The sequence below is a fragment of the Curtobacterium sp. P97 genome (genome assembly GCF_023712445.1).
Classification (GTDB): Bacteria; Actinomycetota; Actinomycetes; order Actinomycetales; family Microbacteriaceae; genus Curtobacterium.
Window position 1 is genome coordinate 173014 of the sequence record NZ_JAMAYF010000001.1, and the last position, 57671, is coordinate 230684.

At 72.6% G+C, this 57671-nt stretch carries 42 protein-coding genes, 2 tRNA genes and 1 other RNA gene (2 of these 45 only partly in view); 15 read left to right on the forward strand and 30 right to left on the reverse strand.

Annotated elements, in window-relative coordinates; translation table 11 throughout:
- The 5 genes from M3677_RS00775 to M3677_RS18270 form a co-directional block, all read left to right on the forward strand.
- A protein-coding gene (locus tag M3677_RS00775) for a transglycosylase domain-containing protein (RefSeq protein WP_251159558.1) crosses the window boundary here: on the forward strand, window positions 1-850 show its end. Its footprint begins 1712 nt before the window's first position; the window shows 850 of its 2562 coding nt (coding positions 1713-2562); its start codon lies beyond the left edge, outside the window; it ends in the stop codon at window positions 848-850.
- The gene (locus M3677_RS00780) at window positions 847-1803 is read left to right on the forward strand and encodes a metallophosphoesterase (RefSeq protein ID WP_209685098.1); all 957 of its coding nucleotides are present in this window, start codon (window positions 847-849) and stop codon (window positions 1801-1803) included. Before M3677_RS00775 ends, M3677_RS00780 begins: the two co-directional genes overlap by 4 nt.
- Before the next feature lie 103 nt (window positions 1804-1906).
- Window positions 1907-1980, forward strand: a tRNA-Pro gene (locus tag M3677_RS00785).
- A 155-nt stretch (window positions 1981-2135) separates the two neighbouring features.
- Window positions 2136-3164 carry a sensor histidine kinase gene (locus M3677_RS00790; RefSeq protein WP_251154642.1) on the forward strand — a complete coding sequence of 343 codons (1029 nt, stop codon included), beginning with the start codon at window positions 2136-2138 and terminating at the stop codon, window positions 3162-3164.
- Window positions 3161-3781, forward strand: a complete 621-nt coding sequence (locus tag M3677_RS18270) for a response regulator transcription factor (protein WP_251159559.1) — start codon at window positions 3161-3163, stop codon at window positions 3779-3781. The genes M3677_RS00790 and M3677_RS18270 overlap by 4 nt, the downstream gene beginning before the upstream one ends.
- 40 nt (window positions 3782-3821) lie before the next feature.
- Here the strand turns inward: M3677_RS18270 and M3677_RS00800 are convergent, their stop codons facing one another.
- The 7 genes from M3677_RS00800 to M3677_RS00830 form a co-directional block, all read right to left on the reverse strand.
- The gene (locus M3677_RS00800) at window positions 3822-4859 is read right to left on the reverse strand and encodes an LLM class flavin-dependent oxidoreductase (RefSeq protein WP_251159560.1); all 1038 of its coding nucleotides are present in this window, start codon (window positions 4857-4859) and stop codon (window positions 3822-3824) included.
- 121 nt (window positions 4860-4980) lie between these two features.
- Complete coding sequence (locus tag M3677_RS00805) at window positions 4981-5616, reverse strand: thymidine kinase (protein WP_066655166.1); 636 nt, start codon at window positions 5614-5616, stop codon at window positions 4981-4983.
- A complete protein-coding gene (locus tag M3677_RS00810; RefSeq protein WP_235426346.1) occupies window positions 5616-6317 on the reverse strand; it encodes a response regulator transcription factor in 702 nt (233 codons plus the stop codon). Before M3677_RS00810 ends, M3677_RS00805 begins: the two co-directional genes overlap by 1 nt.
- Window positions 6304-7482 carry a hypothetical protein gene (locus M3677_RS00815; protein WP_209685092.1) on the reverse strand — a complete coding sequence of 393 codons (1179 nt, stop codon included), beginning with the start codon at window positions 7480-7482 and terminating at the stop codon, window positions 6304-6306. The genes M3677_RS00810 and M3677_RS00815 overlap by 14 nt, the downstream gene beginning before the upstream one ends.
- A complete protein-coding gene (locus M3677_RS00820; protein WP_251159561.1) occupies window positions 7479-8801 on the reverse strand; it encodes a sensor histidine kinase in 1323 nt (440 codons plus the stop codon). The genes M3677_RS00815 and M3677_RS00820 overlap by 4 nt, the downstream gene beginning before the upstream one ends.
- 158 nt (window positions 8802-8959) lie before the next feature.
- On the reverse strand, window positions 8960-10222 hold the full coding sequence (locus M3677_RS00825; protein ID WP_251159646.1) for an Rv2578c family radical SAM protein: 1263 nt from the start codon (window positions 10220-10222) through the stop codon (window positions 8960-8962).
- A gap of 54 nt (window positions 10223-10276) precedes the next feature.
- Entirely contained in the window at window positions 10277-11764 is a 1488-nt protein-coding gene (locus M3677_RS00830) for a malate:quinone oxidoreductase (protein WP_308201950.1), read from the reverse strand.
- Window positions 11765-11919: 155 nt separating this feature from the next.
- Between M3677_RS00830 and M3677_RS00835 the strand changes: the two genes are divergently transcribed.
- A complete protein-coding gene (locus tag M3677_RS00835; protein WP_251154636.1) occupies window positions 11920-13044 on the forward strand; it encodes a hypothetical protein in 1125 nt (374 codons plus the stop codon).
- Window positions 13045-13128: 84 nt separating this feature from the next.
- Here the strand turns inward: M3677_RS00835 and M3677_RS00840 are convergent, their stop codons facing one another.
- The 6 genes from M3677_RS00840 to ffs form a co-directional block, all read right to left on the reverse strand.
- On the reverse strand, window positions 13129-14178 hold the full coding sequence (locus tag M3677_RS00840; RefSeq protein WP_251154635.1) for an aspartate-semialdehyde dehydrogenase: 1050 nt from the start codon (window positions 14176-14178) through the stop codon (window positions 13129-13131).
- 37 nt (window positions 14179-14215) lie between these two features.
- Window positions 14216-15481 (reverse strand): aspartate kinase, encoded by a 1266-nt coding sequence (locus tag M3677_RS00845; RefSeq protein ID WP_066655175.1) that lies wholly within the window; start codon window positions 15479-15481, stop codon window positions 14216-14218.
- A 121-nt stretch (window positions 15482-15602) separates the two neighbouring features.
- A complete protein-coding gene (gene recR / locus M3677_RS00850) occupies window positions 15603-16202 on the reverse strand; it encodes a recombination mediator RecR (RefSeq protein ID WP_066655176.1) in 600 nt (199 codons plus the stop codon).
- On the reverse strand, window positions 16202-19258 hold the full coding sequence (locus tag M3677_RS00855; protein WP_251159562.1) for a DNA polymerase III subunit gamma and tau: 3057 nt from the start codon (window positions 19256-19258) through the stop codon (window positions 16202-16204). The genes recR and M3677_RS00855 overlap by 1 nt, the downstream gene beginning before the upstream one ends.
- 145 nt (window positions 19259-19403) lie before the next feature.
- Entirely contained in the window at window positions 19404-27386 is a 7983-nt protein-coding gene (locus tag M3677_RS00860) for a choice-of-anchor G family protein (protein ID WP_251159563.1), read from the reverse strand.
- Window positions 27387-27919: 533 nt separating this feature from the next.
- An RNA gene (ffs, locus tag M3677_RS00865) (signal recognition particle sRNA small type) lies at window positions 27920-28016 on the reverse strand.
- Between the two features lie 36 nt (window positions 28017-28052).
- Here ffs and M3677_RS00870 point away from each other — a divergent pair.
- A complete protein-coding gene (locus tag M3677_RS00870) occupies window positions 28053-28727 on the forward strand; it encodes an SDR family oxidoreductase (RefSeq protein ID WP_066655180.1) in 675 nt (224 codons plus the stop codon).
- A gap of 237 nt (window positions 28728-28964) precedes the next feature.
- Here the strand turns inward: M3677_RS00870 and M3677_RS00875 are convergent, their stop codons facing one another.
- On the reverse strand, window positions 28965-30161 hold the full coding sequence (locus M3677_RS00875; RefSeq protein WP_251154631.1) for an acetate kinase: 1197 nt from the start codon (window positions 30159-30161) through the stop codon (window positions 28965-28967).
- 75 nt (window positions 30162-30236) lie between these two features.
- A complete protein-coding gene (pta, locus tag M3677_RS00880) occupies window positions 30237-32345 on the reverse strand; it encodes a phosphate acetyltransferase (protein ID WP_066655183.1) in 2109 nt (702 codons plus the stop codon).
- A 122-nt stretch (window positions 32346-32467) separates the two neighbouring features.
- Between pta and M3677_RS00885 the strand changes: the two genes are divergently transcribed.
- Window positions 32468-32555, forward strand: a tRNA-Ser gene (locus M3677_RS00885).
- Between the two features lie 342 nt (window positions 32556-32897).
- The gene (locus tag M3677_RS00890; RefSeq protein WP_251159564.1) at window positions 32898-33542 is read left to right on the forward strand and encodes a hypothetical protein; all 645 of its coding nucleotides are present in this window, start codon (window positions 32898-32900) and stop codon (window positions 33540-33542) included.
- Between the two features lie 40 nt (window positions 33543-33582).
- Here the strand turns inward: M3677_RS00890 and M3677_RS00895 are convergent, their stop codons facing one another.
- Together M3677_RS00895 and M3677_RS00900 are read right to left on the reverse strand one after the other, a co-directional pair.
- Window positions 33583-35574, reverse strand: coding sequence for a helicase HerA-like domain-containing protein (locus tag M3677_RS00895; protein WP_251159565.1), 1992 nt, complete (start codon window positions 35572-35574; stop codon window positions 33583-33585).
- A gap of 68 nt (window positions 35575-35642) precedes the next feature.
- The gene (locus M3677_RS00900) at window positions 35643-36899 is read right to left on the reverse strand and encodes a multidrug effflux MFS transporter (protein ID WP_200884101.1); all 1257 of its coding nucleotides are present in this window, start codon (window positions 36897-36899) and stop codon (window positions 35643-35645) included.
- Window positions 36900-37182: 283 nt separating this feature from the next.
- Here M3677_RS00900 and M3677_RS00905 point away from each other — a divergent pair, with 283 nt between their 5' ends.
- Window positions 37183-37764 carry a TetR/AcrR family transcriptional regulator gene (locus M3677_RS00905; RefSeq protein ID WP_251154626.1) on the forward strand — a complete coding sequence of 194 codons (582 nt, stop codon included), beginning with the start codon at window positions 37183-37185 and terminating at the stop codon, window positions 37762-37764.
- A gap of 87 nt (window positions 37765-37851) precedes the next feature.
- Here M3677_RS00905 and M3677_RS00910 read toward each other — a convergent pair whose 3' ends face one another.
- From M3677_RS00910 to M3677_RS00930, 5 genes are all read right to left on the reverse strand, one after another.
- Window positions 37852-38421: a substrate-binding domain-containing protein gene (locus M3677_RS00910; protein WP_066655196.1), complete on the reverse strand. Its 570-nt coding sequence runs from the start codon at window positions 38419-38421 to the stop codon at window positions 37852-37854.
- 47 nt (window positions 38422-38468) lie between these two features.
- A complete protein-coding gene (locus M3677_RS00915; protein WP_251159566.1) occupies window positions 38469-39854 on the reverse strand; it encodes an MFS transporter in 1386 nt (461 codons plus the stop codon).
- A 117-nt stretch (window positions 39855-39971) separates the two neighbouring features.
- Complete coding sequence (locus M3677_RS00920) at window positions 39972-41117, reverse strand: cystathionine gamma-synthase (RefSeq protein WP_066655198.1); 1146 nt, start codon at window positions 41115-41117, stop codon at window positions 39972-39974.
- Window positions 41118-41239: 122 nt separating this feature from the next.
- Complete coding sequence (locus M3677_RS00925) at window positions 41240-42604, reverse strand: cystathionine beta-synthase (protein WP_251159567.1); 1365 nt, start codon at window positions 42602-42604, stop codon at window positions 41240-41242.
- Between the two features lie 10 nt (window positions 42605-42614).
- Window positions 42615-44516, reverse strand: coding sequence for an ABC transporter ATP-binding protein (locus tag M3677_RS00930; RefSeq protein ID WP_066658440.1), 1902 nt, complete (start codon window positions 44514-44516; stop codon window positions 42615-42617).
- A 127-nt stretch (window positions 44517-44643) separates the two neighbouring features.
- Between M3677_RS00930 and M3677_RS00935 the strand changes: the two genes are divergently transcribed.
- Together M3677_RS00935 and M3677_RS00940 are read left to right on the forward strand one after the other, a co-directional pair.
- Window positions 44644-46068 (forward strand): APC family permease, encoded by a 1425-nt coding sequence (locus tag M3677_RS00935; RefSeq protein WP_209685069.1) that lies wholly within the window; start codon window positions 44644-44646, stop codon window positions 46066-46068.
- A 216-nt stretch (window positions 46069-46284) separates the two neighbouring features.
- Complete coding sequence (locus tag M3677_RS00940) at window positions 46285-47208, forward strand: hypothetical protein (RefSeq protein WP_066655203.1); 924 nt, start codon at window positions 46285-46287, stop codon at window positions 47206-47208.
- Between the two features lie 188 nt (window positions 47209-47396).
- On the opposite strand, the gene rplL is transcribed toward M3677_RS00940, so the two are convergent.
- The 4 genes from rplL to M3677_RS00960 form a co-directional block, all read right to left on the reverse strand.
- A complete protein-coding gene (gene rplL, locus M3677_RS00945) occupies window positions 47397-47780 on the reverse strand; it encodes a 50S ribosomal protein L7/L12 (protein WP_066655204.1) in 384 nt (127 codons plus the stop codon).
- A gap of 51 nt (window positions 47781-47831) precedes the next feature.
- On the reverse strand, window positions 47832-48347 hold the full coding sequence (rplJ, locus tag M3677_RS00950; protein ID WP_058727460.1) for a 50S ribosomal protein L10: 516 nt from the start codon (window positions 48345-48347) through the stop codon (window positions 47832-47834).
- Window positions 48348-48613: 266 nt separating this feature from the next.
- Window positions 48614-50062 carry a cell wall metabolism sensor histidine kinase WalK gene (locus tag M3677_RS00955; protein ID WP_066655205.1) on the reverse strand — a complete coding sequence of 483 codons (1449 nt, stop codon included), beginning with the start codon at window positions 50060-50062 and terminating at the stop codon, window positions 48614-48616.
- Window positions 50059-50793, reverse strand: coding sequence for a response regulator transcription factor (locus M3677_RS00960; protein WP_368859905.1), 735 nt, complete (start codon window positions 50791-50793; stop codon window positions 50059-50061). The genes M3677_RS00955 and M3677_RS00960 overlap by 4 nt, the downstream gene beginning before the upstream one ends.
- A gap of 143 nt (window positions 50794-50936) precedes the next feature.
- Here M3677_RS00960 and M3677_RS00965 point away from each other — a divergent pair, with 143 nt between their 5' ends.
- Genes M3677_RS00965 through M3677_RS00975 form a run of 3 tightly spaced genes read left to right on the forward strand, consistent with a single transcriptional unit; the run spans window position 50937 to window position 54051 of the window.
- A complete protein-coding gene (locus M3677_RS00965; protein ID WP_251159568.1) occupies window positions 50937-51977 on the forward strand; it encodes an acyl-CoA dehydrogenase in 1041 nt (346 codons plus the stop codon).
- A complete protein-coding gene (locus tag M3677_RS00970) occupies window positions 51974-53323 on the forward strand; it encodes a bifunctional PIG-L family deacetylase/class I SAM-dependent methyltransferase (protein WP_251159569.1) in 1350 nt (449 codons plus the stop codon). Before M3677_RS00965 ends, M3677_RS00970 begins: the two co-directional genes overlap by 4 nt.
- Complete coding sequence (locus M3677_RS00975; RefSeq protein WP_251159570.1) at window positions 53320-54051, forward strand: glycosyltransferase; 732 nt, start codon at window positions 53320-53322, stop codon at window positions 54049-54051. Before M3677_RS00970 ends, M3677_RS00975 begins: the two co-directional genes overlap by 4 nt.
- 154 nt (window positions 54052-54205) lie before the next feature.
- Here the strand turns inward: M3677_RS00975 and M3677_RS00980 are convergent, their stop codons facing one another.
- The 4 genes from M3677_RS00980 to M3677_RS00995 all read right to left on the reverse strand — a co-directional run.
- Entirely contained in the window at window positions 54206-55189 is a 984-nt protein-coding gene (locus M3677_RS00980) for a biopolymer transporter Tol (RefSeq protein ID WP_251159571.1), read from the reverse strand.
- Between the two features lie 153 nt (window positions 55190-55342).
- Window positions 55343-56182 (reverse strand): carbohydrate ABC transporter permease, encoded by an 840-nt coding sequence (locus tag M3677_RS00985; RefSeq protein WP_066655221.1) that lies wholly within the window; start codon window positions 56180-56182, stop codon window positions 55343-55345.
- Window positions 56175-57170, reverse strand: a complete 996-nt coding sequence (locus M3677_RS00990) for a carbohydrate ABC transporter permease (RefSeq protein ID WP_251159572.1) — start codon at window positions 57168-57170, stop codon at window positions 56175-56177. Before M3677_RS00990 ends, M3677_RS00985 begins: the two co-directional genes overlap by 8 nt.
- 170 nt (window positions 57171-57340) lie before the next feature.
- Window positions 57341-57671: the 3' portion of a sugar ABC transporter substrate-binding protein gene (locus M3677_RS00995; protein WP_066655227.1), read on the reverse strand. The gene runs 971 nt beyond the window's last position; 331 of the gene's 1302 nt are visible here — the last part of the coding sequence; its start codon lies beyond the right edge, outside the window; its stop codon occupies window positions 57341-57343.

Below are 57671 nucleotides of genomic sequence, written 5' to 3' on the forward strand. Positions count from 1 at the left end.
CCAGGTCACCGACGCCTCCGGCAAGGAGCTCGGCGGCCAGCCGAAGCAGTGCAAGCAGGTGCTCGACCCGAGCGTCGCCGCGACCGCTGCGTTCGCGATGCGTGGCACGATCCAGTACGGCACCGCCCAGGGCGCCCAGACCCCGGACGGCACGCAGCTGTTCGCGAAGACGGGTACCACCGACGACGCCGACCAGATCTGGCTCGTCGGCGCGAGCTCGAAGGTCGCGACCGCCTACTGGCAGGGCAACACCGACGGCGCGAAGAACAACCTGCGTCACTACTACAGCCCGGGTGGCTACGGCTCGTACGCGTCGCAGCGTGCGCACGTGTGGCAGCAGGCGATGATGCCGATCAACCAGCTGCACCCGGCCGACCCGTTCCCGACGCCGTCGCAGACGGCGCTGCGTGGGAACAGCGTCAACGTGCCGGACGTCCGTGGCAAGACCGCGGACGCGGCCCGCGCGACGCTCGCCGGGGCCGGCTTCACCTACGTGGACGGCGGCGCGCAGCCGGGCGGTGGCACGCCGGGCACGGTCTCGTCGACCTCTCCGGGTCCGGGGTCGCTCCTGTCGACCGGATCCAGCGTGACCGTGTACACGACCGACGGCAGCCAGACGACGGTGCCCCAGGTCACCGGCAAGAGCGTCGGGGATGCCCGCAACGTCCTGCAGGAGTCCGGCTTCACGAAGGTCGCCCTGTCCGGCGAGTACGCGAAGGGCGACGACGGCAACAAGTGCACCGTCGCGGCGGTCGACCCGGGCGAGGGCACCGCGGTCGGGAAGGACGCGACCGTCACCCTGCAGCTGTTCGGCAACAAGGACGGCAAGGCACCGAAGGACTGCAAGTGAGTCGCGGTCGCGCCGCGCTGGGAGTGATCGCAGCGGGCGCGGCCGTCGGAGCGGCGACGGCGGCGTGGGGTTCCCTCGTCGAACGTCGCCGCTTCGGCATCCGCTGGGAGACGGTCCCGGTGCTGCCGCCGGGGTCCCGGGACGTCACCGTCCTGCACCTCTCCGACATCCACATGGCGCCCTGGCAGGCCGACAAGCAGCAGTGGCTCCGCGACCTGAGCCTGGTCGAGCCCGACTTCGTCGTGAACACGGGCGACAACCTCGGGCACCCCACGGCCAACACCGCGGTCGAGTACGCACTCGAGCCGTTCCGCGGTGTCCCGGGCGCCTTCGCGCACGGCTCGAACGACTTCTACGGCCCCTCCCCACGGAACCCGTTCAAGTACTTCACCGGCCCGAGCAGCCACCCCACCGGTCGCCGTCCGGTCGAGCTCGACATCGACCGGCAGACCGCGTTCTTCGAGTCGCTCGGGTGGCTCGACGTCAACGACCAGGCCCACGCGATCGAGCTCCGCGGGTCGCGCTTCGAACTGTTCGGCACCTCGGACGCCCACCGCGACTGGGACCGCCTCGACCTGCTGCCGACCAACGTCGACGAGATGCGCAGCGCCGTGCCGTGGACCGAGGACGAGGACGGCCCCTCCCCCGTCGCGATCGGCATCACCCACGCCCCGTACCGGCGCGTCCTCGACGCCTTCGTCGACCAGGGTGCGGACATCGTCTTCGCCGGGCACACGCACGGTGGTCAGGTGCAGGTGCCCGGGGTCGGTGCACTCGTCACGAACTCCGACCTGCCCCGGCAGTACGTCAGCGGTCTGCACCGGTGGCAGCACCGTGGGCACTGGTCGTGGCTCGAGGTCTCGGCGGGCATCGGCACGTCGATCTACGCTCCGGTGCGGTTCTCCTGCCGCCCCGAGGCCGTGGTCGTGACCCTCACCGCGAAGACCTCCTGACCCGAGCGGCCGCGACGCGCCCGGGTGTACCGCGAATGGTCGTGAGCACCCTCGAACGTCCGGTAGACTTTCCTGGTCGCTCCGGTTCGGAGCAACCACACCGCGGGGTGTGGCGCAGCTTGGTAGCGCGCCTCGTTCGGGACGAGGAGGTCGCAGGTTCAAATCCTGTCACCCCGACACTGTGTTGAGACAGTAGAACAGCAGGGCCCTGATCCACTCGGATCGGGGCCCTGTTGCTTTCCCGGGACGCTCCTCCCCGCCTGTGTCCGACGACACAACGCCCGGCCGTCGAGCACGTCGACGAGACCGGGGCCGCTACGCTCGCAACCGTCATGACGATCCCCGCCCCGCTCGCCACCGTCCTCGCGGAGATCGGCGCGCACTTCCCCGAGCTCGCCGACGACCCGGTCCTCGCGCAGAGCCTCCTGGACAACGTGACGTCCATGATCAGCGAGGCCCACGAGCGTTACGCGACCGGCGACGGGGCCGCGAGCGTCGTGAGCGACCGGTACCTCGACCCCGAGCACCTCGCGACCGGCGTCCTGCACGCCGAGCGTGCACAGCACCCCGCCGGCGCCATGCTGGCGGCCGAGATGCTGTTCGACGCCTACCTGCCGGTCTTCGTCGACGAGGTCGGAGCGCGCACCACGGACGAGGTCCTCCGCGCCACCCGGGCACTGCACGCGGGCGTCTGGAGTCGGTTCCCCGCAGGGGCGATCGCGTACACGGAGGCACTCCGGCAACGGGTGACCTCGACGAACCTCGACTCGCGGGAGCAGATCGCCCGCGACCTGCACGACCGTGTCGCACACGGGGTGCTCGCGGGACTGCAGCGCCTCGACCTGGTGCTGCTCACCGATCCCGCGGAGGCGGAGCGGACCGCGCAGCTCGAGTCCGCGGCGCGGCTGCTCCGAGGGGCGCTGACCGACGTGCAGGACCTCGCGCTCTCCCTGCACGCCAGGGTCGGCCAGGACCGGCTGGACGACGCCCTGCGGCGGCACGTGGACGACCTGTTCCCGGGGGACGACCGCCTGGTGATCACGACGACGGGCGTCGCCGGCACCCTGCCGAACTGGAAGGCCGAGGAGGCGCTGACGATCCTCCTCGAAGCGCTGACCAACCGGCGGAAGCACGCGCCCGGGTCCGCGGCGTCCGTCGAGTTCGCGTGGTCGCCGGGGACGGTGGTCGTGACGGTGCGGGACGACGGCCCCGGGTTCGCTCCCGACGCCGTCGCCGAGGGCCGCCTCGGGCAGCGCACCATGCGTGAGCGGGCCGGTGTGCTCGGCGCCCGACTGGACGTCGAGAGCGCCCCGGGCTCGGGCACCGTCGTCCGGCTGACCGTCCCGAGGGGAGCCATGTGACCGCCGTCACCCACGTCGCGATCGTCGACGACCACCGACTCTTCCGCGAGGGGCTCGCCACGATCCTGGCAGCGGTCCCGACGATCCGGGTCGTCGCCCACGGGGAGCGCCCGTCCGACGTGCTGGAGTCCCCCGAGGCGGCCGCGATCGACGTGCTCCTGCTCGACGTCGAGCTCGACGGGCCACCGGCGCGGACCACCATCGCCACCGTCCGCCGCCGACACCCGCACATCGGCGTCGTCGTCCTGACGATGCACCGTGACGCCGTCCTCCGCCGCGCGCTGCTCGACGCCGGAGCCGTGGACCTCGTGACGAAGGACACCCCGAGCCGGGAGCTCGTCGACCGGATCGTCCGAGCGACCCGCAGGGGTGCGGGTCCCGTGACGTTCCCGGTCGACCTGGTCACCGACGCCCGCGCCGGCTCACCGCTCAGCGACCGCGAGCTCGAGGTGCTCCGTCTCGTCGCCGATGCGCGGTCCAACGCCGAGATCGCCACCGAACTCGGGCTCGCCGTCGGCACGGTGAAACGGCACGTCTACAACGTCTACCGGAAGCTCGACGTCGGGACGCGCGTCGCCGCGATCACCGCCGCGACGCGCCTCGGGCTGCTGGCCTGACGGCTCCCACGGCCGGACGCCCGCAGTGGGCGCCCGTCCGCTAGACCGTCGCCCCCGCCGGCACCAGGCGGCCCTCGGCCTGCAGGGACGCCACCACGTCGAGCGCCTGGTGCCGGTAGCGCGCCTGGGCGGCACCGGGCGCGACGATCACCCCGTCGGCACCGGTGGACGCGACGAGCTCGTTGATCTTCGTGGCGACGTGCTCGCGGTCACCGTAGGCCTGCCGCTCCGTCCGCGCGGCGATGAACCGGCGCTCGAGGTCCGAGAACTCGTACGCGCGGGCCTCGTCCATCGACACCGGTTCGGGCTTGGCGCCCTGTCGCATCCGGATGAACGAGATCATCCCCGGAGCGCTCTGCTCCTCGACGATCGCAGGGTCCTCGTCGGTGACGACCTGCACACCGATGAGGGCGTTCGGGGTCTGCCGGAAGCGCGACGGGCGGAACGAGTCGCGGTACAGCGCGAGCGCCGCCTCGGTGTCGTCCGACGCGAAGTGGTGCGCGAAGGCGAACGACACCCCGAGCGCGCCGGCGACCTGCGCGCTGTAGCCCGAGGAACCGAGCAGCCAGAACTCCGGCACGTCGCCGTAGCCCGGGACCGCACGGATGCGCGACAGCGGGTTCGACGCGTCCATGCCGGTGAAGAAGCCGATCAGGTCGGCGAGCTGCTGGGGGAAGTCGTCGACGTCGAGCCGGTCGGTGCGGCGCAGCGCCATCGCCGTCGCGCCGTCGGTCCCCGGGGCGCGCCCGATGCCGAGGTCGACGCGGTCGCCGTACAGTGCGCGCAACGTGCCGAACTGCTCGGCGATCACGAGCGGCGCGTGGTTCGGGAGCATCACCCCGCCGGAACCGATCCGGATGCGTGACGTCGCGGCGCCGACGGCACTGAGCAGCACGGCGGGCGCGGACGAGGTGATGCCCGGCATGCCGTGGTGCTCGGCGACCCAGACACGCTCGTAGCCGAGCTGCTCGGCGTGCACCGCCATGTCGATCGACCCCTGCAGGGCCTCGGTGTTCGACTGGCCGTACTCGCGGGTGGCCAGGTCGAGGACGGACAGGTGCACGGTGGCGTCGCTCATGGGGGTGACAACCGTCGCCGGCGTGCGCGCATTCCGCGCCACGGGCCGGTCTGGAGGCGCGTGGCGGCGCCGCACCGTGCCTCCCGTCCGGCGGTGGCCCACCTGGCGGACGTGGGTCGGATCAGTGGGCGAGCTCGCCGTCGAGCCGCCCGCCCGACTCGCTGAGGTAGCAGTTCGCGCAGAGCGACTCGTAGGTGACGTCGACCCCGTCGATCGCGACCTGGGACCCGTCGAAGACGAAGCGGCCGTCGACCTTGCGCGCGTTGAACACGGCCTTGCGACCGCACCGGCAGATGGTCTTGAGCTCCTCGAGCGAGTGCGCGACCTCGAGCAGTCGCGCGCTGCCGGGGAACGCCTCGGTGCGGAAGTCCGTGCGGATGCCGTAGGCGAGCACGGGGACCTCGTCGAGCACGGCGACGCGGAGCAGGTCGTCGACCTGGCGCGGGGTGAGGAACTGCGCCTCGTCGACGAGCACGCAGCTCACCGGACGCACCATGCCGTCGAGCCGATCCGACTCGGGGTCGGTGGCACCGGCGTCGGCGACCGCGTGCCGGACGTCGTCGTGGGGCGCGAAGACGACGTCCACGGAGCGTGTGACGCCGAGTCGGGAGACGATCTCACGGTCGCCCTTGGTGTCCACCGACGGCTTCGCCAGCAGCACGCGTTGCCCGCGTTCCTCGTAGTTGTACGCGGCCTGCAGCAGCCCGGTGCTCTTGCCGCTGTTCATCGCGCCGTACCGGAAGTAGAGCTTCGCCACTACGCGAGGAACCCGTCCTCGGCGGCACGACGGATGAGGTCCGACTTCTTCGACGCGGGACGGCCGACCTTGCTGTACTTCTCGCGGACGCGGCGGAGGTAGGTCTTGGCGGTCTCGTACTGCACGTTCATCTGCGCGGCGACCTCGTTCGTCGAGTAGCCGGACACGTACAGGCGCAGTGCCTCTTCCTCGCCCGCACTGAGCTTCGGGCGCTGGTGCGCGCTCGCGCCGGTCGGCAGCGGGCGCCAGTCGCGCTGCGCCGGGGTCTCCCGCGAGACACCCATGACCTCGCGCGCGACGTCCATGACCTCGCGCATCGGCAGCGACTTCGACAGGAACGCGGCCGCACCGGCAGCCAGGGCACGGTCGCGGGACTCGCGGCTGTCGACGCTCGAGAGCACGATGACCTTCGCCCCGGCAGCACGACAGGTGCGCACGCGGGCCTCGATCGACACCGGCTCCTTGAGCTGGAAGTCGAGGAAGACGAGGTCCGTCGGGAAGTTCTCGCTGTGCACCATCTCGAGCCACGTGTGGGCGGTGAGGGCGAGGTCGAAGTCGAAGGCGTTCACGGCGATCCAGCTCGACAGGCTGTCGAGCAGCACCTCGTGGTCGTCGAGGATCGCCAGCCGCACGCGTCGGGTTCCGGGCTGCGGGAGCGGTGGCACGCCCTCCGTGGTCCGGTTCGGGTCAGTGCTGGTCATAGGAGAACCTTAGTGCGAGGGACGATGGTCGGACGGCGACGTCGAGGTCGGGGAAGGTCACGCGGAGCACCGCGAAGTAGGGGTCGAACGTGCGGTGGATGCCGACGTCCGAGTCGTCGACCGCGAGCTCCGTGCGGACCTCGACGCGGTCGGGTGGCGCGCCGGGCTCGCGCGAACGGCGGACCGTGGCACGGAACCGCGCGGGGTCCACCGTCGCTGCGCCGAGCGCCGCACGGAGGAACGTCCGGACCACGGTCCGCTGGTCGGTGTCGAGCGTCGCGATGAGGCCGTCCGGGTCGTCCACCGACTCGGCGGACCCGCCCTCGACGGCGACCGCGTACTCGAGCCACGTCCGGTCGGCGTCCGCGACCATGGCCTGCCGGATGCCGTCCGCGATGGAACGAGCGCGTGCGCGGTCGGCGTCGGTGATCACCTCACGCGTCCGGAGTTCGGCGAAGAACGGGGCGACGTCGCGCGCGAGGATGACGGAGCGGTCCTGCTGCACGCGCGCGGCGATGCCGTCCCGCTCGGCGCGCGCCACCGAGTACGAGCCCGCACGGATCTGCACGCGCTCCGCCAGGCCGCCGAAGGTCCACGCGAACACGACGGACGCCGCGGTGAGGACCAGCGTCGGCGCGGCGGCGAGGAAGGCGGCGACGGTCACCGGCACCTGGTGCGGGAACACGGCGGCGGCGGCACCCCAGGCAGCTGCGTCGACCGCCGCCAGGACGAGCCCGCCGACCGCCAGGTCCCGCCACGGCCGGTAGGGCGCGACCGTCACGATCCCGGTGGCGGTGAGCAGGCACATGAAGTCGTTGAGCGCGTTGCGGTCCGGCCCCCACTGCGCCGCGACGCTCGCGGCCGACGCTGCGCCGAGCAGCACGACGTGGAGCACGTACGCCCAGCGCGGGAACGGCGCCCGGAAGGGCGACGACGACGCGATCACGACCGCGCCCGACGCGCCCAGGAGCAGCACCGTGAGGGCGCTGAGCGTCGGGCTGCCGACCACGTCGCGGTCGAACACCGACACGACCAGCGCCCACAGCACGCCGGCCGCACCGAGCAGGACGGCGAGGGGGCGGGAACCCATCGCGCCGAGCGGGTCCCACTGCTGTGCGGTCCGAGCGCCCCGGACGGCGGCCCGCACCGCGTCGACGCGACTCACCGGGCGGCTCCGCGGTCGGACTCACCCGTGACGGCGTACGACGCCGCGCCGCCGGTCCGTGCGCCGCCGGTGTGCGCGCCACCCGTGTGTGCGCCACCCGTGTGTGCGCCGCCGGTGTGTGCTCCGTCGGCGCGGGCCGCGTCCTCGCTCGTGTAGGGCACGGTCATCATGACGCTCGTCCCGGATCCCGGCGACGACCACACCTGGACGTCACCGCCGACCCGGCCGATGCGTTCCCGGACCGAGCCGCGCAGCCCCATCCGGTCGCTGCCGGTCTCCTGCTCGTCGAACCCGCGGCCGTCGTCGACCACCATCACCGTGCACGACGAGCCGTCGTCGAAGACGCTGACCTCGGCCTCGTCGGTCCCCGCGTGCTTGCGGACGTTCGCCAGGCACTGCCCGACGGCCCGGAGCAGTGCCGTCGCCGCCGACGGGTCGAGCCGCGCCAGGGCAGCCGGATCACCGGTGACCGCGACCGCGAGCCCCTCCGCCCGGTGCTCGTCCACCATCGCGTCGAACGCGGCACCGGCAAGGGCCGGGTCCGGGTCGGACGTCGGGTCGGACGACGCGAGCCACTGCTTCCCGGTCAGCATCGCGACGTCGGCTTCGACCGTGCGCGCGAGCTGCGGGTCCATGGGGCCGTCGGGAGCGAGCGCGATGGCACCGAGGTGGTTGAGGACCGTGTCGTGCAGGATCGCCGCGGCCTCGGCCTCGACCCCGGCCCGGTAGGCGGACACGTGCTCCTCGCGCGCGGACCGGAGCAGCTCGGGCTGGACGCGCTCGGACCGCGCGGTGTTCCGGCTGGTGAAGAGCACGAGGGCGACGACGAAGCCCAGGGTGACCCAGGCGAGGAGGAGCGGTCGGGGCGGCCCGTCCGCCTGCAGCACCGCGATCCCGGTCGCGAGCCGACCGACCAGGAACCCGCCGAACGACCAGACGACGACGCGACTCGCGACCGCACCGGCCCCGCCCACGAGCACGAGCGGGATCACCGCGAGCGACACCAGGTAGCTCGTCACCCAGCCGGCGGGCACCTCGCGCTGCACGATCGTGGTGAACCACCACGTGCAGACCCCGCCGGTGACGAGGAAGGCCACGGCCGAGCGCCAGGTGCCGAACTGCACGTGCACGCCGATCATCGCGAGCATGGGGAGGAGCGCGAGCACGGCCCCGGCGACCCGCACGTCGGGCTCGGCCAGTCGGTACAGCAGCAGGGTCACGGCGGCGGCGACGACCGATCCGATCGCCGCTGCGTGGAAGGCGCGCACGGTCGACCACGCGTTCACTCGCGGAGCGAGGTGCGTGGGGATGCCGAGCACGGGTCGATGGTCCTTCCGAGAGTCGTCCGGTCGCCGTGTTACGCGACCGTCCGGGGGCCGGTCATGTACCCCGAAACGAGCACGATCCGGCGACCCGCTCGATGCTACCGCCGATCACCGACACAGGGTGTCCCCCGAACGCGGAAGGTGGACGCTCCTCAGAACAGGGTCGGTCCGGACGGGCCTCCGATCACGGTCGTCCCGGCACCGCGACGGTCGAAGTCGGGGTCGGCACGCTTGAGCGGCGACGAGGTCGGGCGGGACTGCTCGTCGAGCGACACCGGGACGCGGTACCCGTTCGTGATGCCCCCGTTCGTGATGACCGACCCGACGAGGGCGCGCGGTCCGGTGTCGCCGGGCCCCTGACGCGGTGCACGCGGAGCGGTCGCCGCCGCTGCCCGCTCGCCGGGTACGAGGTGCGCCTGCCGGTCGCTGAACCCCATCGAACCGGTCGCCGGGTCCACCCGGCCGAGTCCGAGACCGTGCGCGGCCAGGATCGGACGCACCCGGTCCGCGAGCCACCGGCGGTAGTCCGCGGGCGCGTAGGTGTTGTCGAGGTACATCGAGCGGTAGCGCGCGACGAGGTCGGGACGGGTGCGCTGCAGCCAGGCCGCCCACCACGGCTTCACGCCAGGACGCAGGTGCAATGCGGAGTACATCACGCTCGAGGCGCCGGCCTCGGCCGCGCGACCGATCGCTTCGTCGAGGTGCGCGCGCGTGTCCGTGATGAACGGGAGCACCGGCATGAGGAACACCGAGCACTCGAGCCCCGCGTCGCGGATCGCCCGGACGGTCGCCAACCGGGCGGCGGTCGTCGGGGTCCCGGGCTCGACCTGCTGCTGCAGCTCGTCGTCGTACACGGCGATCGACATCGCCAGGTCGACCGGGACGCTCCGTGCCGCCTCGACCAACGTGGGCAGGTCACGCCGCAGCAGCGTCCCCTTCGTCAGGATGCTGAACGGGGTGCCCGACTCGGCCAGCGCGCGGATGACCCCGGGCATCAACCGGTAGCGCCCCTCGGCACGCTGGTACGGGTCGGTGTTGGTGCCGAGCGCAACGGGGTGCCGGTCCCACGACGGCTTCCGGAGCTCACGGCGCAGGACGTCCGCGACGTTGGTCTTCACGACGATCTGCTGGTCGAAGTCGGCGCCCCCGTCGAACTCCAGGTACGTGTGCGTGGGCCGCGCGAAGCAGTAGACGCACGCGTGACTGCAGCCGCGGTACGGGTTGATCGTCCACCCGTAGGTGCCGCTGCCGTCGGCAGCCGGCACACGGTTCAGGGCACTCTTCGCCAGGACCTCGTGGAAGGTGACCCCGGCGAACTCCGGCGTGGTGACGCTGCGCACCAACCCGCTGTTCGACTCGAGCCCCGGCAGGGCGTCACCGCGCTCCGCTCCGATCGACTGCCCGCTCCACCGCATGCCCTCATTCGAACACACGTTCGAACCACAGACAAGTCGCCCGAGCGGCGAGGCTCAGTGGTGCAGACCGAGGACCTTCGCGGTGTGCTCGAGGGTCTCGTCGGCGAGCTGCGGGTCGGCGCCGAGGTCCTTGCCGTACGTGGGCACCATCGTCCGCACCATCGGGGCCCAGGCGTCCCACCGGTCCGGGAAGCACCGCTGCAGCATCGTCAGCATGATCGGCACCGCGGTGGACGCACCGGGACTCGCGCCGAGCAGGCCGGCGATCGAGCCGTCGGCCGAGGTGATGACCTCGGTGCCGAACTGCAGCACCCCGCCCTTCTCCGGGTCCGGCTTGATGACCTGCACGCGCTGCCCGGCAGTGATGCGGTGCCAGTTCTCCGGTTCGGCGGTCGGCATGAAGTCGCGGAGGGCGTCGAACTTCGTCTGCTTCGACGCCAGGAGCTGCCCGACCAGGTAGCGGACCAGGTCGAAGTTCGAGAACGCCACGCTCAGCATCGGTCGCAGGTTGTGCGGTCGGATCGACCGGAACAGGTCGAGCAACGAGCCCTGCTTGAGGAACTTCGGGCTGAACCCGGCGTAGGGGCCGAACATCAGCGACGCCCTGCCCTCGACGATCCGGGTGTCGAGGTGCGGCACCGACATCGGCGGAGCGCCGACGCTCGCCTTGCCGTACACCTTCGCCGCGTGCTTCTGCACGACCTCGGGGTCGTCGGTGCGCAGGAACTCGCCGGACACGGGGAACCCGCCGTACCCGCGGATCTCCGGGATGCCCGACTTCTGCAGCAGGCGCAGGGCCCCGCCGCCGGCGCCGACGAAGACGAACTTCGCCGCGATGCGCTGCGTCGACCGACCGATCTCGTTGCGGACGTCGAGCGCCCACCCCTCGGAGACCTTCGACCGCGTGATCTTCTGCACCTGGTGCGACGGCTCGAACTCGACACCGGCGATCTCGAGCTCGTCGAAGAGCTGCTGCGTCAACGAACCGAAGTCGACGTCCGAGCCGGCGGCCGAGTACGTCGCAGCGACCGGCTGGTCCTTCTTGCGCCCCGGGATGAGCGCGGGCGCCCACCGGCGGATCTGCGCCGGGTCGTCCGAGTACTCGATGCCCGCGAAGAGCGGGTGACCCTTGAGCGCCTCGTACCGCTTGCGCATGTACTCGACGTTCTCCTCGCCCCACACGAAGGAGATGTGCGGGGTCGGGTTGATGAAGTTGGACGGCTGCGGGAGCGCGCCGGTCTCGACCAGGTGCGCCCAGAACTGCCGCGAGACCTGGAACTGCTCGTTGACGGTCACGGCCTTGGCGATGTCGACGTGTCCGTCCGGCATCTCCGGCGTGTAGTTCAGCTCGCACAGCGCGGAGTGACCGGTCCCGGCGTTGTTCCACGGGTTCGAGGACTCCTGCGCGACCGAGCCGAGCCGCTCGTACACGCGGATCTTCCACGTGGGTTCGAGGCGGTGGATGATGGCGCCGAGCGTGGCGCTCATGATCCCTCCCCCGATCAGGACGACGTCGATCGGGTCCACCTGCTTCACTGCCACACGACGATCCTACCCACTGCCGCTGGGTCGCCCGGGGGCATCGTCCGGATGCGGGGCGCTGGTCGTACCCATCGCACCTGCTAGTGAAGTACGACATTCCGGATGTGGCACCATTTCACGGTCCCGATCGACCGTCCCCTCCCGGAGGCCCCACCGTGAACCACCGCCGGCGCGCCCGTCTCGCCCTCCCGCTCCTGCCCGCGGCCGCGATCGCCCCGCTCCTGCTCGGCCCTGCCGCCCTGGCCGACACGCTCCCCTCGCCGCAGCCCGAGCCACGGGCTGCGCCCGCTGCGACGCTGGAGGGCACCTTCCACGTCGTCGGCACCACCGGCTTCGTCGCCGTCGCCGACCACGACGGCCAGCCCGTGCTCGACACCCGCCCGGTCGCCGCCGACACCGCGCACTACCCCGCGCCCGGCACCACCGGTCCGCTCGTCGTCGGGTCGATGTGCCTGTCCGCCCTCAACGGCCCCGGGCTGCCCTTCGCCGTGCTGGCCGACGCCGCCGTCCCCTCCGGCTGCCTCCAGGTCCGCACCACGAGCCCCGCGCCCCACGTCGTCCGGTTCACCGCCGACGACCCGTCCTCACCGGCGAACGGCCTCGAGCTCGGCCTGCAGGCGAACGGCGCGCTCCTGGCGCTCGGCACCGCGGGGTCCGACATCGAACTCGTCACCGAGGGCCCCGTCGTCGCACCGACGCTCGACCACACCGACCTGGCACCCGGTTCCGCCCTCTCGGGCACCGCCACGCCCGGCGCGCACGTCGTCGTCGTCCGTGACGGGACGGTGGTCTGTGAGACCGATGCCGCCGATCGAGGTGCGGACGACGCCGGACACTGGTCCTGCTCGCCGATCGATGCGCTCACCGAGGGCACGTACACCCTCGAACTGTTCGCCTCGACCCCCGCCGGGCAGCTCGCGCCGCCCGTCCCCGTCGAGGTCGTCGTGTCCGCAGGGACCGGCGCCGGCGACGGTCCGGACCCCGACCCCGGTGACGGCGAGGGCACCGATCCGGGTGACGCACCGTCTCCGGGAGACGGTGCCGGAGGCACGGGCGGCACCGGGACCCCCGGTGAGGCCGACCAGACCGGCGAGCCCGGCGCGGACGGACCGTCGCCAGGACCGGCGACGACCGCCCGGACCGTCGACGCCGCGCCGCAGGGGCGCCTCGCCTGGACCGGCACCGAGGTGACCGGACCCCTCGCCGTCGCGCTCGCGCTCCTCACCGCCGGGACCGGCGTGCTGCTGCACCGACGACGTCGCACTCGGTCCCGTTCCTGACGGTCGGGACGACGGACGGGAGGCCCGTGGCGGTGTCGCCACGGGCCTCCCGTCCGTCACGTGTCGCGTCGGCGACGGTGCTCGCTAGGCGGCGACCGCGCGCCGTTCGAGGATCGTCTCGGCGATCTGCACCGCGTTGAGCGCAGCGCCCTTCCGCAGGTTGTCGTTGCTGACGAAGAGGACCAGGCCGTGGCCGTCGGGCGCGGATTGGTCCGCGCGGATGCGGCCGACGAAGGACGGGTCCTGACCGGCTGCCTGCAGCGGAGTCGGGACGTCCGCGAGCTCGACGCCCGGGGCCGTGGCGAGGAGCTCCGTCGCCCGCTCGGGCGAGAGCGGCTGCGCGAACTCGGCGTGCACGGAGATCGAGTGCCCGGTGAACACGGGGACGCGCACGCAGGTCCCGGCGACGAGCAGGTCGGGCAGCTCGAGGATCTTGCGGCTCTCGTTGCGGAGCTTCTGCTCTTCGTCGGTCTCCCCCATGCCGTCCTCGACGATGCTGCCCGCGAGCGGGACGACGTCGAAGGCGATCGGTCGGACGTACTTGACCGGCTCCGGGAAGGTCACCGCCGAACCGTCGTGGGTGAGCGCCGCGGTGTCCTGCTCGAGCGCCGCGCGCGCCTGGCCGAGGAGCTCCTCGACTCCGGCGAGGCCCGACCCGGACACGGCCTGGTAGGTGGTCGCGACGAGACGGCGCAGCCCGGCTTCGGTGTCCAGCACCTTGAGGACCGGCATGATCGCCATCGTCGTGCAGTTCGGGTTGGCGACGATGCCCTTCGGGGCGTCGTCGATGGCGTGCGGGTTGACCTCGCTCACGACCAACGGCACCTCGGGGTCCATCCGCCAGGCACTCGAGTTGTCGACGACCACCGCACCCGCCGCCGCGAACTTCGGCGCGAGGGCGCGTGACGCCGTGGCACCGGCCGAGAACAGCGCGATGTCGATGCCCGACGGATCGGCGGTCTCGGAGTCCTCGACGACGATCTCCTCGCCGCGGAACGACAGCGTCGAACCGGCGGACCGGGCACTCGCGAAGAACCGGACGTGGTCGGCCGGGAACGCGCGCTCCTCGAGGAGGCGACGCATCACGGCGCCGACCTGGCCGGTGGCGCCGACGACGGCGACGGTGGTGCTCATGTGGTGCTCCTGCTCGTGGGTCGTGTCGGCGCGGGGCTCAGCGCCCGGTGCCGGCGTAGACGACGGCTTCCTGGTCGGCGTCCAGCCCGAAGGCCTGGTGCACGACGCGCATGGCCTCGTTCAGGGTGTCGGCGCGCGTGACGACCGAGATGCGGATCTCCGAGGTGGAGATCATCTCGATGTTGATGGACGCCTCGTGCAGGGCGCGGAAGAGCGCCGCCGAGACACCGGCGTTGGTCCGCATGCCGGCACCGACCAGGGCGAGCTTGCCGATCTGGTCGTCGTACTGGATGCCCGAGTAGCCGATGTCGGCCTTGGCGACCTCGAGCGCGGTCAGGACGCCCTGGCCCTGGTCCTTCGGCAGCGTGAACGAGATGTCCGTGCGGCCCGTGACCGCCTCGGACACGTTCTGCACGATCATGTCGATGTTGGCGCCGGCGCGGGCCACGATCGTGAAGATCTCGGCGGCCTTGCCGGGGGTGTCGGGCACGCCGACGACGGTGATCTTCCCCTCGGAGAGGTCTCCGGCGATGCCGGTGATGATCGGTTCTTCCACGGTTTCCCCCTCTGCAGGGTTGTAGACGATGGTGCCCTCGGCGTTGCTGAACGAGGAGCGGACGTGCAGGGTGACGCCGTGCCGACGGGCGTACTCGACGGCACGGATGTACAGGACCTTGGCGCCGGAGGCGGCGAGCTCGAGCATCTCCTCGCTCGTGATCCGGTCGACCTTCTTGGCCTTCGGCACCACGCGGGGGTCCGCGGTGAAGATGCCGTCGACGTCGGTGTAGATCTCGCAGACGTCGGCGTCGAGCGCGGCGGCGAGCGCGACGGCGGTGGTGTCCGACCCACCGCGACCGAGCGTGGTGATCTCGCCCGTCGTGCGGTTGAACCCCTGGAACCCGGCCACGATCGCGACGTGCCCGGCGTCGAGCGCCTCGCGCACGCGCTTCGGGGTGACGTCGACGATGCGGGCCTTGCCGTGCTGGGCGTCCGTGAGCATGCCGGCCTGACTGCCCGTGTACGACGATGCCTCGACCCCGAGGCTCTTGATCGCCATCGCGAGCAGCGCCATCGAGATGCGCTCCCCCGCGGTGAGCAGCATGTCGAGCTCACGACCGGCGGGGATCGGCGTCACGGAGTGCGCGAGGTCGACGAGCTCGTCGGTCGTGTCGCCCATCGCCGAGACGGCCACGACGACGTCGTTGCCCGCCTTCTTCGTCTGGACGATCCGCTTCGCCACGCGCTTGATGCTCTCGGCGTCCGCGACGGACGATCCACCGAACTTCTGCACGATCAGGGCCACTGGCTGGTACTCCCGGGGACGACGGTTCCGCGACGGTCGCGCGGTCTGTCAATCGTAGAGGGTGTTCCGCGGATGTTGCGTGCGAGGCGGGCTCGACGCAACGATCCTGCGCGCACGTCCGTCAGTGACCGACCACGCGTCGACCCTCGAAGGCGCGGCCGAGGGTCACCTCGTCGGCGTACTCGAGGTCACCGCCCACCGGCAGCCCGGAGGCGAGTCGCGTGGTGCGGATGCCCATCGGGACGAGCAGTCGGCTGAGGTAGGTCGCCGTCGCCTCGCCCTCGAGGTTCGGGTCGGTGGCGATGATGACCTCGTCCACGGTGCCGTCGGCCAGCCGCGTCATCAGCTGCTGGATCCGCAGGTCGTCCGGACCGACACCGTCGATCGGGCTGATCGCTCCGCCGAGCACGTGGTAGAGCCCACGGAACTCGCGGGTGCGCTCGATGGCAGCGACGTCCTTCGCCTCCTCCACGACGCAGATCACCGACGGCGACCGACGGGGGTCACGACAGATGCTGCACCGCACGTTCTCGGTGACGTTGCCGCAGACCTCGCAGAAGCGCACCTTCTCCTTGACCTCGGCCAGGAGCTCGGACAGTCGTGCCGGGTCGAACGACTCGGTCTGCAGGATGTGGAACGCGATGCGCTGCGCCGACTTCGGGCCGATGCCCGGCAGCCGACCGAACTCGTCGATCAGGTCCTGGACGATCCCGTCGTACATCAGGCGCCTTCCTCGTGCAGGGCGGTCTCCTCGATGAACTGCGCGCCGAGGATCTCACGGACGACCGCCTCGCCGTACCGACCAGCGACCGGCGTCCGACGGACCTGGGGTGCAGCGGTCCGTGCCGGAGCTGGCTGCGCAGCCGCCTCCTGGGTCGGTGCTGTCTGCGCAGGTGCTGCATGCTCGGGCGCTGCCGGCGCGGGTGCGGCCTGTGCCGGGCCAGTCGGCGCCGGTGCTGCCTGCGGTGCTGGTGCCCGCGTCGGTCGCTGGCTCGGTGCACCCGAGGACGCGTGCGCTCCCGGATCGGGGAAGGGAGCGCCGTCGTCGTAGGGCTCGTCGTCGAGCGGGTAGTCGTCGACCGGGACGTCCGGCCCGCCGGAGGGTACGGCGGCCGCGGTACCCGGCGCGGCGGGCGCTGCCGATGCGGGCGCTACGGCTGCGGCCGGTGCGGGCGCTGCGGCTGCGGCCGGTGCCGGCGCTCCCGGTGCGTCGGGTGTCGGGTCGCCCGGTGCAGCAGCACGGGCCGGCGCTGTTCCGGCACCGCCGAGCGCGGAGGCCGGACGGAGCTGTGCAGCGAGGGCCGCGTCAGCGGCGGGGTCGGAGACCCGTGCGACGGGCACGACCGGCTCCCCGGTGTCGGTCGTCCCGAACGGTGCCGACCAACCCGGCTCGAGGTGCTCGGGCACGGCGCCGGCGGTCGGGTCGGTCGCCGGGATCGTGGCGACGGCCCAGTCGGTCACCGGAGCGCTGGGCGTGGCCGGCTGCTGCCGTGTGGTCGGCTGCTGCGATGCGCCCTGCTGTTGGTTCGCCTGCTGCTGCGGGCTTGCCTGCTGCTGGCTCGCCTGCTGCTGCTGGCTCGACTGCTGCTGCTGCTGGCTCGGCTGCTGCGGTGCGGTCGGCTGCTGCTGCTGCGGTGCGGTCGGCTGCTGCGGCGCAGTCGGCTGCTGCTGCTGCTGCGTCGGCCCTTCGGCAGTCCCCGGCTGCGTCGGTGCGGACTGCTGGCGCGCGGCCTGCTGCCGGCTGTTGTCCTCCGACGTCACCTGCGGTCGCGTCGGCTGCTGCTGCGACGTCTGCCGACCCGGCTCCGACGCGGGAGCACCGGCCGAGCGCTGTTGTCCCGGCCCACGGGCGACGAACTTCACCCGCAGGCCGAGGACGTCGATGATCGCCGACCGGAGCAGTTCGCTGACGCTCGTCGCGGGGTCGGACATCTCCTTGAACGACGCCACGTCCTGCTGGCTGGGGAAGGTGAGCGTCAGCACGTCCTCGCGCAGGGCCGTCACCTGAGCCGTGACCACCACGGACCAGGCCGAACGCCGAGCGCGCTGGACGTGCTCGACGACCTGGGGCCAGGCGTCGCGGAGCTGCTGGAAGCCGACGGCGGCGACCGGTCGGACGACCGCCTCGTCGCCGACGGCCGTCCCCTGCCCGGTGGACGACGCGTTCGCGGTGCCCGACGGATCGTGCTGGTGCTGCTCGATCGGGTGTGCCGTCGTCATCGCACTCGACGCGCTCTGCTCCGCCGGTCGGCCCGAAGACCGATCGGTCGGGCCGTCGGCCGGACCCTGGCTCGGTGGCGTCGCCACGGCCGCCCAGGAGGCAGCGGCATCGCGCACGGTCGCGCCGGGGTCCCGCGGCTCGGCGTCACGCGCGGTCGTCGGAGCCTGATCGGCGGGCTCCTGGTCCGGTCGGGTCGGCGCCGCTGCTCGGGTCGCGGTCGCGGTCGCGGTCGCGGTCGACGCAGCGAGCTGCGCAGCCGGGGTCGCCTGCGAGGAGCCGGCCTGCGCCGCGGCGCCGCCCGCTCCCGTGCGCGGAACCGAAGCGCCCGCGGAGGACTGCTGTGCAGCCTGCGGTCGTTCGACCGCGGCGGGAGCCTGGTGCCCGCCGGCGTCGCCGACACCGACGCGACGCTCGAGCCGCTCGACGCGGGCGAGTGCACCGCGCTGGGTGTCGTCGACCTCGGGCACGAGCATGCGCGCCGTCATCAGCTCGAGGTGCAGTCGGGGCGACGTCGCACCGGTCATCTCGGTGAGCGCGCGGTTGGCGATGTCGGCGGACCGCGACAGCGCCGTCGCGCCGAAGACGCCGGCCTGCCGGGTCATGGTGTCGAGTTCCTCGGGAGAGATCCCGCGCAGCACGGCTGCGGCGCTCTCGTTCGTCGCCGCGACGACGATCAGGTCACGGAGCCGCTCGAGCAGGTCCTCGACGAAGCGACGCGGGTCCTGCCCGGTCTGCACCACGCGGTCGACCGCGGCGAAGGCCGAGGCGGGGTCGGCCACCGCCAGTGCGTCCACGACGTCGTCGAGCAACGCAGCGTCGGTGTAGCCGAGCAGGGCGACCGCGCGTTCGTAGGCGATCGCGCCGTCCTCGCTGCCGGCCATGAGCTGGTCGAGCAGCGACAGCGTGTCTCGCACCGACCCCCCACCGGCACGGACGACGAGCGGGAGGACACCCGGCGCGACGGAGACCGACTCCTGCTCGCACAGCTGCTCGACGTACTCGAGCATCGTGGCCGGCGGGACGAGCCGGAACGGGTAGTGGTGGGTCCGGGAGCGGATGGTGCCGATGACCTTCTCCGGCTCGGTGGTCGCGAAGATGAACTTCACGTGCTCCGGCGGTTCCTCGACCAGCTTGAGCAGGGCGTTGAAGCCCTGCGGCGTCACCATGTGCGCTTCGTCGAGGATGAAGATCTTGTAGCGGTCGCGCGCCGGTGCGAACACGGCGCGGTCGCGCAGGTCGCGCGCGTCGTCGACGCCGTTGTGGCTCGCTGCGTCGATCTCGATGACGTCGAGCGATCCCCCGCCACCCCGGGCGAGCTCCACGCAGCTCGGGCAGACGCCGCACGGCGTGTCCGTCGGGCCCTGCTCGCAGTTCAGGCACCGGGCGAGGATGCGCGCCGAGGTCGTCTTGCCGCACCCGCGCGGCCCGCTGAACAGGTAGGCGTGGTTCACGCGGTTCGTCCGCAGGGCGGTCCGCAGCGGGTCGGTGACCTGCGACTGACCGATCAGCTCGGCGAAGTTCTCGGGCCGGTAACGGCGATACAGGGCGGTGACCACGGACCAAGGGTAGCCGGGACGGCCGACAGCGCGACGCCCTCGGCGACCACCTGTGGAGGGGGCGAGGAGGGGCGGGACGACACCGCGCCTCCCGGCCGTCGTGACGACGGACGAGAGGCGCGGTGCGGTCGGTGTGGGCGGACGGTCAGGCGCGCCCGCGGCGGATGCGGCGTGCCAGTCGGGAGAGACCGAGCAGCAGGAACCCGAGGACCACCAGGCCGCCGGCGGCACCCGCGAGCGGAGCGACGTCCGCGCCGGTGAAGGCGAGATCGCGACCGGAACCGTTGCCGGATCCGGATCCCGTGCCGTTGCCCGTGCCCGTGCCGGTGCCGGTGCCGTTGCCGTTGCCGTTGCCGTTGCCGTTGCCGTTGCCGTTGCCGAGCGATCCGTTGCCGGCACCGAGACCCGATCCGTTGCCGGTACCGATCACTCCGGTACCGGTGCCGGCTCCGTTCCCGGAGCCACCCGGCAGGCCTGGCTGGCCCGGCTGCCCTGGCTGCCCCGGCTGCCCCGGCTGGCCAGGTCCACCGGGCTGGCCCGGCTCTCCAGGCTCCCCGGGCTGACCCGGCTCTCCAGGCTGCCCGGGCTCACCGGGCTCACCGGGCTGACCAGGCTCACCGGGCTCACCGGGCTCACCGGGCTGACCAGGCTCCCCAGGCTCACCGGGCTGACCAGGCTCACCCGGCTCACCGGGCTGACCCGGCTCTCCAGGCTGAGCCGGCTCTCCAGGCTCTCCAGGCTCTCCAGGCTCTCCAGGCTCCCCAGGCTCCCCAGGCTCCCCAGGCTGACCCGGCTCCCCAGGCTCTCCAGGCTCACCAGGCTCACCGGGCTCACCGGGCTCACCAGGCTGACCCGGCTCTCCAGGCTCACCAGGCTGCCCCGGCTCTCCAGGCTCACCGGGCTGCCCCGGCTCTCCAGGCTCACCGGGCTGCCCCGGCTCCCCCGGCTGCCCGGGCTCACCGGGCTCACCGGGCTCACCGGGCTCACCGGGCTCACCGGGCTGCCCCGGCTCACCCGGCTGCCCCGGCTCACCCGGCTGGGCGGCGACCACCACCACCGGCACCGTCTGGGCGGCGGACGTGGCACCCTCGACGGTCTGGGTCACCGTCAAGGTGTGCGAGCCGACCCCGAGCTCCACGGACACCGACCAGGAGCCGTCGGCAGCCGCAGTCGTCACGACGGGGTCTCCCGCGTCGCTGCGGACCGTGACGGTCGCACCCGGGTCCGCCGTCCCGGTGACCTGCCAGGTGGCGGTGCCGTCGGCACCGGCCGTCTGCCGGGCCCCGGGCAGGGGCGAGGTGACCGTCAGGGGGTCGGCGACCCGGACGACGATCGGCACGACCTGCGAGTCGGAGGTGCCCCCGTCCACGGTCTGCGTCGCCTGCAGCGTCCAGTCACCGGCCGGGACCTCCTCGAAGGTGACGCTCCAGCGACCGTCGCCGCCGGCCGTCGTCGTCCGGACCTGCCCGGTCGAGAGCCGGACCTCGACCGCGGCGTCGGCTGCGGCAGTCCCGGAGACGGGCACGGTGGTCGTGCTGTCGAGCCCGGGGGCCTCGAAGAGGCGACCCGGGGTCGGGTCCGTGATGACGACGTCGTCCTCCTGCGCGGCGACCACGCTGATGCCGCTCGTCACCGGGGCCGAGGTGGCCCCGCCGACCGTCTGCGTCGCCGACACGGTGTGGTCGCCGACCGGGACGTCCGGCACGGTCACCGTCCAGGAGCCGTCCGCACCGGCCGTCGTCGACACCGTGGTGCCGTCGAGGTCGACCGTCACGGTGGCGCCCGGCTCGGCGGTCCCGCTGACCGGCACGGAGACCGTGTCCTGGTCCGTCGGGAACACCTGGCCGTCCACGGGGGCGGTCACCTGCAGCGGGGCCACGGCGGCGACGGTGAAGGCGACGTCGGGTGCTGCAGTGGTCCGGCCGTCCACGGTCTGCGTGGCGGAGGCGGTGTGGCCGCCGAGCGCGACGTCCGGCACGGTGACCGTCCAGTCGCCCTCGTCGTCGGCCGTGGTCGCGACGGCGGTGCCGTCGTCGATCGTGACCGACACCGTTGCGCCGGGCGCTGCCGTGCCCACGACCCGGACCGGCGTGGTGTCACCGACGATCCGGACGGTGCTGCCGGCCGCCGGCGTCGTGATGACGACGGCGTCCTCGTCGGCGACGTCCACGGTCACGTCCACCACGACGGGGTCGGAGGTGGTGCCACCGACCTCCTGGCCGACGGTCACCGTGTGGTCGCCGGGACCGACGCCCGGTACGACCGTGTCCCAGGTGCCGTCGTCACGGACGGGCACCTCGATCGGGTCGCCGTCGTCGACCACCACGGTGACCGTGCCACCGGGCTCGCCGGTGCCCGCCACGGGCAGGTCGACCGTCGGGTCGGACGCCGGCACCGTGACGACCTGGTCGTCGGTCGGCGTGCTGACCGTCAGGGGCGCACCGGCCTCGACCGTGAACGTGTTGACGACCGGACCCGAGGTGGACCCGTCGACCGTCTGCGTCGCCCGGACGGTGTGCTCACCCGTCGCGACGCCGTCGAACCGGACGCTCCAGGTGCCGGCGTCGGTCGCCGTCACGGTCTGCTCGTCGCCGTCGTCCAGGGTCACGCGGACCTCGGCACCGGGCTCGGCCGCCCCGTTCGCGACGATCGTCGCGAGGGAGTCGTCCTGTGCGACCGTGACGGTGGACCCGTCGGCCGGGGTGGCGATCGTCAGCGGTGCCGCGACCACGACCTCGATGGCGACCGTGACCGGCTGCGACGTGGTGCCGCCGACCTGCTGGGTGACGCTGACGGTCGTGGTGCCCGCGGGGACACCGGGGACGTCGACCGCCCAGTCGCCGTCCTCGTCGGCCTCGGTCGTGGCATCACGCCCGCCGCCGAGGTCGAGCACCACGGTGGCGCCGGGCTCCGCGGTGCCGCGCACCGTGACCGTCGTCGTGGCGTCCTCGTCGGCGACCCGCACCTCGTCCCCGTCCGCGGGGGCGGTGATGACGACCGGCGCTGCCGCGACGACCTCGAAGGGACGCTCGACCGGCGTGGTCGAGGTCGAGCCGGCGACGGTCTGCGTCGCCGACACGACGTGCTCACCGACCGCGACGTCGTCGACGTCGACGCTCCACGTGCCGTCGTCGCCCACCGTCACGTCGACCGGGTCTCGGTCGTCGACGGTCACCGTCACGGTGGCGCCGGGCTCGGCGTCACCGGCGACCGTGACGGTCGTCGTGGCGGCGACGTCCGCGACGGTGACGGTGTCCTCCGGCTGCCGGACGACGAGCTCCGCCGCGGCGACGACCGAGACCGGTCGCGTGACGGGGGCGCTCGTGGTGCCGTTCACCGACTGCGTGACCGCCGCCGTCCAGGACCCCACCGGGACGTCCTCGACGGTGGTCGCCCAGGTGCCGTCGTCGCCGACGACCGTCTCGGCGGTGCCGCCGTCACCGAGGTCGACGGTGACCGTCGCCCCCGGCGCGCCGGTGCCGGCGAAGTCCACGTCGGTGGTGGCGTCGTCGTCCGCGACCGTGACGGCCGTGGCGCCGGCCGGCGTGGTGACGGTCAGCGGCGCCCCGGCGCGCACCGACACTCCGGCGCTGACGGGTGCCGAGGTGATCCCGCCGACGACCTGCGTCGCCCGGACGGTGTGGTCACCGGTCGGCACGTCGGTGAACGTGTGGGTCCACCGTCCGTCGTCGTCCGCCTCGACGGTCGCCTGTTCCCCGGTGGAGAGCGTGACGGTCACCGGAGCGCCCGGCTCGGCCGTACCGGCCGCCACGACGTCGGCCGTACCGGTCGCGTCGGCGACCGTGATGACGTCACCGTCGTCGGGGCTGGTGAGCGCGAGCGGTCGGCCTGCGCGCACCGTGAGCGTCTGCTCCGCACTGGAGGCGGTGGTGCCGCCGACCGTCTGCGTCGCCGTGACCGTCTGCTCGCCCACGCCGACGCCGCCGACGGTGACCGTCCAGTCGCCGTCGTCGTCCGCGGTCGTGGCGGCCTCGGCGTCGCCGACACGGACCGTCACCGGTGCGTTCGGCTCTGCCGTGCCGGACACCGTCACGTCGCGTGTGGTGTCCTCGTCCGGGACGAGCAGGACCGCGCCGTCCTCGGGAGACGTGATGAGCACGTCGTCCGCGGCGACGAGCGTGACGTCGCGGGTCACGGGGTCGGACGTCGCCGGGCTGGAGACCCCGCCGGGCAGCGTCTGCGTGACCGACACCGGGTGCGTCCCGACGCCGACGTCCTCGAAGGTGACGGACCAGCTCCCGTCGGCGGCGACCGTGGTCGTCGCTCCGGGCTCCTCGCCGTCGATCGTCGCGACGATCGTCGCGCCGGGCTGCCCGGTGCCGGTGACCGTCACGTCACGGGTCACGTCGTCGCCGGCGACCGTCATCGCCGCCGTGCCTGGAGCCGTGATGGTGAGGGGCGCCGCAGCGTCGACCAGGAAGCCCACGGGCAGGGCGTCCGTGCTCGCGCCGTTCAGCGACTGTGCCGCGTCGATCGTGTAGTCACCGGGGGCGAGCCCGGCTGCGTCGACCGACCAGGTGCCGTCGTCGTCGGCTGCGGTGGTCGAGAGCTCGAGGTCACCGACCGTCACCGTCACGGCTGCGCCGGGTTCGGCGACACCGCTGATCGTCACCGTGGCGGTGGCGTCCCCGTCGACCACGACGAAGCGCGAGCCGGCGGCCGGGCTGTCGATGGTGACGGCGGTGCCCGGGACGACGGTGAAGTCCCGCGTCTCGGTGGGACCGGTCGTGCCGTTCACGGTCTGCACGGCCTCGACGGTGTGCTGGCCGGTCCCGAGCTGCACCGGGTCGAGGACCCAGTTGCCCGCGGGGCCGGTCACGACGGCGACGGGTGCTGCCCCGTCGATGCTGACGGAGACGGTCGCACCCGGCTCCGCGGTCCCGCGGACCACGACCGACGCGTCGCCGGTGCTCGTGGCGGGGATCTCCTGCCCCTCGGTGGGAGCGGTGATCTCGAGGTCGTCGCCGACCTCGATCGAGATGTCCCGCTCGATCGCCGGCGAGGTCTGTCCACCGACGGTCTGGGTGACCGTCACGGTGTGACCGCCGGTCCCGACGTCCGGCAGGGCCACCGACCAGGTGCCGTCGTCGTCCACCGTCGTCGTGACGGGTGCTCGCTCGTCGAGCACGACGTCGATCTCGGCACCGGGCTGCGCCGTCCCGGTCACGTCGACGTCGACCGTGTCGTCGTCGTTCGCGACCACGGTCGTCGCGCCCTGCACCGGTGCGGTCACCTGCAGCGCTGCCGCGGGGACGACCGAGACGATCCGCTGCTGGGCCGGCGACGTCGTGCCGTTCACGGTCTGCGTCGCGGTCAGGGTGTACCGACCGACGGGCACGTCCTCGACCGTCGTCCTCCAGTCACCGTCTCCGTCGGCCGTCGTCGTGGCCGTGAGGCCGCCGCCGAGCGACACCGACACCCGGGCCCGGGGCTCGGCGGTCCCGGTGACGTCGAGGTCGGCGGTCGAGTCGGCGTCGAGGACGGGCACGGTGGCGCCGTCCGCAGGGGTCGCGATCGTCAGCGGGGCACCGACGGCGATCTCGAAGGCCGAGGTGACGGGCGCCGAGGTGGTGCCGGCGACCGTCTGCGTCGCGGTGATCGTGCGCTCACCGACCGGGACCCCCGGGAAGGTGGCGGTCCAGTCGCCGTCGTCGTCCGCCTCGGTGATCGCCGTGAAGGAGCCGCCGAGGTCGACCGCGACGGACGCGTTCGGCGCAGCGGTGCCGGTCACCGTGACCGGGGTGGTCGACGTGGCGTCGGCGACCGTCAGGACGGCTCCGTCGGTCGGCTCCTCGATGGTGATGCCGGGAACGGCGGTGACCGAGAAGTCACGGGTCACCGGAGCGCTCGTCGTGCCGTCGACGGTCTGGGTCGCCGTGGCCGTGTAGTCGCCCGCGGGGACGTCCTCGACCGTGGCGGTCCAGGTGCCGTTCGTGTTCGCCGTGGTGGTGGCGGTCAGACCGTCGCCGAGCGTCACGTCGACGCGGGCACCGCCCTCGGCAGCACCGGTGAGCACGACGGCGCGGGTGTCCCCGACGAGCGGCAGGACCGCATCGGGGGCCGGAGTCTCTATGGTCAGCGTCCGAGCGGCGACGACCTCGAAGTCCCGCGTCACCGCGGCCGAGGTGGTGTCGCCGACGGTCTGCGTCACGCTGGCCGTCTGCAGCCCGACCGGGACCGCGTCGACGGGGACGCTCCAGACGCCGTTGCCGTCCGCCGTGCCGCTCGCCGTGACGTCGTCGCCGATCGTCACGTCGATCCGCGCGTTCGCGGTGGACGTGCCGGTGAGGGTCACCGGGGTCGTGGTCCCGGTCGTGGTGAACTGCTGCCCGGCAGTGGGCGTGTCGATGACCAGCGGACGCTGCGCGACGACCGAGAAGGCCTGCGTCGCGGTGCCCGCGGCGGCGCCGCCGACCGTCTGCGTCGCGGTGACGGTCCGGTCCCCGACCGGGACGTCCGCGAGTGTGGCGGTCCAGGTGCCGTCGGGGGCGACCGTCGCGGGGGCGGTCAGGCCACCGCCCGCGGCGAGCGCGATGCCGGCACCGGGTTCACCGGTCCCGCGCACCGTCACCGAGCGGGTGGAGGTGTCGGTCGGGACGCTGAACTGCTGCCCTGCCGTGGGTGCGGTGATCGTCGGGGCCAGGAACGCCGTGGCGCGCACCGTGGAGGTGGCGAGGTCGACCGTCGCGGCGTTCAGTCCCGGCAGCACCGTGAGGCGCAGGGCGGTCACGCTCTGCGCCCCTGGGTCGTACCCGCGAGGGTCGCGGAAGCGGGGGTCGTCCTGCGCGTTCACCGTCAGGTCGACCACCTGACGGAGCAGGAGCACGACGGGCGAGAGCGCCGTCGCGACCGCGGTCGTGGTGGTGGTGAGCGTGGTGCTGAGCTGGGTGAGGGCGGCGGAGTTCGCCAGCGGCCGCACCGCGGTCTGGAGGGCCGGGACGACGGTGCCGCTGACGAGCGTCCCGAGCACGGGGGCGACGTTGATCCCGAGGATCGTTCCCGTCGACACGGAGACCTGCGGCGTGGCCGCGCCCGACACGGCGAGCGCACCGATGGTCGAGTCGACGGTCACGTTGATCGGCAGGTTGACCGCCCCGGCCGCGCTGAGCGTGGCACTGACCTGGACGCGCACCCGTGCGGCGTCGACCGCGTTCGTGACGGCGGTGCTCAGGGTGGCAGGGAGCTGTGTCCCGAGGATGTTCGTGATGCTGCTGTTGATCGCGGCGACCGCAGCATCGGTGAGCACGGGGGTGTTCGCCGGCTGGTCGTTGAGCCGCGTCAACGTGTCGAGGTCGACGGTGATCGAACCGGTCGACGGGGTGATGGTCACCGCACCGTCCGTGATCGGCTGCGCGAGGACCCCGTCGATGGTCGGCCCGAGATCGAGGTTCGCGGTCGTCTGGACGCTCGTGTTCCGAACGGACACCAGCGGCGAGAGCAGCGATCCCAACGCCCCCGTGACCGCGTCGGTCGTCACCGCTCCGCTCAGCGCGGTGTTCACCGAGGCGGACAGCGGCGCGACGTTCGCCCGCAGGGTCGTCGCGAGTCGGGACACCGCGGGGCTGGTGAGCTGCAGGTTCGCGCCGGCGATGCGGTAGTCGCTCGCGGTGCTCACCGTCGCACCACGTGTGGCGCTGATCGTCGAGGCGAGCGCGCCCACCTGCAGCTGCGCGTTCGACAGCACGGTCGAGTCCGCGCGGACCCGGGTCAGCAGCGGGTTCAGGTTCAGCGTCGACGCACCGGCCCCGGTGCCGCTCCCGACGCCGATCGCCCCGTCGTTGCCGACGAGGCCGGAGGAACCGCGGGCGCCCGTCTGCGAGGTCGTCGCGAACTGCCCGTCGACACCGAGCGTCAGGATGCCGTTCGCGCCGAGCAGGTCGACGTTGTTCGACAGTCGGACGCCCAAGCTGTTCAGCGCGGTGAGGTCGAGCGGCTGGTTCGTCGTCCCGCCGACCGTGCTCGCGCTGCTCGCGGAGTAGGCACCGCGGAGCTGGGCGAGCGCGTCGACGTCGACGATGCCGGAACCGCTGAGCAGGAAGCCCTCGGCCTCGGCGACGTCCGTCTGCGCCGCTGCAGCCGGTTGGATCGCCACGGTGGCGGCGAGCAATGCCGTCACCGTGGCGACGACACCGCCGCGCAGGAGGAGGCTCCGGTCACCGGGAGCTCGTCGTCGAGCCCGGTTCCCGTCGCCGGTGATCCATCGTGTCCAGTTGACCGCTCCTGCGGGCACAGGGGTACCCCGGAGCGACACGTGCCTGCGCATGCGTGTCCCGTTTCCTGGCAGGCTCGCCTGCCACCTGATCCTCGGACTCCCCCGCTGGTGAGACGGGAGAGGGTCGGAACCCTGGTTGGGGGTTCCTGAGGGTGATCTTTACACATGAACAGGAACCGCGCACGAGGTTGCACGAGATTTCGTCGGCGAGTCCGCTCGGCGTACCGGAACCATCGCGGATCTGCCGGAGAACGGCGAAGACTTCCCATGCACAGGACGACACAGCCCCGGAACGAAGAAGACTCCGCACGCACAGGACGACACAGCCCCGGTCGCTCCGGCTGCGTCCTCGCCCCGGAACGAAGAAGACTCCGCACGCACAGGACGACACAGCCCCGGTCGCTCCGGCTGCGTCCTCGCCCCGGAACGAAGAAGACTCCTCACGCACCCGCCAGAGCCCGGTTACCCTTGCTGCGTTTCCGCCCTGGGGGAGTTGGCCTGGATGGCGTCACGTGAGGAGCCTCCGGAAGTCTACCGGATGCTCCGGGCAGTATCGGACACATGAAGATCGCCATCGCCGGAGGACACGGCCAGATCGCACTGCTCCTCGCCCGCCTGATCACCGACGCGGGCCACGACGCCGTCGCGATCATCCGCAACCCTGCCCACGTGACCGACGTCGAGCAGCAGGGCGCGACGGCCCTGGTCGTCGACCTGGAGCAGGTGGACGACGACGAGCTGGCGCTGCGCCTCCGTGGCGTCGACGCCGTGGTCTTCGCCGCGGGTGCCGGGCCGAACAGCGGCGCCGACCGCAAGGAGTCCGTCGACCGCGACGCGGCGATCACCCTGGCGGACGCGGCGGAGCGGATCGGGATCCAGCGGTACGTGATGGTGTCGGCGATGGGTGCCGACGCCTACGACCGCGAGCGTGCCGTGGTCCCTGCCCGGACGGAGGCGGACGTCTTCCAGGTGTACCTCCGGGCGAAGTCGGAGGCCGATGCGAACATCCGGATGCGGAACCTGGCCTGGACGATCATCCGGCCTGGAGCACTGCTCGACACCCCGCCGCAGGGCACGGTGCACGTCGGCCGGACGGTCCCCCGCGGGTCGATCCCCCGTGCGGACGTCGCCGCCCTCGTCCTGCACGCACTGCTCGACGACACCGCCGTCGGGGTGCAGTTCGAGGTGACGAGCGGCAACACCCCGATCCCGGCCGCCCTGCACGCCCTGAGCTGACGCGGGCGGGACGCTGGCGTCAGCGCGAGACGCCGGCGTCAGCGCGAGACGCCGTCCACCGAGCGAGACGCCGTCGGAAGTGGCGGCGTCTCGACGAAGTGGCGGCGTCTCGAGTGGCTGGCGGCGCCTCGGCGACGGCGCAGCACCAGGCGCCACGCTGCGCCGCGCCGTGCCACCAGCCCGACGGCCCGACGGCCCACCAGCCCGACGGCCCGACGGCCCACCAGCCCGACGGCCCTACAGCGCGACCGCCGCCGACTGCCGGGCGATCTCGAGCTCCTCGTTCGTCGGCACGACGAGCACCGCGACCCGCGACGCGTCGGTCGAGATCAGCCGGGCCTCCTTCGAGTGCAGCTCGTTCCGGTCGGCGTCGACCTCGATGCCCAGGTGCTCGAGCCCGGCGAGCACGCGCCGCCGCAGCAGCGCGTTGTTCTCCCCCACCCCGGCGGTGAACACGACGGCGTCCAGCCCGCCGAGCTGCGCCGTGTAGGCCCCGACGTAGCGGCGGATCCGGTGCCGGTACACGGCGAGCGCCGCCTCGGCCTCGTCGTCGCCACCGAGCGCCGCGTCCTGCACGTCGCGCATGTCGCCGTTGCCCGTGAGGCCGAGCAGACCGGACTGCTTGTTGAGCATCGTGTCGAGGTCGTCGAAGGACATGCCGGCCTCGCGGTGCAGGTGGATGAGCACTGCCGGGTCGAGGTCGCCGGAGCGCGTGCCCATCACGAGGCCCTCGAGCGGCGTGAGCCCCATCGACGTCTCGATCGACCGCCCGCCGTCGATCGCCGCGACCGACGCCCCGTTGCCGAGGTGCAGCACGATCGTCTTCAGCTCGGCCAGCGGGCGGCCGAGGAACTCCGCGGTCTGCTCGGACACGTACTTGTGGCTCGTCCCGTGCATGCCGTACCGGCGGATCCGGTACCGCTCGGCGAGGTCGGCCGGGATCGCGTACGTGTAGGCGTGCGGCGGCATGGTCTGGTGGAACGCGGTGTCGAAGACGGCGACGTGCGGCACGTCCGAGAACACCTGCTTCGCCGCGCGGATGCCCTCGAGGTTCGCGGGGTTGTGCAGCGGCGCGAGGCTGTTCAGGTCCTCGATCTGCTGCTCGACCTCGTCGGTGACGACGGTGGCCGCGTCGAAGGTGGTCCCCCCGTGCACGACGCGGTGTCCGACGACCGCCGGCGGGTGCTCGTCGAACGACGGCCCGACCTTGGCGAAGGCGTCGATCATCGCTTGGAAGCCGGCCGCGTGGTCGGGCACGGACGCCGCGTCGTTCGACGACGACTCCCCCGTCAGCGCGTTGGTGTGCTTCCACGCCCCCGACGACTCCCCGATGCGCTCGACGAGTCCGGAGGCGAGCGTGCGCTCGCCCTCGAGTTCGATGAGCTGGTACTTGAACGAACTCGATCCGGAGTTGACGACGAGGGCTGCGGTCACGGTGGGGTGCCTTTCTCGGGACGGTCTGGAGGCGCGGTGCGGGCGGGTGGGCTGGTCGCGGTCGGCGATGGTCGGTCAGGCCGCGTCGGTCGCGGTGCCGGCCTGGATGGCCGTGATGGCGACCGTGTTCACGATGTCGCTGACGAGCGCACCGCGGGACAGGTCGTTGATCGGCTTGCGCAGGCCCTGGAGGACGGGTCCGATCGCGACCGCACCCGCCGAGCGCTGCACGGCCTTGTACGTGTTGTTGCCGGTGTTGAGGTCGGGGAAGATGAACACCGTCGCCCGGCCCGCCACGGGCGAGTCCGGCATCTTCGTGCGGGCGACCGTCGGATCGGCGGCGGCGTCGTACTGGATGGGTCCCTCGACGAGCAGGTCCGGACGGCGCTCCCGGACGAAGGCCGTCCCGGCACGCACCTTGTCGACGTCCGCACCGGTGCCGCTGTCGCCGGTCGAGTAGCTCAGCATCGCGACGCGCGGGTCGATGCCGAACTGCGTGGCCGTCTCCGCCGACGAGATCGCGATGTCGGCGAGCTGCTCGCTGCTCGGGTCGGGGATGACCGCGCAGTCACCGTAGACGAGCACGCGGTCGGCGAGCGCCATGAGGAACACGCTCGAGACGATCGAGGTGTCCGGCCGGGTCTTGATGATCTCGAAGGACGGTCGGATGGTGTGCGCGGTGGTGTGCTTCGCCCCGGACACCATGCCGTCGGCGAGTCCGAGCTGCACCATGAGCGTGCCGAAGTAGGACACGTCGGTGACGGTGTCCCGCGCGAGCTCCATCGACATGCCCTTGTGCGCACGGAGCCGCGTGTACTCCTCGGCGAAGCGCTCGCGCAGCTCGGGATCGAACGGGCTGACGAGCTGCGCCCCGTCGAGGTCGAGGCCGAGCTCGGTGGCGCGTGCCCGGATCGACGTCGGCTCGCCGAGGATCGTGAGCTCGCACACCTGTCGCGCGAGCAGCGTCGACGCCGCGTGCAGGATGCGGTCGTCGTCGCCCTCGGGCAGCACGATCCGCTTGCCGTACCCACGCGCGCGGTCGAGCAGCCCGTGCTCGAACATGAGCGGCGTGACGACCCCGGACGGGGTGAGCTGCAGGCGGTCGCGCAGCGCGTCGGCGTCGACGTGCTGCTCGAAGAGCGCCAGTGCCAGGTCGGCCTTGCGGGGTGAGTCCGCTGCGAGGCGCCCCCGGGTGTGGGTGATGCGGAGCGCGGTGTCGTACGTGCCGAGGTCGTTCCGGGCGATCGGCAGCGAGCTCGACAGGCCCTCGAGCAGCCGGGTGATCTGCGGCGAGGTCTCGAACCCGCCGTTGAGGATCACGCCCGCCAGGCTCGGGAAGGTCTCGGACTGGTTCGCGAGCACGGTCGCGAGGAGCACGTCGCTGCGGTCCCCCGGCACGACGACGATCCCGCCCTCGATGAGCCGCGGCAGCACGTTCTCCATGCTCATGCCGGCGACCACCGTGCCGAGGGCCTCCCGGTCGAGCAGCGCCTCGTCACCGCGGACGAGCGTGGCGCCCGTCGCCTCGAGCAGGGCGCGCACCGTCGGCGCCACGAGCACCCGGTCCTCCGGGATGGCCCACACGGGGGTGTCCGGGTGGTCGTCGCGCACGGCGTGCTCCACGCTCCGGACGATCGCGGCCAGGGCGTCCGGGTCCGCACGGTTCACGACGACGCCGAGCAGCTGGGCGTGCGCCGCCCGGAGTTCGCTCGTGGTGACGTCCGCGACCTGCGCCATCGCCTCGGGCGTGCGGACGCCACGCTCCGAGGAGTCCCGACCGCCGAGCACGAGCAGCACGGGCGCGCCGAGGTTCGCCGCGACCTTGGCGTTGAACGACAGCTCGGTCGGGCTGCCGACGTCGGTGTAGTCGGACCCGAGCACCACGACGGCGTCGCACTGCCGCTCGACCTGGGCGAACCGGTTCAGGATCGTGCCGAGGGCGGCGTCCGGGTCGGCGTGCACGTCGTCGTACGTCACGCCGACGGCCTCGTCGTAGGAGAGCCCCACCGCGCTGTGCTGCAGCAGGAGCTCGAGCACGTAGTCCGGCTCGGCCACCGACCGTGCGACCGGTCGGAACACGCCGACGCGTCCGACGGAGCGTGCGAGGGTCTCGAGGACACCGAGCGCGACGGTGCTCTTGCCCGTGTGTCCTTCTGCTGACGTGATGTAGATGCGGGTCGACACCCCTCCAGGCTAGTCGCGGGCACACCGTGCGCTCTGGGAGCCGACGGGGCCGTGGACGGACGTGGTCGTGACCACCCCCGCGAACCTGTACCATGGGGTGTCGTCACCGCGAGGTGGCACGAGGAGAATTCGCCTAGTGGCCTATGGCGCACGCTTGGAAAGCGTGTTGGGTGCAAGCCCTCGGGGGTTCGAATCCCCCATTCTCCGCCAGCAGTACCGAAGGGCGCGTCCAGCAGGACGCGCCCTTCGTCGTTCCCGGGTGGCGCACGTCCCCGTCGGCACGGCTCCCGACCGGCGCGGCCCCGGCTGCGGCCCCGGGTGCGGCCCGCGGAGTCCCCCACTCGCGGGACACGATCGCACCCCGCTCGGCCCGTCCTGGCCGGGAAACGCCCAACGGGGGTGGAACGGGCTGTCCTCCGCCCCCGCTTCGCCCTATCCTGTGCAGACGGACGACCCCGGGACGGGTCGGACGCGGTGCAGCGGGCGGCAGGGGCGTCGCCCGCGGGGTGGCAGATCGGTCTGCCCGTGCGCCCGAGGGGTGAGGAGACCCAGGTGGGGGAAGCGACGGTGTCAGCTGCCGGGCGTCTGCGGACGCCGGTCCACGACGTGGTCCTCCGCCCGCGGCGCTCCCTCGTCCGGTCGACCGTCCTCAGCGTGGTCTGCTCCGCCGTCCCCCTCGCCGTCGCGCTCGTCTGGGCCTCGCTGCCGGAGCGCTGGTGGGTCCTCGTCGCCGGGCTCGTCGTCGCCGTCGCCGTGCTGGTCGGGGTCCTCTTCGTCCGACTCGGTCAGGCCTTCCTCGGCATCGACGCCGACGTCGTCGCCCTGAACGCGGTCCTCACCCCGAACCGTCGCATCGCCCGCGAGCGGATCGACCGGCTCGTCGTCACCCCGACGTACGGCGCGTCGCCCGACCGCACCACGCGTGAGCTCCTCGCGTTCGACGCCGACGGCACGCACCTCTTCCGGCTGCGCGGCGACGTCTGGGGCGACGACGCCCTCGACCGCGTGGTCGAGGTGCTGGGCGTGCCGGTCGAGCACGAGCGCCGACCGGTCCACGTCCGCGAGGCCACCCGTCGCTGGCCCACGAGCCGCACCTGGTACGAGCGCCGCGGGGGCGTGCTCGCGGTGGGTGCGGCGACCGCGTGCATCGTCGCCGGCCTGCTCGCCGTCGAGACCGTCGGCCTCCTGACCCGCTGAGACCGGCCGGGGCGACGCGCGGCACCGGGCCGGCAGCAGCTCAGCGGCGGCGGCGGAGCGTCGAGAAGATGCCCCGGACGACCTCCTTCGCGATGGTCTGCCCGAGGCCGTTCCCGAGCAGTCCGCCGAGCGGGTCGTCCGCAGTGCGCCCGGCCGAGCGCGACGTCCGTGTCGACGTCGATCGCGACCGGCGACCCGCCGCTGCCCGCTCCGCGCGTTCGAACTCGCGTTGCGTCCGCTCGTACTCCGCCTGTGCGGCCTTCTGCTCGCGCTCGTCCCGCGCAGCCTGCGCGGCCGCCTCCTTCGCCGCCGCGGTGGCGGCGCGGGCAGCCTCCTGCTCGGCGTCCGCCTGCGCCTGCGCTGCGGCGGCGTCCGCGGCGGCGGACTCCATGCGGGCGGCCAGGAGCTCTCGCGCCGACTCGGGGTCGACGGTGGTGCCGTACCGGGCGAGGAGCGGGGACGAGGCGACCAGCGCCTCCAGGACGTCCGACGGCAGCGCGTCCATCGATCCCTGCGGCGCGCGCAGACGGGTCCACGCCACCGGCGTGGGTGCGCCGTCCTCGTTCATCACCGTCACGACCGCCTCGCCGGTCGCCAGCGAGGTCAGGACCTCCCCCAGGTCGTAGTCACTCGTCGGGTACGTCGACACGGTCGCCCGCAGCGCCTTCGCGTCGTCCGGCGTGTGGGCACGGAGCTGGTGCTGCACCCGCGAGCCGAGCTGTGCGAGCACGTCGTCGGGCAGGTCCTTCGGCGTCTGCGTGACGAACACGATGCCGACACCCTTCGAACGGATGAGCCGCACGGTGCGGACGACCTGCTCGCGGAAGTCCTTCGACGACCCCGAGAAGAGCAGGTGTGCCTCGTCGAAGAAGAACACGAGCGCCGGCCGGTCGGTGTCGCCGACCTCGGGGAGTTCGTTGAACAGGTCGGCGAGCAGCCACATCAGGAACGTCGAGAACACCTCGGGCCGGTCCTGCGCGCCCGGCACCTCGAGCAGGCTCACGATCCCGCGGCCGTCCGGGGCGGTGCGCAGGAACGCACGGGTGTCGATCTCGGGTGCCCCGAAGAAGCGGTCCGCACCCTGGTCGGCGAAGGTCACCAGCTCGCGCAGGATCACACCGGCGGTCTGCTTCGACAACCCGCCGAGCTCCGCGAGCTCCGCCTTGCCCTGGTCGCTCACCAGGTGGGTCAGCACGGCGCGCAGGTCCGACAGGTCGACGAGCGGCAGCCCGGCGCGTTCGGCGTGGTGGAACACCAGCCCGAGCGAGGACTCCTGCGTCGCGTTGAGCCCGAGCACCTTGGCCAGCAGGAGCGGACCGAACCCGGAGACGGTCGCCCGGATCGGCACACCGGTGCCCTGCCCGCCGAGGGAGTAGAACTCCACCGCACTCGCGACGCCGCGCCAGTCCTGACCGATCGCCTCGGTGCGGGCGAGGAGCTTCTCGTCCGGCTGCCCGGCCACGGCGAGTCCGGACAGGTCGCCCTTGACGTCGGCCGCGAACACCGGGACGCCGTTCGCGGCGATCTGCTCCGCGAGCAACTGGAGCGTGCGGGTCTTGCCCGTGCCGGTGGCACCGGCCACGAGGCCGTGCCGGTTGAGCATGCCGAGCGGGATCCGGACCTGGACGTCGGGCAGCGGGCGGCCGTTGACGAGGGCACCGAGCTCCAGGGCGGTGCCCTCGACGGCGTACCCGGTGCGGATCGCGTCGACGGCCTCCGGCCCGAGGGGGCCGGACTGCGGTGCGCTCGGCGGTGTGGTCGACGCGGTCGTCGCCTCCGGCGCGGTGGTCGCGTCGAGCGGCGCGCGGCCCGGAGGCTCGGTGGCCGTCCCCGGTGTCGTCCCGCCTGCGGCCGTGCTCGCGTCGGGCGCCCCGGTCGCCTCCGGTACCGCGCTCGCGTCGGCCGCGCGGCTGAGCGCCGCCGCGAGCTCCTCGGCCCGACGAGCCGCCTCGTCCGCCAGCCGCCGTGCCTCCTCGGCCGCCGCCTGCGCCGCTGCTGCCGCTGCCCGTGCCTGCTCCACCGCGTCGGTCATGTCCGCAGCCTACGGACGCGTCGACCCTCCGGTCCGCTCGTCGTGACGACGTCCGGCTGTGCGACGTGTCAGTGCGAGAGCGCCGGCACGGTCCGCGGCCGGACGACCACCCAGAGCACGACGACGGCGACCGCCGCCGTGCATGCCATGACGCTCGCCATGGGTGTCGCCGCGGTGATGCCGAGCCACCCGACGATCGGCGAGACGAGCCCGGCGACCCCGAAGTTCAGTGCGCCGAGGAGCGACGCGGCGGTGCCGGCCTCCTTCCCGTGCGCGGCGAGACCGATCACCTGGACGAGCGGGAACGTGAACCCGCAGGCCGCGATGAAGAACCACAGCGGTACGAGGACCCCGACCAGGCCCGCACCGAGCTGGTCGAGCACGACGATCGCGACGGCGGACACGAACAGCGTCGCCGTCGAGCAGGCGAGGATCCACTGCGGGCCGACCCGCTGCGCCAGGCGCGAGGACACCTGCACGCCGACGACGACGCCGATCGAGTTCACGGCGAAGAGCAGGCCGTACTGCTGCGCGTCGAGGCCGTAGACCGTCTGGAACAGGAACGGCGACGCCGACAGGTACGAGAAGAGCCCGCTGAAGACCATCGCCCCGATGAGCGCGACGCCGACGAAGATCCGGTCGGAGAGCAGGGCCTTGTAGCGCTGCCCGATCGTCGAGTGGCCGGCCTCCTTCCGCCGAGCCGGCGGCAGGGTCTCGACGATGAGCAGGGACGACGCGATGACGACGGCTGCGCCGTAGCACGCGAGGAACACGAAGACGCCGCGCCAGCTGACGAACTGCAGCATCTGCGAGCCGATCAGCGGCGCGAGGATCGGCGCGAGGCCGTTCACCATCGCCAGGCGCGAGAGCATCCGGACGAGGGGCTTGCCGCCGAACAGGTCGCGCACGGTTGCCATCGCGACGACACCGCCGGCCGCGGCCCCCATGCCCTGCAGGACGCGGAAGAGCGCGAGCACCTCGACGTTCGGCGCGAGCGCTGCGCCGACCGACGCCGCGACGTGCACCGAGGTCGCGATGATGAGCGGCAGACGCCGGCCGACCTTGTCGCTCCAGGGCCCGACGAGCAGCTGCCCGACCGCGAACCCGAGCGTGGTCGCGGTGAGCGTGAGCTGCACCGCACCCTCGCTGATGCCGAACTCGCGCTCGAGCGACGGGAACGCCGGCAGGTACAGGTCGATGGTGAACGGCCCGAGCGCGGTGAGCGCGCCGAGCACGAAGACGTAGACGAGGCGCTGCCGCCGGGTGAGCGAGTCACCGGGGTGCAGCACGACGCGGAGCGAACCGGTGGTTGCGGGCGCGGTCACGAGCGGTCCTTCACAGGGGGTCGGGTGCAGGAGAGACGGGATCGGGGCCGGTCGCCGTCGACGTGGTGGACGTCAGGACCGACCGAGCAGGACCGGGGCGGATCGACTCGAATCGATTCGGCCCCGGAACCATCCTACGGGCTGCGTGAGCGCTCTCGCGACGCCCCGACCGCAACGCGCCCGTCACACTGCGCTCCTCGTCCAGTCCGCGCGGTCGCCGTGCGGTAACGTCGGACTGCTCGACAGCCGCCTCGTGCGGACGGAACGAAGAGGGGGTGGTGTCGTGGTCGACGCCCGGATCGTGCACACCACGGCAGCACTGCGCGAGGCGGTCCTCCGGCTCGCAGCCGACCGCCCGGTCTCCGCCATCACGGTCGCCGACGTCACGCGCGCAGCCGGCATCAACCGCGCCACGTTCTACTCGCACGCCGTCTCCCCCGGATCGCTCCTGGCCGACGTGCTGACGCCCGAGCTCGACCGCATCCGCGAGGAGGACGTCGAGGCCCGCCGGGCCGCCTCTGCCCGCGGGGCCGGCGAGGACGAGCTCGCCGCCATCACGCGCCGGGGCATCGACGCCGTCGTCGAGCACGTCGTGGCCCACCGCGACATCTACGCCCGCGGGTTGCCGGACACCGAGGACGCCTCCCTCCACCGCCTGCTCGTCCAGCACTTCACGGTGTCGAGCGCGCAGCACATCCGCGAGCTCGACCCCGCGTCACGCCCGCCCCTGCTCGACGACGTCGCAGCCGGGTTCGTGGCGCAGGGCTTCGTCGGCGCGATCGAGGCGTGGCTGGCCGGACCCCGACGCTCCCGGAGGTCCCTGGTCGAGACGATCACCCTGTCGTTCCCGGCCTGGTGGCACTGAGCCGAGCCGGCACGCGGCCCCGATCCAGGCCCCGGCCCCGCGCCCGGTCGCACTGATCGCGACGGTTCGCCGGCCCGGGTCCCGACGTCAGTCCCCGGCGCCGCTGCGCCCGCGGCGGTCCCCCGTGTCCGGCTGCTCGCCGCGCTGCAGCGACCGGACGACCTCGACCGCCGCCCGGGCGGTCGTCCCGGCATCCGCTGCCGCCGGCACGCGGTGGTCGGCGGAGACACCGTCACCGCCGGTCCCGCTCGCCGGGACCGACGCGCCGACCGACACCACGACCACACCGGCGTCGTGCGCCGTCTGCACCGCCTCCGCGAGCGCGTCGGCGTCCACGGCGTGCACGAGCAGCGCCTTCGCTCCACCGCGGACGAGCGCGTCGACGGCACGGGCCTGCTCGGCCGCGGCACCGGAGGACGGCACCACCCGGACGTCCGGCGAGAACCCGGCACGGTCGAGCCCGCGCTCGAGGTCCGCGGCGAGCGCGTCGTCCCCGGGCGCGAGCACCGCGCCGACCACGGCGTCGTCGGCGAACCCGCCGTCGGAGCTGGTGAGGTCGGTGCTGCGGACCGGGGTCGGCGCAGCGGTCGTCGGTCCCTGGCACCCGGTCAGGGCGAGGGACGCCGCCACGAGGACGGCGACGACGACGGTGCGCACCCGGTGACCTCCGCTCGATCCGGTGCCCCACGCTACCGCGGGGCGGGTCACTCGGCGCCGGGGGTCGGCGGTGCGGGCACGGGACCGAGGCGCCGGACCGCGACGATCCCGACGAGTGCGATCGCGGTCATCGCGACGAAGACGAGCGGGAACGACCAGTCGCCGTCGGCTCCCCCGCTGCCGACGAAGAGCAGGCCCGTGACGGCGAGGCCGACCACGCTGCCCGAGGCGTCGGCGATCGTCAGGGCCGAGCTCGCGAACCCGTCGTCGCCCTCGCCCGAGAAGCGGAGCGTCAGCATCGACAGCCGCGGGTACATCGCGCCCATGCCCGCGCCGCCGACGAACCACCCGGCCACGAGCAGCCACCACGGCAACCCCCACACCGCGACGGCGAGCGCGACGAGCAGGCTGACGAGGATGAGCGTGAGTCCGGCGCCGAAGGTCCGCGCCGTGGTGAGCCGCTGCTCCCCGAGCCGACCGTGCACCCAGCTCGCCCCGGCCCAGCTCAGGGCGGCCACGGTGAGCGCGAGCCCCGCCGCCGAGGCGCTGAGGCCGTGCCGTGCCTGCAGCAGGAAGGGCACGTAGGCCTCGCTGCCGAAGAACGCCGCCGCGACCAGGCCGCGCAACAGCACCACGGACGGCAGGCCCGCGGCCGCCCGGAAGGTCCCGGCCGGCAGGAGGGGCCGCAGCGCCGCCCAGGCGCCGACGACCCCGATGACGACGGCCACGACCCGTGCCCACGGACCGAGGTCCGGCGCGACGTTGAGCAGCAGGATCGCGAGCGCCGCCGCGACCGACCACGCGATGCGCCCCGCCTGCCACGGGGGTCGGCGCTCGACCGGCGGCGCGTGCAGGCGTGCCAGCGTCGGGACGAGGAGGGCGAACGCGACGACCGCGATGACGAGGGCGCCGGCGAAGACCCAGTGCCACCCCCACACCTCCGTCACGACCCCGGCGAGCGCCGGGCCGACGAGTGCCGGGACGACCCAGGCCGCGGCGAACCCGGCGAAGACCGGACCGTGCAGCTCGGCGGGGAAGATGCGGGCGACGAGCACGTAGAGCACGACGTCGATCGCACCGGCTCCGAAGCCCTCGACCAGGCGACCGGCCAGGAAGACCTCCATCGTCGGCGCGGTCATCACGACGGCCGTCCCGACGGCGAAGAAGAGCGCCGACACCCAGGCGACGACGCGGCCGCCCGAGCGGTCCGTCCAGGTCCCCGCGAGCACCATCCCGGGCACGCCGGCGGCGAGCGGGGCCGCGAACGCGAGCGCGTAGAGCGTCTGCCCGTCGAGGTCGCGGCTGATCTCCGGCATCACCGTCGTCATCGCGAGGTTCTGGAACGCGGCCACCCCGACGATGGCGACCATCCCCAGGGTCGCGAGCGCGTAGCGCCCGCTGAGGATCCCCGACCTCGTCGCCACACTGCTCACCGGGCCAGCCTAGGGGCGCGCACCGACGATCCGTCAGGTCCTGATGACGGACGGGAGGCTCCCCACCGGTCCGGTGGGGAGCCTCCCGTCCGTCACGTCTGCGTCAGCAGGCCGCGGTCACCGGGACAGTGCCTGCAGCACGTCCGCGACCAGGTCGCCCTGGTCCTCGATGCCGACCGACAGGCGGACGACGTTCTCCGGGACGGCGAGCTCGGTGCCCTTGACCGACGCGTGCGTCATCTCGCTCGGGTACCCGATGAGCGACTCGACGCCGCCCAGGGACTCCGCGAGCGTGAAGACCTCGGTGGACTCGACGAAGCGCTTCGCCGCCTCGGGTCCGCCGGACAGGGCCACCGAGAGCATGCCGCCGAAGCCGCGCATCTGCTTCGCGGCGACCTCGTGTCCGGGGTGGTCGGCGAGACCGGGGTAGTACACCCGCTCGACGCCGGGCGCCGAGACGAGCGCCTCCGCCACGGCCTGCGCGTTCGACGAGTGCCGCTCCATCCGGACCGGCAGCGTCTTGATCCCCCGGGTCGTCAGGAAGGCGTCGAACGGCGACGCGATCGCGCCCGCGCCGAACTGCAGGAAACCGACCTGGTCCGCGAACTCGCGGTCCCGCAGGACGACCGCGCCGCCGACGACGTCGGAGTGCCCGCCGAGGTACTTCGTGGTCGAGTACGACACGGCGTCGGCGCCGAGCGACAGCGGCTGCTGCAGGTACGGCGACGCGAACGTGTTGTCGACGACGACCAGGGCGCCTGCGGCGTGACCGACCTCGGAGAGGAGCGCGATGTCCGCGATCTTCATGAGCGGGTTCGTCGGGGTCTCCACCCACAGCACCGTCTTCGCCGGGGCGCCCTCGAGTGCTGCACGGACCCGGTCGACGTCGCTCATGTCGACGACCACGAGCTCCACGCCCCACGGCACGTGCAGGCGGTTCACCAGACGGTGCGTCCCGCCGTACACGTCGTTGCCCATCACGACGCGGGCGCCGGGCTCGAGGTAGGCGCGGAGCAGGGCGTCCTCGGCCGCCAGGCCCGATGCGAACGAGTACGCCGCGACGCCGCCGTCGAGGTCGGCGAGCAGGGTCTGCAGCGCGTCGCGCGTGGGGTTGCCGCCGCGGGAGTACTCGTAGCCGTTCCGCATGTTCCCGACACCGTCCTGCACGTAGGTGCTCGTGACGTGGATGGGCGGGATGACGGCACCGGTCGTGGCGTCGGGGTCCTGGCCGGCGTGGACGGCGCGGGTGGCGAACTCGGTCATGCGCTGGGGTTCCTCGTGGGGTCGGGGTGGGGTCGGTGCGGGCGAGCGCTCGCTGTCGGTGCGGGCGGGCGCTCGGTGTCGGTGCGGGCGGGCGGGCGCTCGGTGTGGGCGAGCGCCCGGTGTCACTCGGAGAGCGACGTGAGCAGGTCGTGCCGGGTCAGGACGGTGACGGGCTTGCCGTCGTCGACGACGAGCAGCGCGTCGACCGTCTCGAGCGCCCGGCGGGCTGCGGACAGCGATTCACCGATGCCGATGAGGGGCAGTGGCTCACCGACGAAGCCGCTCACCGCGTCGGTCATCGCGGCGGTGCCCGTGAAGACCTGCTCGAGCAGGTCCTTCTCGGCGACCGCACCGACGACCTCGCCGATCACGACGGGCGGTTCGGCGCTCAGCACGGGCATCTGCGAGACGCCGTACGTGGACATGATCTCCACCACGTCGCGCACGGTGTCGGACGGGTGTGCGTGCACGAGGTCGGGCAGTCGGCCGTCCTTGCCGGCGACGACGGAGCCGACCGTGCGGGCGTCGTCGGTCTCGGCGAAGCCGTAGGAGCGCATCCACCGGTCGTTGAAGATCTTGCCGAGGTAGCCACGGCCGCCGTCGGGCAGCAGCACCACGACCACGTCGTCCTCGGTCAGGTCGCGTGCGGCCCGCAGCGCCGCGACGACGGCCATGCCGCTCGACCCGCCGACGAGCAGCCCTTCCTCGCGCGCCAGCCGTCGGGTCATCGCGAAGGACTCGGCGTCGGTGACGGCGAGGATCTCGTCGGGGACGCCGGCGTCGTACGCGCCGGGCCAGAAGTCCTCGCCGACGCCCTCGACCAGGTACGGCCGACCGGTGCCGCCCGAGTAGACGGAGCCCTCGGGGTCGGCGCCGACGATCCGGACGCGTCCGTCGGAGGCCTCCTTCAGGAAGCGGCCGGTGCCCGAGATGGTGCCACCGGTGCCGACGCCGGCGACGAAGTGCGTGAGCCGACCGTCGGTGTCGCGCCAGATCTCCGGACCGGTCGTCTCGTAGTGGCTCCGGGGACCGTTCGGGTTCGCGTACTGGTTCGGCTTGTAGGCGCCGGGGATCTCCCGCACCAGGCGGTCGGACACCGAGTAGTAGGACTCGGGGTGCTCCGGCGGGACCGCCGTCGGCGTCACGACGATCTCGGCGCCGTAGGCCGTGAGCACGTTGCGCTTGTCCTCGCCGACCTTGTCCGGCAGCACGAAGACACAGCGGTACCCGCGCTGCTGGGCGACGAGCGCGAGGCCGACACCGGTGTTGCCGGAGGTCGGCTCGACGATGGTGCCGCCGGGTCGCAGCTCGCCGGACGCCTCGGCCGCGTCGATGATCCGCGTGGCGATGCGGTCCTTCGACGAGCCGCCCGGGTTGAGGTACTCCACCTTCACCAGGACGGTCGCCCGGATCCCCTCGGTGACACGGTTCAGTCGGACGAGCGGGGTGTCACCGACCAGGTCGACGACGGAGTTCGCGTAACGCACGCGGCCGAGTCTAGGTGGCCGGCTCGGCCGTCGGCTGGGTTGCGACGAACGATGTCGACGTCTGGTCCTGCTGGTGGAACAGCGAGGCGTAGACACCGCCGCGCGCGAGCAGTTCGTCGTGGTCGCCCCGCTCGACGATCCGCCCGTGGTCGAGCACGAAGATGACGTCGGCCTCGCGGATCGTGGACAACCGGTGCGCGATGGCGATGGTGGTGCGCCCGGCTGCCGCGGTGTCGAGCGCGGTCTGCACGACGTGCTCGGAGATCGAGTCGAGCGCGCTCGTGGCCTCGTCGAGCACCAGGACGGGTGGGTCCTTCAGCAGCACGCGGGCGATGGCGATGCGCTGCTTCTCGCCGCCGGACAGTCGGTAGCCCCGCTCCCCCACGACGGTGTCGTACCCGTCCGGGAACGAGGCGATGGTCTCGTGGATGTTCGCCGCGCGTGCGGCGCGCTCGAGCTCCTCGTCGGTCGCGTCCGGCTTCGCGTACCGCAGGTTGTCGCCGATGGAGGCGTGGAACAGGTACGTCTCCTGGCTCACGATGCCGACGTGGCGCATCAGGTCCTCGTGCTCCAGGTCGCGCACGTCGGCTCCGGCGAAGCGCACGGTGCCCGAGGACGCCTCGTACAGTCGTGGCACCAGGTACGAGATGGTCGTCTTCCCCGCACCCGACGGCCCGACGAACGCGGCGAACTGCCCGGGCTCGAGCTCGAACGAGACCCCGCGGAGCGTCGGCTTGTCCGGTTCGCCGTCCGGGTAGGTGAAGGAGACGTCCTCGAACGCGACGTGCCCCACGCGCGACGCGTCGACACGCTGCGCGTCGGGGGCGTCGGTGATCGCCGGGCGCAGGTCGAAGTACTCGAAGATCCGCGCGAACAGCGCGCCGGACGTCTGCAGGTCGAGCACGACGCGGAGCAGTCCGACGGTCGGGAAGAGCAGGCGCGACTGCACCGTGGTGAACGCGACGATCGTGCCGGCCGTGATCGGGACGTCGCCGACGATCAGGAGGGCCGCGACCACGTAGATGACCGCGGGGATGATCGACAGGAAGACCTGGACGATGGCGAAGAACCACTGCCCGGACATCTGCTGCCGGACCTGCAGCTGGATCTGGTTGCGGTTCTCGTCCCCGTAGCGCCGGGTCTCGCTGCGCTGCTGGGTGAAGCTCTTGGCGAGCAGGATGCCGGAGACGCTCAGCGCTTCCTGGGTGATCGCGGTCATGTCCGACAGCGACTCCTGCGTCTGCGCGGCGATCCGGGCGCGGACCTGGCCGACCCGGCGCTGGGCGATGACGAGCAGCGGCAGGAGCACGACCGCCACCAGGGTCATCTGCCAGCTGAGCAGCAGCATCGCCACGACCGCCGCGATGACCGTGACGGTGTTGCCGAGCACCGACGAGATCGTGTTGTTGAGGACGCTCGCGACGCCGCCGACGTCGTTCTGCAGGCGCGACTGGATCACGCCCGTCTTCGTCCTCGTGAAGAACGCGAGCTCCATCCGCTGCAGGTGCGCGAACAACCGCATGCGCATGGCACCCATGACCTCGTTGCCCACCGTCGCCGTCAGGTACGTCTGCCAGATCCCGACGCCGGCGCTCGCGATCCAGAGCGCGATCATCGCGCCGACGAGCTCGAGGAGCACGGGCAGGTCCGGGCGACCCGAGGGCGGGAAGAGCCCCCGGTCGAACGCCTGCTGGGTGAGGAGCGGCGGGATCACCGAGAGTGCCGCACCGACGAGCACGAGCACGACGGTCACCACGATCGCGCGGCGGTGCGGCACGAACAGTCCCGCGATGCGCCGGAGCAGGTGCGGGATCCGTGGCGCCTCGGCGTTGGCGGCCCGCTGCGCGGCGGCGTCGCCGCTCGAGATCCGCCCGCCACCGCGGGGCCCACCCCCGCGCATCCCGTGGCCCATGCTCATGGCACCAACGTATCCCCGGCGGCGGACACGGGCTGCGGGCTCCGCCGTGGGCGTATTTGACCCCGTTCAGGGGCCGTGCGACCATCGTCCGTCCCCTTCCCCGCGCCGATCACGAGGTCCCATGACGTCCGCGCCCTCCCGCCCCACGTCCCTCCGTCACCAGCTCGCTCGCCGGAAGCCGATCGAGCAGCTGCAGGCCGAGGCCGCGGCGGGCGTCGACGGCGAGCCGCTCCGCCGCTCGCTCGGCGTCTGGCACCTGACGATGATCAGCGTCGGGGCGACGCTCGGCACCGGCATCCTCGTCGTGCTCGGGACGGCCGTGCCGCTCGCCGGTCCGGCCGTCTGGATCTCGTTCGTGCTCGCGGGCGTGGCCGCACTGCTCTCCGCGCTGTCGTACGCCGAGATGGCCGGCGCCGTGCCGACCTCGGGGTCGAGCTACTCGTACACCTACGCCACGATGGGCGAGGGCATCGCGTGGGTCTGCGGCTGGTGCCTCGTGCTCGAGTACGCGGTCTCGGTCGCCGCGGTCGCGGTCGGCGCCAGCGAGTACGTCGACGAGACCCTGCGCGTCTTCGGGCTGCACCTGCCGGCCGCGATCGCCGCTCCCCCCGGCGACGGTGGTGTGGTGAACCTGCCCGCGGCGGTGCTCGTCCTCCTCGCGATGGCCGTGCTGCTGCCCGGTGCCCGCGAGAGCGCCTGGGTGAACACGCTCATGGTCGTGGTCAAGATCGCCCTGCTCGTGTTCTTCGTGGTCGTCGCGTTCACGGCCTTCTCGTCCCAGAACTTCGCGCCCCTCGCGCCGATGGGGGCCGCCGGTGTGACCGCTGCCGCGTCGCGGTTGTTCTTCTCCTACATCGGCTTCGACGCCGCATCGACCGCGGGCGAGGAGGCGAAGGACCCCCGCCGCGACCTGCCCCGCGCGATCATCGGGTCCATCGTGATCGTCACGACGCTGTACATCCTGGTCGCGATCGCCGCGATCGGTGCCCGCCCGTGGACGTCGTTCTCGTCCGACGAGGCCTCGCTCGTCCGCATCGTGGTCGACGTCACCGGGCAGCCGGTCGTCGCGCTCGTCTTCTCGATCGGCGCGGTGATCGCCATCGCGAGCGTGGTGCTCACGGTGCTCTACGGCCAGACCCGCATCCTGCTGACCATGGCGCGCGACGGCATGGTGCCGCCGGTGTTCGGTCGGGTCTCGCCCCGGACGGGCACCCCCGTGCCGAACACGCTCATCGTGGGTGTGGTCGTCGCCGTCGGCGCAGCGCTCGTCCCCCTCGGCGAGCTGGCCGACGCGACGAGCATCGGCACCCTGGTGGCCTTCGCCCTCGTCAACGTCTCCGTGATCGTGCTCCGACGCACCCGCCCGGAGCTCGAGCGGTCGTACCGGGTCCCGCTGTTCCCGGTCGTCCCGGTCCTCGGCACGCTCTGCTGCGTGCTCCTCGCGGTCTTCCTCGGCGCCGGCACCTGGATCGCGTTCGGCCTGTGGATGCTCGCCGGCGCGGTGCTCTACCTGGCCTACGGCCGCCGCCGCAGCACCCTGCGCTGACGCGCCCGCGCCCGGCCGCGCCGCGCCGCGCCTGCGACCGCGCCCGCGCCCGCGCCCCGAGACTCGGCCCCGCGGACACTTTCGCACCCGATCACCCACGAACGTGTCCGCAGGAGCGAGTCTCCCGCTCCATCCACACGTCCCCACGAACACAGCAGGACCCACAGATCGCCTCCCGAGCCGCTTGTTCCGCAGTGGGAGCCCGACAGTGGAGGTGTGCGACACCACCGAGAACGACCCACCCTGCTGCGCGCCGACGGTGACGACTCACGCGCGCGGACCCTCCGCCGGCAGCACCGCGCTGGCCTCCTCGTCCGGCTCCGCGCCGGCACGTACCTGCCTCGCACGTCCTGGGTCGAGCTCGATGAAGCCGACCGGCACCTCGTCCGCATCTGGGCGGTCGCGCCGGCCGTACCCACCGGAGCTGCGTTCTCGCACGTGTCCGCCGCACTCGTGCACGGCTGGCCCCTGGTCGGCCCGGCACCCGAGCGCGTCCACGTGACGGTACCGGGGGCCGAGCGCACCCTCCACCGCGCCGGCCTCGTCCTGCACGCGTCCGGTGGCACGCGGGTGCGCCTGGCCCCGGCTCGCCTCGACGGCGTCCCGGTCACGGACCTGGTGACCACGGCATCGACGGTCGCGACCTCGCTGCCCGTGCACGTGGCTGCCGTGGCGATCGACGGGGCGGTGCGCGCCGGTGCGCTGACGCCGTCCGAGCTCGCCACGGCACTCCCGGCCGGCCCTGCGCGCGGATCTCGACGAGCGCAGACCGTGCTGCGGGCACTCGACGCTCGGCACGAGACCGCCGGTGAGTCCTACACGGCCGTCCGGCTGGTCGAGAGCGGCATCGACCGGGTGGTACCGCAGCACGAGTTCCGCCACGACCACGACGTCGACCGCGTCGACTTCTGGCTCCCGGACAGCGGCACGGTCATCGAGTTCGACGGCAAGGTCAAGTACACCGACCCGACGATGCTCGCGGGCAGGGACCCGGGTGAGGTCGCCTGGGCGGAGAAGCGCCGGGAGGACCGACTCCGGCAGCGGAGCGAGGTGCGGACCGTCATCCGCGTGACGTGGTGGCACCTGGAACGACTGGATCGTTTCCAGGGCCTCCTCCGGGCGCACGGGCTGGTGCTGTGAGACGAGACTCGGTCCCGCGGACAACTTCGCGGCAGGTGAACCACGAATGTGTCCGCGAGGCCGAGTCTCGCGAAGCGGACCGCCGGACCGCCGGACCGCCGGACCGCCGGGCCGGCAGCGCGCCCCGCGCACGACGAAGGCCGCCACCCCGAGGGGCAGCGGCCTTCGCGAAGAGCAGTACGCAGTACTTACGCGAGCTCGATCGTGGCGCCGGCGGCCTCGAGGGCCTCCTTCGCCTTGTCGGCCGTCTCCTTGTTGACACCCTCGAGGATCTTGGCGTCGGCGGTCTCGACGAGCGCCTTGGCCTCGCCCAGGCCGAGCGACGTGAGGCCACGGACCTCCTTGATGACCTGGATCTTCTTGTCACCGGCCGACTTGAGCACGACGTCGAACTCGGTCTTCTCCTCGACCTCCTCGGCGGGGGCAGCAGCGCCACCGGCCGCGGCGACCGCGACGGGGGCAGCAGCGGTGACCTCGAAGACCTCCTCGAACTTCTTCACGAAGTCCGAGAGCTCGATGAGCGTGAGCTCCTTGAAGGCCTCGATGAGCTCGTCCTGCGAAAGCTTCGCCATGATTTTCTCCTACTACTAGCTAGTACGTGTGGTTGATGAACGCGTGCCTGGTCAGGCCGCGGACTCCTGCTTCTCGCGGAGGGCGTCCACGGTGCGGACGGCCTGCGAGAGGGGTGCCTGGAACAGGTACGCAGCACCGAACAGCGAGGCCTTGAAGGCGCCGGCGAGCTTGCCGAGCAGCACTTCGCGGGACTCGAGGTCAGCGAGCTTGTCCACCTCGGTCGCGGTGAGCGGGTTACCGTCGAAGTAACCGCCCTTGACCACGAGCTGAGGGTTCGCCTTGGCGAATGCACGCAGCGACTTCGCGACGGCGACGGTGTCACCGTGGACGAAGGCGAGAGCGGACGGACCGGCGAGCTCGTCGTCGAACGAGGTGATGCCGGAGTTGTTCGCCGCGATCTTGGTCAGCGTGTTCTTCACCACGGCGTACGTGGCGTGCTCACGGATCGAGTTGCGGAGCTCCTTGAGCTGCGCCACCGTGAGACCGCGGTACTCGGTGAGCAGAACGGCGTTCGAGCTCTGGAATGCTTCCGTGAGCTCGGCGACCGCAGCTTCCTTGTTCGCCATGGTTCTCCTTGGGGTTCTTGCCGGCTAGCCCCTGGTCACCACACGAAAAAAGCTCCGGCGCAGAGGCTCGGAGCTGCTCCCCCACGAACGGGAGGAGTGGATCTGAACACCTGCGCTGGCTGCCCCACGAGTGAGGACCTTCGGTCTGTGCGCGAGCGCACAGACGACCGGCGGTCTTTGGCTTCGATGAAGGTACCACAGGATCCGACGGTGACCAAGCGCCGGACGGGAGGCGCGGGGCGGCGCCGCCCCGTTCCTCCAGTCCGTCAAGCGGTCGGCGTCACCGTGCCGGACGCGACCGCCGGCCGCGTGGCCGGCAGGTGCACCGTGAACACCGTGTCGCCGGGTCGGCTCGTGACCGCCACGCTGCCGCCGTGCGCCTGCACGACCGCGTCGACGATGGCCAGGCCGAGGCCCGTCGACCCGGCGCTCCGCGACCGTGAGCTGTCCGCCCGGGCGAACCGTTCGAAGAGCTTCGGCAGGAACTCCGGGTCGATGCCCTGCCCGTCGTCGCGCACGGTCAGGTCGACGCCGTCGGCGCCGGGTGCGAGTCCGACCGTGATGCGGGTCCCCTCCGGGGTGTGCGTCCGCGCGTTCGTCACGAGGTTCACGACCACCTGGTGGAGTCGGGCGGCGTCGCCGGGCACGACCACCGGTTCGTCCGGCACGTCCACCGCGATGACGTGGTCCGGCGACGCGGCGTGGGCGTCGTTGACCGCGTCGAGCACCAGACCGGTCAGGTCGACGTCGGCGAACTGGACCTCGCGGCCCTCGTCGAGGCGGGCGAGCAGGAGCAGGTCCTCGACCATGCTCGTCATGCGCTCCGACTCCGACTCGATCCGGCTCATGGCGTACACGACGTCCGGCGGCAGGTCGGCGCCCATCCGTCGGGTCAGCTCGGCGTACCCGCGGACCGACGCGAGCGGGGTGCGGAGCTCGTGCGAGGCGTCGGCGACGAACTGCCGGACCTTCTGCTCCGAGCGCTCCCGGGCCTGCATGGCGCCCGCGATGTGTCCGAGCATGCGGTTGAAGGCGGTCCCGACCCGGCCGACCTCCGTCCGTGGGTCGGTGTCGGGGACGCGGACGCCGTCGAGTGCGTCGCTCCGTTCGAGCGGCATCCGGGCGACGGACGACGCGGTCTCGGCCACGCGCTCGAGCGGGCGGAGCGAGCGGCGCACCACGACCGCGGCGACCCCGGTCGCTGCGAGCAGGGCGAGGGCGGTGACCACGAGCACCACGCCGAAGAGCTTCCAGACGCTCTCGTACACGGGCGCCATCGGCAGGCCGACGACGAGGACCGCGGACCCGAGCGACACCGCGGTGACCCGGTAGCGGCCGAGGTCGGTGCCCAGGTCGACGGTCTGGGCCGAGCCGTCGACGGTGACGTCCCCGAGCGGCCGCACGGCGGAGGACGCCAGCCGGTCGACGTCGCCGGCGTTGTCGAGCACGCTGCCGACGACGGCGTTGCCGTTCAGGAAGTAGGCCGTCAACGTGCCGGCCGACTGCCCGCTCGGTCGACCGATCTCGAGCCCGGGGCCGCCCGGTCCCTGCTGCTCGACCGACCGCTGGGCGCGCGTCGTCGCGAACGAGAGCTGCTCGTCGATCGCCGCCCGCTGGATCGAGAACAGCGCGATGATGCTGCCCGCCCCGATCACCGTGCTGAGCGCGACGACGATCGCGACGATGCTCAGGACGAGTCGTCGTCGGAGCGTCACGAGGTCGGCTTGATGACGTACCCGACGCCGCGCACCGTGTGGATCATCGGGGTCTCGCCGGCGTCGATCTTCTTGCGCAGGTAGGAGATGTAGATCTCCACGACGGAGCTCTTGCCGCCGAAGTCGTACGACCACACCCGGTCCAGGATCTGCGCCTTGGAGAGCACCCGCCGAGGGTTGCGCATGAGGAAGCGGAGCAGCTCGAACTCGGTCGCCGTGAGCTCGATGGACCGACCGGCGCGGGACACCTCGTACGACTCCTCGTCGAGCACCAGGTCGCCGACGACGATGCGGGAGTCACCGGCCTCCGACACCGAGATCTGCGAGCGACGGATGAGCCCACGGAGGCGCGCCACGACCTCCTCGAGGGAGAACGGCTTGGTCACGTAGTCGTCGCCGCCGGCGGTCAACCCGGTGACCCGGTCCTCGACGGAGTCCTTCGCGGTGAGGAACAGCACCGGGGTGTCGTCGTTGTTCTGCCGGAGCCGACCGAGCACCTGCAACCCGTCGAGGTCGGGCATCATCACGTCGAGCACCATCGCGTCGGGCTGCCACTCACGGGCCGTGGCGAGGGCCTGCTGACCGCCGTTCGCGCTCCTGACGTCCCAGCCCTCGTAGCGCAGCGCCATCGACAGCAGGTCGGTGAGGCTGGCCTCGTCGTCCACGACGAGGATGCGCAACGGCGTGCCGTCGGCGCGGGTGAGGCGGGGGGCTGCTGCGGGCTGGGAGATCGTCACGTCATCGAGGATCGGTGTGGTTCCTATGAGCCGTCTGTGGCCCAGCCCTCCTCGTCCTGTGGATCGTCCGACCGGTCCCGGGGCTCGTCGACGCTTCCCGAGCAGCCGCCCGGGCGGTCGCCCGTAGCGTCGGCACCATGCTGCGATCCCCGGCCTGGCCCCCGTCCGTGACGGACGTCGACACCGCGGGCGTCGAGGCGGCGGCCGGGAGGACCGGCTCGTCCCCGCAGGACCGGCTCGCCTTCGCACGGTGGCTGGCCGACACCGCTCCGCCCCTGTCCGCAGGATCCGCCGGCGGCGCGTTCGCGGCCCTCGCCGCGGTCGCCGCCGCCGACGTCGCGCTCGCCCGCACCGTCGAACCGCACCTCGACGCGCTCGGCATCCTCGCCCAGGCCGGTTCGGCCGCCCCGGAGGGCTCGACCTGGGGCGTCTTCGCGGCCGAGGCGCCGGGGACGACGCTCACCGCGACCCCTGACCCCGCCGACGGTCCCGACGCCGTCCGGCTCGACGGGACGAAGCCCTGGTGCTCGCTCGCGTCGACGCTCTCGCACGCGCTCGTCACCGCGCACGTCGGTGACGACCGGCAGCTGTTCGCGGTCGACCTGCGACAGGACGGTGTCACGGCGCACGACGAGGCCTGGGTCGCGCGCGGGATGCCCGACGTCCCGAGCGGCCCGGTCGACTGCACCGGCGTCCGGGCGACCGCGGTCGGCGCACCCGGCTGGTACCTCACGCGCCCGGGCTTCGCCTGGGGCGGCATCGGCGTCGCGGCCTGCTGGTGGGGCGGAGCCGTCGGGCTCGCCCGGCTGCTGCGGTCCGCCGCGGCGGCCCGACCCGACGCCGAACTGCTCCGGGCAGCGCTCGGCGCGACGGTCCTCGACCTCGCCGACGCCGAGGACGCCCTGGCGACCGCCGCCGCCCGGATCGACGCAGCCGCGTCGGACGACGACACCGACTGGTCGCTCGTGGCGCAGGTCACGCGGTCGCGGGTCCGTCGCGCGGTCGACGCCGTGTCGCAGCGCGTCGTCGCGACGCTCGGCCCCGCCCCGCTGACGAGCGACCCCGCGGTCGCCGTACGGGTCGCCGACCTCGGGCTCTACGTGCTGCAGGACCACGGGGAGCGCGACCTCGCCCGGGTCGGACGCATCGTCACCGAACGCGGCGGTGTCGCGTGGTGAGCTTCGACCATCGCGAACCCGGGACCGATCCCGCGGCGTGGACGGCGTTCCTCCGCTCGGTGCCCGCGGTGCCGGTCGACCTGCACGGTGTCGGCTCGGTGGTCGTCGTCGCGCCGCACCCCGACGACGAGACCCTCGGCGCCGGTGGCCTGATCGCGACGGCCGCGGACGCCGGCATCCCCGTCCACGTGCTGCTCGTCACCCGCGGCGAGCGCTCGCACCCGGACTCCCCCACGGTGACACCCGCCGAGCTCGCGCCCCGTCGCGCCGCCGAGTTCCGGGCCGCGCTGCGCGTGCTGCACCCGACGGCCGGCGCGACCGAGCTCGACGTGCCCGACGGCGCGGTGCGGGAACACGTCGACGTGCTGCGCGCCGCACTCGAGCACCGTCTCGCCGGGGCGCCGCGTCCGACGCTCGTCGTCGCGCCCTGGCGCGGGGACGGACACCGCGACCACCGGATCGCCGGCGAGGTCGCGGAGCAGGTGGTCGACGCGACGCCGGGCACCGACCTGCTCGCGTACCCGGTGTGGGCCTGGCACTGGGACGACCCGGCTGCTCCGACCGCACCGTGGGACCGGGCCCGCACGCTCACCCTCGACGCGGACGTCCGTGACCGGAAGGCCCGGGCGCTGGCCGCCTACCCGTCGCAGACGCTGCCGTTGTCGGCAGCACCCGGGGACGAGGCGATCGTCGACGACCGTCACGCGGCGCACCACCTGCGGGTCGAGGAGTGGCTGTTCGCGCCGGTGCGGTCGCGCTCCGGGGACTCCTTCGACGCGCACTACGCGCGGAAGCCCGAGGGGTGGGACTTCGACGGCTCCTGGTACGAGCAACGGAAGCGCGCCGTCACCCTGGCCGCACTCCCCCGCCCCCGCTTCCGGTCGGCGCTCGAGCTCGGCTGCGCGACCGGCGTGCTCACCGCGGCCCTCACAGAGCGCGCGGACGCGGTCCTCGGCACGGACGTCGCTGCCGCCGCGATCGAGCGGGCGGAGCGACGGGCACCGGGCGCCCGGTTCGAGACCGCCGCGTTCCCCGCCGAGTGGCCGGACGGCCGGTGGGACCTGGTGGTGCTCTCGGAGGTCGGCTACTACCTGTCGCCGGACGACCTCGACCGCACCGTCGACCGGGTGCTCGAGACGCTCGACGACGACGGCGTGCTCGTCGCCTGCCACTGGCGCCACCCGGACGACGACGCGGTGACCGACGGCGACACGGTGGACGCGCGGCTGGCCACCCGCTGGCCGCGGCCTGCACTCGTCCGGCACGTCGAGGAGGACTTCGTGCTCAGTGTGCTGCCGGGACCCGCCGTCACCTCGGTCGCCCGGGCCGAGGGGCTCGTCCGGTGAGCGCCACCCGCATCGACGTCGTCGTCCCGGTGCACGACGAGGAGACCTCCGTCCGCGCCGCCCTCGACGCACTGGCGACCGCCGTCACGTCACTCCACGACGCGCACCCGTCGACCCGGGCCGCCGTGACGCTCGTCCTCGACGGCTGCACGGACGGCACGGCCGGCATCGTCGGGACGGCGCGGCAGGCGGACCCCGTGTGGCGGACGGGTCGCCTGCACGTCAGGACCTCGTCGCGCGTCGGCGTGGGTCGCGCGCGGGCACTCGGCACCGCGCACGCGAGGACCCTCGCCCGGGCGACCCCGCCCGGCCGACACTGGTTCGCGCACACCGACGCCGACTCGCGCGTCCACCCGGACTGGCTCGTGCAGCCGGTGGACGCCCTGCTCGCCGGGGCGCACCTGCTCGTCGGCGCGGTCGTCCCCGACCCGGACGACCTCGACCCCGCGGTGCTCGACCGCTGGCGGGCGGCACACCCGCCCGGGGCGACCCTCGGGCACGTGCACGGCGCGAACCTCGGCGTGCGGGCGGACGCCGACACCGCGTTGGGCGGCTTCGACCCCGTGCCCGAGCACGAGGACGTCCGACTGGTGGACCGGGCACGGGCACTCGGGCTCGACGTCCGGGCGACGACCGAGCTCCCGGTGGTCACGAGCGGACGCTTCGCCGGCCGGACCCCCGGTGGGTACGCGGAGCACCTCCGTCGCACCTACGGCGACGCCGGCTGACCCGCCCCTCCGGCCCCCGCCCGCCCCTTCCGCCCCTCCCGCGGAACGCAACGTCGGCGGCTGCCCGCACGGCGACACCGCTGCGAGCAGTCGCCGACGTTGCGTCGTGCGGTGCGGGTCCACGCGCAGACTCCCGCGGAGCGGCCCGACGCGCTCAGGTGACGGGGTAGTCGCAGTACGCGAACCAGCGCGAGTCGGGCGACCACGGCGGGACGTTGACCGTGCCCTGGCCGCCGTCGAGCGCGACGAGGGTCTCGGGCACGACGGCGATCCGCGCGCCCCGGGCCAGGACCCCGGGCAGCAGCCGCAGCTCGACCCGGTGGTCGGCGGGGTGCCCCTGCACGCCGGGGCCGTACGACAGGTAGAGCAGGTGCGCGCCGTCCGGGGACAGGTGCGGGAACCAGTTCACGCGGGCGTCGGCGGTGATCTGCACGGGACCGCCCACACCGGGATCGTCCGCAGCGCCGTCGCCCGCTCCGTCCCGGGCCCCGAGCCGGAGCGACGCGAGCTGCGCGGTGCCCGGTGTGAACCGCTCGGTGTTGAACAGGACGGTGGCGCCGTCCGGCGTGATCGCGCACCCGTCGTCCGGGTGGGGGTCCCGCGTGAGGAAGGTCGTGTCGCCGGACGCTGCGTCGACGAGGGCGACGTCGGTCGTCCAGACCCCCTCCGGCGTGCGCTCCCCCACGATCGCCGCGAGGGCCGAGCCGTCGGGCGCGATGCCGTGCAGGTAGTACTTCCGGACCACCGGCAGCACCGGGGCGGTGTCGGTGATGCGGGCCGCCGACCCGCCCTCGGGCAACTGGACCCGGTACAGCTCGCCGTCGCGGGCGCTCACCACCACGGAGTCGCCGCCGGGGTCGAGCACGTGGTCGTTGTTGATCTCGTCGACGCCCGGCATCGGCACGCGGACGAGGGCGGTCTCGTCGAGCACCGTGTCGCTGCCCAGCGCCGGCGGGGTCAGGAGCCAGAGGTCCCCGTCCCCGTTCAGCACGAGCGTGCCGTCGTCGCGCACGTTCGGCGCCTCGACGAGCACCCGGTCCGACGAGAACACGAGCCTCGACGTCCGGGTCTCGACGTCGTACACGTGCACCCGGCTGCTCTGCCCCGGCAGCAGCTGCCGTCCTCGCGTCCCCGTCATCTGTCCATCCTGTCGCATCGGACCACGCACCGACGAGACTCGGCCCGGCGGACAGTTCCACGGGCGAAGTCCCGCGAAACTGTCCGCCGAGCCGAGTCTCGGGTAGGCCGGCCGGGCCCGCCAGCCGAGCCCGGCCGGGCCGGCCGGGAGCGCCTACTTCACCGCACCCGCGGTCAGACCGGCCACGAACTGACGCTGCACGATGAGGAACGCCACCACGACCGGGATCGAGACGACGAGCGACGCCGCCATGATCTGGTTCCAGTACACGTTCGTCTGCGTGGAGTACTGCTGCAGACCGTTCGCGAGCAGCTGCCCGTCGCCGTTCGTCATCACCGAGGCGAAGAGGACCTCGCCCCACGCGGTCATGAACGAGTAGATGCCGACCGCGACGAGCCCGGGTCGCGCCGAGGGCAGGATGACCCGGAACAGCGCGCCCATCGGGCCGGAGCCGTCGACCATCGCGGCCTCGTCGAGCTCCCGCGGGATCGTCTCGAAGTACCCGGACAGCATCCAGATCGAGAACGGCAGCGTGAACGTCAGGTAGGTGATGATCAGGCCGAGCCACGACCCGACGAGCTGGATGCCGAGCGCGTTGCCGAGGTTCGTGAAGATGAGGAACAGCGGCAGCAGGAACAGCACGCCCGGGAACATCTGGGTGGAGAGCACCGCCGTGGTGAAGGTGCTCTTGCCCTTGAAGTTCCAGCGCGAGACACCGTACGCGGCGAACGTGGCGATGATCAGCGAGAACAGCGTCGCGATCGTGCAGACCACGAGCGAGTTCACGAAGTACTTCGCCAGCGGCACCGTCGACCACATGTCGATGAACGGCTGGAGGGTGATGTTGGTCGGGATCCACGTGAAGTTGTCCTGCACGTCGCCGAGCGGCTTCATCGCCGTGGTGATCATCACGTAGAGCGGGACGACCGTGAACAACGTCAACAGGACGATCGTGACGACCTTGAAGGACTTGGCGCCCATTGTTTCACGCACGGACGGACCTCCGGTTGGTCACGGCCAGGTAGATGCCCGTGACGATGAGCAGGAAGATGAGGAGCAGCACGCTCATCGCGGCGCCGGAACCGAAGTTCCAGGTGATGAACGACGCGTTGTAGATGTGGAAGCTGAGCAGGTCGGCGGCCGGCGGTTGCGCGGTCGAGCCGAACAGCACGTACGGCGTGTTGAAGTCGTTGAACGTCCAGAGGAACATCACGAGCACGAGCGTCACGTTGACCGGACGGACCATCGGCAGCGTGATGGAGCGCCACTGGCGGAAGGGCTTCGCACCGTCCACCGACGCGGCCTCGTACACGTCGTTCGGCACCGACTGCAGGCCCGCCATGAGCATGAGGAACGCGAACGGCCAGGTCTTCCAGATCGCGACGACGACGACCGAGACGAACGCGTTCGAGCCGATCAGCCAGAACGGTCCCTGCCCACCGAAGAGTCCGAGCTGGTCGACGAGGACGTGGTTCACGGCACCCGAGTCCCGCTGGAACATGAACTTCCAGGTGATGATGCCGGCGTACATCGGCAGCGCGTACGGCACGAGGAAGAGCGTGCGGAAGAGCCCGCGGCCCTTGAAGGGCTTCTGCAGCGCGACCGCCGCAGCCATGCCGAAGGTCCACGCCAGCGCGACGACGATGACCGTGTAGCCGCAGGTGATGAGGAACGAGTTGAGGACGCCCTTGCCGATGGCCTGGTCGAAGTCGATGGCGACCGAGTAGTTCCGCAGCCCGGCGAAGGGCGCGGCTCCCCAGTTCGCGATGAAGTACTTGGTGAGCTGCACGAACGAGATCCAGATGCCGGTGAGCATCGGCACGATGTGGATGAGCAGCTCGAAGAGGACCGCCGGCGCGACGAGCGCGTACGGCAGCCAGTGGCGCTTCGGCTTCCGACCCGGCTGCGGCCCCGACAGGGTCGGTGCCTTCGAGTGGGTCAGGTCGATGCGCTCGGAGTCGGGCAGGACCGAGGTGGTCATGGGTGGGGGCCTTCCGGCAGGAGGGGGATCGGTGCTTCGCGCGGGTCCGTGGCAGCGGACGGGAGGCGCGGCGTGCGTGAGCCGATGCGCTCACCCCCGGCGCGGGGCCGGGTGTGGAGGGGCGAGGCCCGGGGCGCGTCCTGCGGACGCACCCCGGGCCTCCCGGCCGACTAGCCGACCGACTGCGAGACCTGGTCCTGCGCGGTCTGCAGGGCCGTCTTGATGTCGCTGTCGGACACCGTGCCGCCGGTGGCGATCTTGGCGAACATGTCGTTCATCGCCTTGCCGACCGTCGACTCGAACTGGTCCTCGGCGGGCACCAGCGGGAGCGGCTTCGCCTTGTTGTTGTAGATGTCGAGGAACGTCTTCGTCTGCTCGTCGGAGACCGAGTCGGCAGCCGAGGCGAGCACCGGCAGGGCCGAGTACGGCTTGTCGAGCGTCGTCTGGGTGTCCTCGCTCGTCATGTACTTGACGAACTTCAGCGCACCGTCCTTGTTCTTC

Excerpts from the sequence above, each read along its gene's own strand:
- M3677_RS00790 (WP_251154642.1), top strand. The coding sequence starts at position 2,136 with ATGACGATCCCCGCCCCGCTCGCCACCGTCCTCGCGGAGATCGGCGCG.
- M3677_RS00800 (WP_251159560.1), bottom strand. The coding sequence starts at position 4,859 with ATGAGCGACGCCACCGTGCACCTGTCCGTCCTCGACCTGGCCACCCGC.
- M3677_RS00810 (WP_235426346.1), bottom strand. The coding sequence starts at position 6,317 with ATGACCAGCACTGACCCGAACCGGACCACGGAGGGCGTGCCACCGCTC.
- M3677_RS00825 (WP_251159646.1), bottom strand. The coding sequence starts at position 10,222 with ATGCGGTGGAGCGGGCAGTCGATCGGAGCGGAGCGCGGTGACGCCCTG.
- M3677_RS00840 (WP_251154635.1), bottom strand. The coding sequence starts at position 14,178 with ATGAGCACCACCGTCGCCGTCGTCGGCGCCACCGGCCAGGTCGGCGCC.
- recR (WP_066655176.1), bottom strand. The coding sequence starts at position 16,202 with ATGTACGACGGGATCGTCCAGGACCTGATCGACGAGTTCGGTCGGCTG.
- M3677_RS00870 (WP_066655180.1), top strand. The coding sequence starts at position 28,053 with ATGAAGATCGCCATCGCCGGAGGACACGGCCAGATCGCACTGCTCCTC.
- M3677_RS00895 (WP_251159565.1), bottom strand. The coding sequence starts at position 35,574 with ATGACCGACGCGGTGGAGCAGGCACGGGCAGCGGCAGCAGCGGCGCAG.
- M3677_RS00920 (WP_066655198.1), bottom strand. The coding sequence starts at position 41,117 with ATGACCGAGTTCGCCACCCGCGCCGTCCACGCCGGCCAGGACCCCGAC.
- M3677_RS00930 (WP_066658440.1), bottom strand. The coding sequence starts at position 44,516 with ATGGGCCACGGGATGCGCGGGGGTGGGCCCCGCGGTGGCGGGCGGATC.
- M3677_RS00935 (WP_209685069.1), top strand. The coding sequence starts at position 44,644 with ATGACGTCCGCGCCCTCCCGCCCCACGTCCCTCCGTCACCAGCTCGCT.
- rplL (WP_066655204.1), bottom strand. The coding sequence starts at position 47,780 with ATGGCGAAGCTTTCGCAGGACGAGCTCATCGAGGCCTTCAAGGAGCTC.
- rplJ (WP_058727460.1), bottom strand. The coding sequence starts at position 48,347 with ATGGCGAACAAGGAAGCTGCGGTCGCCGAGCTCACGGAAGCATTCCAG.
- M3677_RS00965 (WP_251159568.1), top strand. The coding sequence starts at position 50,937 with ATGCTGCGATCCCCGGCCTGGCCCCCGTCCGTGACGGACGTCGACACC.
- M3677_RS00980 (WP_251159571.1), bottom strand. The coding sequence starts at position 55,189 with ATGACGGGGACGCGAGGACGGCAGCTGCTGCCGGGGCAGAGCAGCCGG.
- M3677_RS00990 (WP_251159572.1), bottom strand. The coding sequence starts at position 57,170 with ATGACCACCTCGGTCCTGCCCGACTCCGAGCGCATCGACCTGACCCAC.